Genomic DNA, 48,162 nt, shown 5'->3' with positions numbered 1-48,162 from the left:
CACGGAGGCAACGTTGCGGATCGGTAAATGGAGACGGGACGGCCGTCTGGGCCACCCAAACGAACGACCGGGATGCCCACACCGTGATCGGTAAAGTCCAGGAACAGCACGCCCCGGTGTGCGAGGGACACGGCACCGGGCCGCGCGACGCCCGGTCCGCCCCCGACGAGCGACTGCATCGTGGCCGAGTGGTGCGGGGCGCAGTAGGGCGCGACGTCGATGAGCGGCTTGCCCGGCGGCAGCAGCCCGGCCACCGAGTGGACCGCCGTGACCTCGAGCGACTCCTCCCGGGTGAGCCGGGGAAGCACGGCGGGCAAGCGCTCGGCGAGCATGGTCTTTCCCGCGCCGGGCGGCCCTTCGAGGAACAGGTGGTGCCCGCCGGCGGCGGCCACCTCCACGGCCGTGCGCGCCGAGATCTGGCCCACGACGTCGGCCAGGTCGTGGTCCTGCTCGTGCTGTGCGGCGCCGACGCTGTGCATGCCGGTGGCCGCGCCGGTGCCCGGCACCCGCAGACCGGCCAGGAGGGGATCCGGGCGCCCGTGGTCGTCGGGCTGCTCCTCGGGCACGGGCTCGTCGGTGAGCACGGCGATCAGCTGCCGCAGGCTGCGGATGCCGAGCACCGACACGCCCGGCACCAGCGAGGCCTCGGCGGCGGCGCACTCCGGTACGACCACCTGTTCGTAGCCGGCGTCGGCGGCCGCGAGGACCGCGGGCAGGATGCCCCGCACCGGCCGCACCCGGCCGTCCAGGCCGAGTTCTCCGACCATGACGATGTCGGCGAGGACCCGGGGGTCGATGCGCTCGGCGGCGCCGAGCACCGCGCAGGCGACGGCCAGGTCGAATCCGGAGCCGGCCTTCGGCACGGAGGCCGGGCTGAGTCCGACGGTCAGCTTCTTCTGCGGCCACTCGCCGCCCGAATTCACCACCGCCGCCCGGACCCGGTCCCTGCTCTCCGTCAGGCTCTTGTCGGGGAGGCCCACCAGGGTGAAGGCCGCGACGCCGGGTTCCAGGTCGGCCTGGACCTCGACGACCACGCCCTCGACGCCCACGAGGGCCACTGAGCACGTACGGGCGAATCCCATGTCAGGACACCCCCCGCGCGTGCTCGACGGACGGGCCGCCCCGGCGGGGCAGCAGGACGCCGATCAGGTCGATGCGAACGCCTCCCGGCGGGGCTCCTCCGTGGGCCTGGATCCAGCGTTCCGCGAGGGACAGGAGCCGCTGGGCCTTTTCCGGTGTGATCGCGGCCATCGGATGCTGGAACGCGCCGCCCCTACGGGTCTTCACCTCGCAGACGACCAGTGTGTCCCCGTCCCGGGCCACGATGTCGATCTCGCCGGACCGCCCGCAGCGCCAGTTGCGCCGCAGGATGGTCATACCGGCCTCGGCCAGCCGCCGTGCGGCCAGATCCTCGCCGTACCTGCCGAGTCCACTGCGTGCCCTGCTCATGTCGGCACCACCTCCGGCGCCAACCGTCACGCATCACGCGAGCAGAAGTGGATCTTGGTGGATCGCTCGGCGGTTGTGGAAAAGCCCGTCACCCGAAAGAGGGAAACCGCAGGTCATCAGCCACCCGGAAGCTCGAGGTCGCTCTTGTTCAGCTCCTCGATGTTCACGTCTTTGAACGTGAGTACGCGGACCTGCTTCACGAAACGAGCGGGCCGGTACATGTCCCAGACCCAGGCGTCGGCCATGGACACCTCGAAGAACACCTCGCCCTGGACCGAGTGCACCTGCATCTCGTAGTCATTGGTGAGGTAGAAACGCCGCTCGGTCTCGATCACGTATTTGAACAGACCGACGACATCTCGATACTCCCGGTAGAGCTTCAGCTCCATCTCGGTCTCGTACTTCTCGAGGTCCTCGGCGCTCATGGCATGTTCCCCTTCAGCCGTGCGATCCCCCCATTGTGCGCCAGTCCGACGAGCCCTCAGACGATTTCGGTGTCCAGGGTCACGGGCCTGGTCGGGGGACCCTCGTCGAGCAGCGTGCGCAGCAGCCCGGCGAGTCTGGTCGGATACACCGTCTCATGTGCCCGGGTCAGTTCCTGACACGTCCACCAGCGTGCTCCGGCGACACTGCGTCGTTCCAGGTCCGTCAGGGCCAGTGCCGCGGTCGCCGTCTGGGTCGTACGGGCCAGGTAGTACCACTCGTCCTGGTCCCAGCGGCGGCCCGCGAACGGGAAGGAGCACTGCCGGCGCCACAGCACGGGTCCGAGTTCGACATCCGTGATGCCGGTCTCCTCGGCGAGTTCCCTGAGTGCAGCCTCTTCGCGCGTCTCGGTGCCCTCCAGACCGCCGCCGGGGGTGAACCACCAGTCGTCGGCCGGGTCGTCGGGCTCGTGGCCGTGCAGGAGGAGGATGCGCTCCTCCGGGTCGAGGAGGACCACCCGGGCGACCTTGCGCAGGCCGCCCTCGTACGTGTCCTCGCCGGTCCGCGTGGTCTCAGCGGCCACCGGCGGGCTCCGGGCGGGTGCGGGAGCGGCCGAGCCGCTTCGCGATCGGGCCGTACGCGCCCCCTGCGAGGACCAGGACGGTGCCTGCGACGATCAGCAGCTCGATGGTCCGCAACGGGCCCGGCTGCGAGAGGGCGCCCAGGGTCTGGAAGCCGGTGGGACGCTTGAGCATGCCCTTCATGGGCCAGACTACGGCGTCGACCCGGGCGGAGACGGCATCGCGGGACACCGTGCCGCGGGCGGCGTCGGTGATGTGGGCGGTGGAGTCCAGGGAGCCCTGGCGCTCGTCGCCCAGCAGGAAGAGCCTGCCCTTGGGAACGGTCACCGTCGGGAAGTCGGTGATCTCGGCGAGGCTGCCCTTGGGCAGGTACGGCTCGTCGATCTGCTTGCCGTTGACGGTGAGCTTGCCGTCGGTGCAGCAGGCGACGGTGTCGCCGCCCACCGCGACGACACGCTTGACCACGTTGGCGTTGGCGACCCAGTTCTTGTCGCGGAAGACGACCACGTCACCGCGCTTCACCTCACCGCCGTCGACCCGCTGGGCCAGCACCCGGTCGCCGATGTCGATCGTCGGGGTCATCGAGCTGGTGGGCACGGTGTACGGCCGGTAGGCCAGCGCTCCCCAGCCGAATCCTCCGAGGAACAGCACCAGACCGAGCGCCACGGCCAGCCCGGACAACCGCTGCCCGAGCCGGCTGCCGCCGGCCTGTGCCGTGCCTGTGCTCCCGCTGCGCGGGGCCGTACGCGTCGTGCTCTCGCCACCCATGGACCCGCACCCTACCCGGCGGTACCGAGCAGGGGCAGCCCCTCTTTGGCGGCTCGGGCCACCGTTTACCGCTTCGCGGACTCCAGGCGGTCCGAACGCCTGCGCCGCCACACCGCCACCGGCAGCACCGCCGCCACGGCGACGCCCTCCGGCGCCACCGACAGGGAGGCCGCGGCGGAGGACTGCTGGTCGAGGCCGGGCTGGTCGAAGGTGTCCGGGATCGGCAGCGTGCCCCAGCGGTTGATCGGCCAGGCCTTGACGATGGCGCGGCCGACGACCTTGTCGACGGGAACCATGCCGTGGTGCTTGTCGGACTGGTTGTAGCGGGAGTCGCGGGAGTTCTGGCGGTGGTCGCCCATCACCCAGATGTAGCCCTTGGGGACCTTCACCTTGAACTGGCCGCCCTGGTCGTCCTGGCTGCACGGCGTGTTGCCGGGGTAGACGTACGGCTCGTTCAGCGCCTTGCCGTTGACGATCAGCGGGCCGCTGCCCTTGCACTGGACCGTGTCACCGCCGACGCCGATCACCCTCTTGATCAGGTCCTTCTCCTCCGCGGACGGCATCAGGCCGATCCAGCTGAGGACCTTCTGCACCGGGTTCGGGTTGGGCGCCGGCTCGCCGGCCAGCCAGTTGTCCGGGTCGTGGAAGACGACGACCTCACCGCGCTCGGGCTTGGAGCCGAACCACGGCGTGAGCTTGTCGACCAGAACCCGGTCACCCTGCTGGAGGGTGTTCTGCATCGAGTCCGACGGAATCGAGAACGCCTGCACCAGGAACGTCTTGATCAGCAGCGCCAGAACCAGCGCGATGCCGACCAGGATCGGCAGCTCCTTCCAGAAGGAGCGCGGCTTCTTCGGCGGGCGTGCGCCCGCGTCCGTGCCCTCGCCCTCGGTCCCGGGCTGCCCCTCCTCCGGGGTGCCGTCGCCGGCCGCCGAGAACTCGGAGTTCCCAGAGGTCACAGCGCCGTCCGGAGCGGGGGCGTTCGCCTCCACGGGGTGCCCGCGGTGCTCTTCGCCGTCGTGTCCCGACCGTGCGCCAACCGCCACATCCCCCACGCCAACTCCTTACTCTGTGCCGCCGCCTGCCCGATAGCCGGTGCAGGCCCACCACTCCCATAACGAGCGGGAGTTCCGCAGGGGTCGGGAGCTGGGTCATTGCGTTCGGATCGTCGGGGGCAACCCTATGCGACAGCGGAGGGGCCACAGTCGCCCCCGACACGGAGTTGACAACGCTTGCGAAGGTTTTAGGTTCCTCCAGGCGCGTCCAATGGCCGATGGGCCAGCCGATGACCATGGCGCGGCCGACCACCGAGTCCTCGGAGACGGTCCCCTTGTAAGCCGTGTTCTGGTGGTACCGGGAGTCCGCGGAGTTGCCCCGGTGGTCGCCCATCACCCACAGGCGGCCCTTGGGCACCGTGACGTCGAAGGGGCTCACGGACGGCGCGTTCCCGGGGTAGAGATAGTCCCCTTCGGCCAGCGGCACGCCGTTGACGGTGACCCGGCCCTGCGCGTCGCAGCACTTGACGTGGTCGCCGCCGACCCCGATCACCCGTTTGATCAGGTCCTTCTCGTTGTCGGAGGGCAGCAGGCCGATGAAGGTGAGGCCTTCCTTGAACTGCTTGACGACGACGGGGTCGTGCTTCTTGGCGGTCTGCTCGTCGGCCAGCCAGCCGCCCGGGTCGTGGAACACGACGACGTCCCCGCGCTGCGGCTTGGAGCCGAACCACGGGGTGAACTTGTCGACCAGGACGCGGTCGCCGATCCGGATCGTCTGCTCCATGGAGCCCGACGGGATCACGAACGCCTGGACGAGGAACGTCTTCAGGACCAGTGCTATGAGGACGGCGACACCGACCAGAAGAGGGATCTCCCGAACGGCTGAACGCCTGCGCTTGCGCTTCACCTTGCGCTGGAGCTTGCGCCGCTCCGCGCGCGTGCGGCCACCGCCCGGCACGGAGGTGCGGCGGGTCCCGGTCGGCAGCAGGTTGTCGGCGGGCGTGTCGGGCACACCGCGCGGTTTGCCGCGGTTACCCATGCGCGCCCTCCGTGGAGGCCGCGGGCACGCGCGCGTAGGCGGACGGCCGTGTCAGACGCGTCCAGTGGTCGTACGGCCAGACGATCCAGTCGGCCCGGCCGATGACGTCGCCGACGGGAACCATGCCGCCGCCGGGCGAGCCGAGGTGGTCGCGGGAGTCGCTGGAGTCGCCGCGGTGGTCCCCGAGGAGGAACAGGCGGCCCGGGGGCACGACGACGTCGAAGGGGACGCCGGACGGGGTGTCCCCCGGATAGAGGAAGGCCGTCTCGTCGACCGGTCGGCCGTTCACCTCGAGCCTCCCCTCCTTGTCGCAGCACACCACATGGTCTCCCCCCACACCTACAACGCGCTTGACGTAGTCGGCGTCCCCGAAATACCCGGTCCCGTCGAAGACAACCACGTCACCGCGGCGCGGCTGAGCACCGAAACGGTACGCCAACTTATTTACGAGGACGCGGTCGCCGATCCTCAATCCCTGTTCCATGGATCCGCTCGGAATCTGGAACGGTTGCACCACGAAAGCGTTGAGAAGCAGCAAAAACCCCAGGCAGGCGAAGAGGGTCAGGGTGATCCTGCCGCCCGGCAGCCACTCGGTGATCCGCGACACCAACGCGAAACGCGACCGGTCCTCCGACCCCGGAGTACCGGGATGGGAGGAGCGATCGCGTTCCGTCGGCTGTGCTTCGGTGTCCATCGGAGCCAGATGCTATCCGGCCCCGCTGTGACCCCGGGAAAGCGCTCAGCTCTCGCGCTTCTCCTTGATCTTCGCGGCCTTGCCGCGCAGCTCACGGAGGTAGTACAGCTTGGCGCGACGCACGTCACCGCGGGTGACGAGCTCGATCTTCTCGACGATCGGGGTGTGCACCGGGAAGGTGCGCTCGACGCCGACGGAGAACGAGACCTTGCGGACCGTGAAGGTCTCGCGGACACCGGAGCCCTGGCGGCGGATCACAACGCCCTTGAACTGCTGCACACGGGAGCGGTTGCCCTCGATGACGCGGACGTGGACGTTGACGGTGTCGCCCGGGCGGAAGGCCGGGACGTCGCTGCGCAGCGACGAGGCGTCGACGGAGTCGAGCAGGTGAGACATTTCGTCTGCTTTCTTCGCTGATGCCACAGGTCATCAACGGGAGCTAGGTGTACAGGAGTGTGCCGTGCGGGTCGGGACGGGCGTCGTGTCCCCCTGTGGCAGGGGCGCACGCCGGACGGACGCACAACAGCGGTCTATTCTTCCATGCCCTCGGCCCGGCGCCAAAATCGGCCGTACGGCTCCCCCTCGGGGTCCGGCGCCCAGCCCAGGATGGACAGCATCTCGCGGTCCTTCTTGTCGAAGGCCTTGGGGTCGCAGCGCTCGATCAGGTCGGGGCGGTTCAGCGTGGTGCGCCTGAGGGCCTCGTCGCGGCGCCAGCGGGCGATCCTGCCGTGGTGGCCGCTGAGCAGCACGTCCGGGATGTCCCGGCCGCGCCAGACGGGCGGCTTGGTGTAGACGGGGCCTTCCAGCAGGCCGGCCATCGCGCCGGGCGCGAAGGAGTCGTCCCGGTGGGACTCGGCGTTGCCGAGGACGCCGGGCAGCAGCCTGGCCACGGCCTCGGTGATCACCAGTACGGCCGCCTCGCCGCCGGCGAGCACGTAGTCGCCGATGGAGACCTCGTGGACGGGCATGCGGGTGGCGTACTCGTCCATGACGCGCCGGTCGATGCCCTCGTAGCGGGCCGGCGTGAAGATCAGCCAGGGGCGCTCGGAGAGCTCGACGGCCAGTTCCTGGGTGAAGGGGCGGCCGCTCGGGGTGGGGACGATCAGCGCGGGGCCCCGGGCGCCGGTCTCGTAGCCCTCGGCGAGGACCGTGTCGAGGGCGTCGCCCCAGGGACCGGTCTTCATGACCATGCCGGGGCCGCCGCCGTACGGCGTGTCGTCGACCGTGTTGTGCCGGTCGTACGTCCAGTTCCGCAGGTCGTGGACGTGGACGTTCAGCTGCCCACGCGCGCGTGCCTTGCCGACGAGGGAGACGTTCAGGGGCTCCAGGTACTCGGGGAAGATCGTGAGGACGTCGAGGCGCATTACGACTCGTCCTCGACGTCGCGGGACGAGGCGATCTCGGCCTGGTCGTCGATCAGGCCGGGCGGGGGCGCGATGACGGCCTTCTGCTCCTCGAGGTCGATCTCGGTGACGATCTGCTCGACGAAGGGGATCAGCACCTCACTGCCGTCCGGGCGCTCCACGATGAAGAGGTCCTGGGAGGGCAGGTGCGAGATCTCGGTGATCCGGCCGACCTCCGTGCCGTCCTCGGTGACCACGTCGAGGTCGATGAGCTGGTGGTCGTAGTACTCGTCCTCGCCCTCGGGGAGTTCCTCGGGGTCGATCTCGGCGATCAGGAGGATGTTGCGCAGGGCCTCGGCGGCGTTGCGGTCGCCGACGCCCTCGAAGCGCAGCAGGAGGCGGCCGCTGTGGACGCGGCCGGTGGCGATGGTGAGGGGTCCGGCCGTGGCCGGGTCGGTGGCCAGGACGGCGCCCGGGGCGAGCCGCAGCTCCGGCTCGTCGGTACGTACCTCGACGGTGACCTCGCCCTTGATGCCATGGGCACGGCCGATCCGCGCGACTACCAGCTGCACGTGTACAGATCTCCTGTCGTACGACTACGGGCCGGGGACGGCCCAGTGGCCCTCCCCGGCCCGAGCCGGTTGCGATGAAGCGTCAGCGGACGTGGTCCACGTCGACGAGGTCGACACGGACACCGCGGCCGCCGATGGCGCCCACGACGGTACGCAGAGCACGCGCGGTGCGGCCGTTGCGGCCGATCACCTTGCCGAGGTCGTCGGGGTGCACCCGGACCTCCAGCACGCGCCCGCGGCGCAGGTCGCGCGAGGCGACCTGCACATCGTCAGGGTTGTCGACGATGCCCTTCACGAGGTGCTCAAGCGCCTCTTCGAGCATGCTGCTCAGGCCTCGGTCGACTCGGAGGACTCGGCAGCGGCCTCGTCCTTCTTCTCGGCCTTCTTCTTCTGGGTGATCGCCTCACCCTTGCCCTCGTCGTCACCACCGAGAGCCTCGAACGACGGACGCGTGGCCTTCGGCTCCGCGACGAGCAGCGGCGCGGGGGCCGGCTCGCCCTTGAACTTCTGCCAGTCGCCGGTCTTCTTCAGGATGGCGAGGACGGGCTCGGTCGGCTGCGCGCCGACACCCAGCCAGTACGCCACGCGCTCGGCGTCCACCTCGATGACCGACGGGTTGTAGGTCGGGTGGTACTTGCCGATCTCCTCGATGGCCCGGCCGTCACGGCGGGTACGGGAGTCGGCGACGACGATGCGGTAGTGAGGCGAACGGATCTTGCCCAGACGCTTCAGCTTGATCTTGACTGCCACGGGAGTGGATTCTCCTGGATTTGACGTGGTTGGGCACGGCGAGACTGCCGCGTGGGGTTGCGGTACCCGAGTGCCCGATGGACGCGTCAGCCGGAGGAGAGAGGGGTCCTGTGCGGCTGTCGAGTACAGCTAGCCATTGTGCCATACCCGGCGGGTCGGTCTTGGCCGAGGGGGGCGGGTGATCTTGGGCATGCCAGGGAGGCACCCGGCGTGGAGGTGACCGTACGTCGGGTGCGCGAGCCCCGGCGGGGAGGCCGGGTACGGCTGCCACGAGCAGCCGTACCCCTAGCCCGCCGCCGCTCCCACGACCTCCGGGATGCGGAACGGCTTGCCGCAGCCGCCGCACACGATGGGGGCCTGGGCCAGGACCGACGGGACCACCCGGACGTTGCGGCCGCAGTCGCAGACCGCCTTCACACGGACGCCGCCACCGGAGGAGCCGTGCCGGGCGGCCGGGCCGCGGAACGTACGGGTGGTGTCGGCGGACGTGGCCACGGTGTGGGCCTTCAGGGCGCGCTGGAGCCGCTCGATGGTCGGGCGGTAGCGCCGCTTCGCCTCGGGGTTGAGCGTGACCAGTGAGAAACCGCTGCTCGGGTGCGGTTCCTCGGGGTGGTCCAGGCCCAGCTCCTCGGCGATGGCGAGGAATCGGCGGTTGTGGTAGCGGCCGGCGCGCGAGGTGTCGCGGACTCCGCGGGCGGCGGCGATGCCGTGGACTGCCTCGTGAAGCAGTCGCTCGAAGGAGAGTTCGTGACCGCACGCGGACGACGACTCCCCGATCAGGGACTCTGGCGCGGCAAGGTCCGGCAGCTCGGGGTGGTACCGCTGAATGTCGGCCCACGCCTGCGCCAGCTCTGCGGCGAGAACAGGTGGTGTCTGTGTCGTGCTCACGTAATGACAACGAGCGGGGGTGCCGCTGTGTTCCTATTCCGGGGCATCCCAAATAATTTGCACGTACCCGTCAGTTGCCGCTGATGCGTCCTGACGAGGGCGGGTGCGCTGATCTGCGGAGAAGCCTCACAGCTCGTACCAAGCCGGTGCGTAGTCTGACGTACGACCCGGCCTGTAGGCCTCGACACGGCTGTGATCACTGGATGCGCAAGAGGCGTTTCGGTCGCTCTCACGGAAGGGCCGCTGTCTCTCTCAGCGCCCGGGACGACGGGGACGTTACCGCGCGCCTGCTCGGGCCCCGGCCTCCGGGCCGTCCCCCAGGTTGCGTGGATGTGAAATCTCGCCACACACGCGCGCTGCCTCCAAGCGGGGCGCCACGACCCCTGGACGGCACCGCGAGCCGGGAGTTACCTGGCATACGTGGATAGTGCGAGCGCACGGCACGGGGGCCACGCAATCGGGCACTGCGGCGAACTGTCGGCGGAATGGGGCGCTTACCTATGACACCTACGCTCGTGCGGGAACACCTGTCTCACGCGGGTTCCGTACCTCCCCGCGTGAACCTGTGCGCACGCGCGCGTGACTGGTCCGAGATCCAGGAGCGGATGCTGGTGCCGCTCTACGAGACCGTCCACGAGCGACTTGAAGTGGGCCCGGCCACCCGGCTGCTGGGCCTTCGCTGCGGCTCCGGGCTCGCCCTGCTGATGGCGCTCTCCAGAGGGGCGTCGGTCACCGGTGTCGACCCCTCCCCCGAACGGCTCGCCCTCGCGCGCGAGCGCCTGCTTCCGGACGTTCCGCGCGGCACGCGCGCGCGGAGGCGCGCACGGCTCGTCGACGGGTTACCGGGGGACGCGGCCGACGCGGAGACGCCCGCGTACACCCTGGTGACCGTCTTCGAGCCGATCGGCTGTCTGGCGGGCGACTCCGAGGGGATCGGCGAGCTGCTGGCGGCCGCGCTGCCGCGGGCCGGGCACGGGGCGGCCGTGGTGCTGGCCGGCTGGGGGCCGCCCGAGCGCTGTGCCACCTCCTCGGTGCTGCGGGTGGCGACGAAACTGGGCGATCCGCTGCGCGGCGCCGGCCGCTGGCGCCCCGCCCGCCGGGACGACCTGGAGGACGTCGCCCAGCGGGCCGGGCTGAAGCCGGACGGCTCGGGGCGGGTGGCCTGCCCGTTCGGGTACGCCGATGCCGACAGCGCCGCACGCGGGCTGCTTTCGACGGGCCTGTTCGACGCGGCGATCGCGGCGACCGACCGCAAGCAGGTGGACAAGGAGCTGACGGAGGCGCTGCATCCGTACCGGGGCGAGGACGGCACCGTGTGGATGCCGAACGTGTTCCGCTACCTGATCGCCCGCGTGCCCTAGGGAACTGACGGGCGGGCCCTACGCCTCTTCGTCGCTCTTGGTGAGGCGGCTGATTCCGGCGATGCGGTACGCCTCCGCCTCCTCCAGTGTCTCGTTCTCCAGGAGCGCCTGGGCCAGTGCGTCGAGCCGGCCGCGGTGGTCGTGGAGTTTGCGCAGGGCCTCCTCGTAGCACTCGTCGACGATGCGGCGCATCTCGCCGTCGATCACGTCGAGGGTGTGCGGGGCGGCCGCGAGGCCGTACGCCTGCTGGGCGTCGCTCGGTAGGGCGGACAGGCGGCCGACGCGCTCGCTCATGCCCCAGCGGGCCACCATCCCGCGTGCGATGTTGGTGACCTGTTCGAGGTCGTTCTCGGCGCCCGTGGTGACGACTCCGTAGACGACGTCCTCCGCCGCCATCCCGCCGAGGGCGCCGATGATGCGGCCGCGCAGGTACTCCTCCGAGTGCGCGTACCGCTCCACCTCGGGCGTGGACATCGTGACCCCGAGCGCCCGGCCGCGCGGCACGATGGTGATCTTGCGGACGGGGTCGGCGCCGGGTTGCAGCATGCCGAGGAGGGCGTGCCCGCTCTCGTGATACGCGGTGCGCCGGCGGTCCTCCTCGGGCATGATCAGGGTGCGCTCGGCACCCAGCTGGACCTTCTCCAGCGCCTCGGACAGGTCGGCGCCGGTGACCTGCGGCTGCTTGCGCTTGACCGCCAGCAGAGCGGCCTCGTTGGCGAGATTGGCCAGATCCGCACCTGTCATACCAGGGGTCACGCGTGCCAGCTGGGTCAGGTCCACGTCGGGGGCGAGCGGGATCTCCCGGGTGTGGATCCGCAGGATCGACTCCCGGCCACCGCGGTCCGGCGGGGCCACGTTGACCACCCGGTCGAAGCGGCCGGGCCGGGTCAGCGCCGGGTCCAGGATGTCCGCGCGGTTGGTCGCGGCGATGACGATCACGCCCTCGGAGCCGGAGAAGCCGTCCATCTCGGTGAGGATCTGGTTCAGGGTCTGCTCACGCTCGTCGTGACCGCTCATGGAGGCGCTGCCGCCGCGCGCCCGTCCGATGGTGTCGATCTCGTCGATGAAGATGATCGACGGCGCCACCTTGCGGGCCTCGGCGAACAGCTCGCGGACCCGGGACGCGCCCACACCGACGATCATCTCGATGAACTCGGACGCCGAGGCGGAGAAGAACGGCACTCCGGCCTCACCGGCGACCGCGCGGGCCAGCAGGGTCTTGCCGGTGCCGGGCGGCCCCGCGAGCAGCACACCGCGGGGCAGCTTGGCGCCCATCGCGCGGTAGAGGTCGGGGTGCTCCAGGAAGTCGACGACGTCGTCCAGTTCGCCCTTGACCTCGTCGATGCCGGCCACGTCAGCGAAGGTCGTGCGACCGGTGCCCGGCTGCAGCCCCACCGGTTTGGGCGGTGGTTTGCGGCCGAACATGCCGGCCGCGCCGCCCAGACCGCCGCCGCCGCCGATCCGCCGCGCGAAGAAGATCCATACCGCGACCAGGAGCACGATCGGAACGAGGGAGATCAGCAGGTTGGACAGGAAGCTGCGTTCCTGCACCACCGGCCGGGCGGTGACCGTGACGCCGTGACTGCTCAGGTTCTGCCACAGCCTGTCGTCCGCGAAGGCCGGGCGCTGCGTCTTGAACTTGGTGTACGTGCCGCCGCCCTCGGGGTTGGCGCGGGGGCTCCTGAGCTCCCCCTGGATCGCGTCGCCCTTGGAGTAGATCTTGGCGACGTTGCCGTCGCCGACCTCCCTGCTGAACTCCGTGTAGGAGATCGTCGGCTCGTTGCCCTGGCCGAGGTAGTTCAGGCCGATGTAGGCCAGCAGGAACACGATCACCGCTGTGACGAGCAGGCCCCACCACTTGCCGCCGCGCAGCCTCTGGCCCCCGGTCCGCCGGGGCGACTCGTCCGGGGTGCCCTCGGCGCGCCACGGCTGGTCAGGGGCCTTGCGTGGGGGCGCCGCATTGCTCATACCTGGACGTTACGGCACATGGCAGACCACGGCACGCGCTGAGGGCGCCCCCCCTCGCCGGGGAGCGCCCTCGGTGTCCTGCGGCTTCGGACGGGTCAGCCCATGAACTTCTTGAACTCGTCCGGCAGCTCGAAGTCCTGACCGCCCTGCTGCGGCAGCCCGAAGGCGTTGCCGCCCTGAGCGGCCGCCTCGCGGCGCTGCGCCTCCTCCAGCTCCTGCTGCTTGCGCTTCATCGGGTTGCCGGAGCGCTGCTTGCCCTTGGCCTTCTTCGGCTGCTTCTTGGTCCGGCCGGGACCGCCGCCCATGCCCGGGATCCCCGGCATGCCGGGCATGCCGCCGCCCTGGGCCATGCGGGACATCATCTTGCGGGCCTCGAAGAACCGCTCGACCAGGTTCTTGACCGCGCTGACCTCGACACCGGAACCCTTGGCGATACGGGCGCGCCGGGAGCCGTTGATGATCGTCGGGTCCTGGCGCTCAACCGGGGTCATCGACTTGATGATCGCGGCGGTGCGGTCGACGTCCCGCTCGTCCAGGTTGTTGATCTGGTCCTTGATCTGGCCCATGCCCGGGAGCATGCCGAGCAGCTTGGAGATGGAGCCCATCTTCCTGACCTGCTCCATCTGGGCCAGGAAGTCGTCCAGGGTGAAGTCCTGGCCCTTCTTGGACGCCAGCTTCGAGGCCATCTTCTGGGCCTCTTCCTGGCTGAACGTCTTCTCCGCCTGCTCGATCAGGGTGAGCAGGTCACCCATGTCGAGGATGCGGGAGGCCATCCGGTCCGGGTGGAACGCGTCGAAGTCGTCGAGCTTCTCGCCGTTCGACGCGAACATGATCGGCTTGCCGGTGATCTGGCGGATCGAGAGGGCCGCACCGCCGCGGGCGTCACCGTCGAGCTTGGCGAGCACAACGCCGTCGAAGCCGACGCCGTCACGGAAGGCCTCGGCGGTGTTGACGGCGTCCTGACCGATCATCGCGTCGACGACGAACAGGATCTCGTCCGGGGAGACCGCGTCGCGGATGTCCGCGGCCTGCTGCATCATCTCCTGGTCGATGCCGAGACGGCCGGCGGTGTCCACGATCACGATGTCGTGGACCTTGGACTTCGCGAAGTCGATGGAGTCCTTGGCGACCTTGACCGGGTCGCCCACGCCGTTGCCCGGCTCCGGGGCGTAGACGGCGACGCCGGCGCGCTCGGCGACGACGCTCAGCTGGTTGACGGCGTTGGGGCGCTGGAGGTCGGCGGCGACCAGCAGCGGCGAGTGGCCCTGGTCCTTCAGCCACTTGCCGAGCTTGCCCGCGAGGGTGGTCTTACCGGCACCCTGCAGACCCGCCAGCATGATCACGGTGGGCGGCTGCTTGGCGAAGCGCAGCCGCCGGGTCTCGCCGCCGAGGATGGTGACCAGTTCCTCGTTGACGATCTTCAGGACCTGCTGGGCCGGGTTCAGCGCCCTGGAGACCTCGACGCCGAGCGCGCGCTCCTTCACGTTCTTGATGAAGGAGCGGACGACGGGCAGTGCCACGTCCGCCTCGAGGAGCGCGATACGGATCTCACGTGCGGTGGCGTCGACGTCCGCCTCGGAGAGCCGTCCCTTGCCGCGCAGGTTCTTGAAAGTCGCTGACAGGCGATCGGAGAGAGTGTCGAACACGGCGCTCGCGGTCCTCGGGGTCGGTGATGGCTTCAGGGAATCGCCCTCCAGGGTATCCCGGCGGTGAACCGACCGGGGCAGGGTCACCCCCGCAGGGTCTCCTCGAGTACCCGGGCCAGCGATGCCGCGTCCTCCGCCGGCAGGGGCGCGCCCGTGCCGGTGGTGACGTAGAACGCGTCGACCGCGTTGGCGCCGAGGGTGCTGACGTGCATGCTGCGCACCCGTACGCCGGCCTTCTCCAGGGCCATCCCGATGCGGTACAGCAGTCCGGGGGCGTCCTGGGTCCGCACCTCGATCACCGTGGCGTGGTGGGAGGCCGCCGGGGCCACCCTCACGCGCGGGGGCGGGGCCACCCAGCCGCGGCGGCGCGGGTAGGCCGCGTCCCGCTCGGCCAGGCGTCCGGCGATGTCGAGCGAGCCGTCCAGGGCGCGGACCAGGTCCGCGCGCAGCCGGGTGGCCTGCGGCAGGGAGCCGTACTCGGCAGCGACCCGCCAGTTCAGCAGCAGGACCGAGCCGTCGTCGACGTCGTCGGGCAGGCGCAGGGCGCGCAGCTCGGCCGTGCGGACGGTCAGGCGGTGCACGGCGAGGACGCCGGCGACCGCGGGCAGCACGGCGGGCTGGTCGGGTACGGCGATGACCAGCTCCACACCGAGCGGCTCGGGCTCGCCGGAGGGCTCGTCCTCGGCCGGCGGTTCCGGCTGGGCACGCAGCGCGAGGACCGGGCTGCCGGTGCGGAAGGCCTCGATGGCCAGACGCTCCTGCTCGGCCGTGGGCGCGGCGGGCTCGGGTTCGGCGGGGGCGTCCCCGGCGAGGACGGCGGAGGCGCGCCGCACCAGGTCGGCGACGAGGGAGCCGCGCCAGGACGACCAGGCCGCGGGGCCGGTGGCGAGGGCGTCCGCCTCGGTGAGGGCGTGCAGCAGTTCGAGGGTGCTCTGCGTGCCGACGGCCTCGGCGACCGAGCGGACCGTCGCGGGGTCGTCCAGGTCGCGCCGGGTGGCCGTCTCGATCAGCAGCAGATGGTGCCGTACGAGCGTCGACAGGATGGCGACGTCCGCGCGGTCGAAGCCGATCCGCGCGGCCACGTCCTTGGCGATGATCTCGCCGGCCACGGAGTGGTCGCCCGGCCAGCCCTTGCCGATGTCGTGCAGCAGGGCGGAGACGAGGAGCAGGTCGGGGCGGCTGACCCGGCGGGTCAGCTCGGAGGCGCGGACCGCCGTCTCGATCAGGTGCCGGTCCACGGTCCAGATGTGGACGGCGTTGCGCTGCGGGCGGCAGCGGACCCGCTCCCAGTCGGGCAGGAGCCCGCTGATCAGGCCTTCCGCCTCCAGGGCCTCCCAGACGTCGAGGGTCGGACGGCCTGATCCGAGGAGGGTGACCAGCTGTTCGCGTGCCTCGGCGGGCCAGGGCGCGGGCAGGGGGCGTGCGGTGGCGGCCATGCGCCGTACGGCGTGCAGGGAGAGCGGGAGTCCGGCCTGCGCGGCGGCGGCCGCGGCACGCAAGGGGAGCACGGGGTCGCGTTCGGGGCGTGCGGTGCGCGCGAGCACCACCTCGCCGTCCTGCTCCACCACGCCCTCGGCCAGCGGGGAGCGCTCGGCGACCGGCTTGCCGCCGCCCAGCATGGCGCGCAGGCGCGGACGCACGGCGCGTGAGCGCAGCACGCGCCCCACCTCGCGCCAGGTGACATCACTGGCGTACGAGATCACGCGCGCCGCTTCGTACACCTGCCGCAGCAGGGTGTCGGCGTCCAGCAGGTCCAGCTCGGCCGCCACCTGGTCCTGCTCCTGCAGGGCGAGCCGGTCGGTGGACCGGCCGGTGGCCAGGTGCAGGGCGTCCCGCACGTCGAGCAGGCGCCGACGGGCGTCCGCGAGGCCCTCGCGCGGGGCGTCGGCCAGCCAGGAGGCGGCCACGGCGCGCAGGGCGGTGGCGTCCCGCAGGCCGCCGCGGGCCTCCTTGAGGTCGGGTTCCAGGAGGTACTGCAGCTCGCCCTGGCGTTCGGCACGTTCGGCGCAGAGCTCCTGGAGCTCGGGGAGGCGCTTGGGCGCCTGGTTGCGCCAGTCGGCCAGGACGGCGGTACGCAGTCCGGCGGTGAGACCGAGGTCGCCGGTGAGGTGGCGGGCGTCCAGGAGGCCGAGTTGGACTTTCAAATCCTCTCCGGCCGTCTTGCGGGCCTCGGCCGGGGTGCGCACGGAGTGGTCGAGGTCGAGGCCGAGGTCCCAGACGGGGTACCAGAGGCGGTCGGCCAGGGCGGCGACCGCGTCGGGGTCGCTCCCGTCGTGGAGCAGCAGCAGGTCCAGGTCGCTGCGCGGGGACAGCTCGCCGCGGCCGTAGCCGCCGACTGCGACGAGCGAGACGCCCTTGAGCCCCTCGGCCGCCGCGGTGAACAGGCCGGCGAGCCAGTTGTCGGTCAGCTCGGCGAGCGCGGCACGGCGCGGCGGCCCGGACCGCTCCCCCTCGGTGAGGAGGCGCAGCCGGGCCGCCGCGTAGCCGCTGGGTCCCGAGTCTTCCGCTTCGTTCAGCACATCCGTACCCGTCACCCAGCGACTCCCGTTCTTCTGTCGTGTCAGAGCGCGTCCGGGCCGCGCTCGCCGGTGCGGACCCGTACGGCCGTCTCGACCGGCAGCGACCAGACCTTGCCGTCGCCGATCTTGCCGGTGCGGGCCGCCTTGACGACGACCTCGATCAGCTGCTCGGCGTCGTCGTCCTCGGCCAGTACCTCGATGCGGATCTTGGGGACCAGGTCGACGGTGTACTCGGCACCGCGGTAGACCTCGGTGTGGCCCCGCTGACGACCGTAACCGCTTGCCTCGGTGACCGTCAGCCCGTGGACGCCGAAGGCCTGGAGGGCCTCCTTGATCTCGTCGAGCCGGTGGGGCTTCACGACCGCGGTGATGAGCTTCATGCATCCACCTTCTTGTTCTGCGCGGCGGCCAGGGACGGGGCGGCCGCGGCAGAGCCGATGACTCCGCCGCCCGCGCCGCTGAAGTCGTATGCGGTCTCGGCGTGCTCGGCCTGGTCGATGCCGGAGATCTCGTGGTCCTCGGTGACCCGCATCCCGATGGTCTTGTCCAGCAGGAAGGCGAGGATCGCGGAGACGATCAGGGAGTAGGCGAGGACCGCGCCGACACCGGCGCACTGCTTCCACAGCTGGCTGAAGGAGTGGTCGCCGTAGAAGACGCCGGTCGCGGTGGACTGGCCCTTGCCGGTGGCGAAGAAGCCGATGAGCAGGGAGCCGATGATGCCGCCGACCATGTGGACGCCGACGACGTCGAGCGAGTCGTCGTAGCCGAACCTGAACTTCAGGCCGACGGCGGCGGCGCAGGCGACACCGGCGATGGCACCGACGGCGATCGCGCCGAGCGGGGAGACCGCGCCACCGGACGGGGTGATCGCGACCAGGCCGGCGACCGCGCCGGAGGCGGCGCCTAGGGTGGTGAACGCGCCGTGCCGGATCTTCTCGTAGGCGAGCCAGGCCAGCATGGCGGCAGCGGTCGCGACCTGCGTGTTCACGAACATCAGCGCGCCCACGCCGTCGTCGTTGCCGAGCCAGGAGCCGGCGTTGAAGCCGAACCAGCCGAACCACAGCAGACCGGCGCCGAGCATCACCAGCGGGAGGCTGTGCGGGCGCATCGGGTCCTTCTTGAAGCCGACGCGCTTGCCGATGACCAGGATCACGCCGAGGGCTCCGGCACCGGCGTTGATGTGGACCGCGGTACCACCGGCGAAGTCGATCACGCCGAGCTTGTAGGCCCAGCCGTCGGCACCCCAGACCCAGTGGGCGACCGGCACGTAGACGATCGTGGCCCACAGGACGACGAACAGCGACCACGCCGAGAACTTGACCCGGTCGGCGAGGGCGCCGCTTATCAGGGCCGGCGTGATGATGGCGAACATCAGCTGGAAGACCATGAAGACGAAGATCGGGATGGTGTAGCCGTCCCACAGCTCCGTCAGCCCGATGTTGCTGAGGCCGAACCAGTCGGAGTTCCAGCCGATGAGGCTGTTGTTCGTGCCGAAGGCGAGGGAGAAGCCGTAGAGCACCCAGAGAATGGTGACGATGCCCATGCTGATGAAACTCATCATCAGCATGTTGAGGGTGCTCTTGACGCGGACCATGCCTCCGTAGAAGAAGGCCAGGCCCGGGGTCATGAGGAGCACCAGGGCGGAACAGATGAGCATGAAGCCTGTGTTCGCGGACGACAGCTTGGGTGCCTCCGCGGCAAGCGTGATGGCTGGTGCCATCGGCGTCTCCTCGTCGGTTGTACGGCCCCGTGCGGGCGGTGCCTGAGCGGTCCGGTCGGTTGAGGGGCGGGCCGGTTATGCGCCATGAGACTGACGCAGCGCGGTTTCGGTGGAAGCCCCTCGTTGTTTCGCCGGGGTGACGAAGGCGCCCTGTGTGTTACGCGTCGGTGAAGTGCGGGATGTCCGGCCGCCGGATCGTTATCGTGGCGCAACCTTCTCCGGGCACGGAAAAGCCGGCCGCGGCGGGCCTCTCGATGACCTGGCATGGGGGAGCCGAGTCGGGCAGTTCGGGAGGACCGGCCGCGGCCGGGGCATGCGTGTCCTGCGGTGCTCAGACGGCCTCGGCGGTCTCCGGCAGGTCGACGGCGAGCTTGTCGGTGAGGTCGGCCACGGAGGTGAGGTCGCCGAAGTCGCGCACGGCCGTGTCGACCGTCTTTCGAATACGAGTGTTCACACGCTCGGAGCGGACCTTCCTGGCGATCTCCATGGCCTGCGAGGCGTAGTCCGTGCTGCGCTCGGGCTCGCGCCGGAGCAGGTGCACGGTGGCCATACCGATCAGGTTCAGCGCGTACGACCGCTGGTGCTCGCTGTCCTTGGCGAACAGCTCCACGGCCCGCTGCATCAGCGGCTCGGCCAGCGAGGCGTAGGTGGGGCTGCGTCCGGCGACGTAGGCGAGGTCGCGGAATGAGTGGGAGTTCTCCCCGTACAGCTCGGCCTCGGAGAAGAAGCGGATCCAGTCGGGGTCCGGCTCGTCCCACTCGTCGGCCTCGGCGAAGGTGTCCTCGGCCATCCTGACCGCCCGCTTGCACTTGCCGGGCTGGCCCATGTTCGCGTAGGCGCGGGCCTCCATCGCATACAGCATGGACTGGGTGCGCGGGCTCGCGCAGTCGCGGCTGCCGTACTGCGCGAGGTGGATCAGCTCCAGGGCGTCGTCGGGCCGGCCCAGATGGATCATCTGGCGGCTCATGCTGGAGAGGATGTAGGAGCCGAGCGGTTTGTCGCCGGCCTCCTTGGCGGCGTGCAGGGCGAGGACGAAGTACTTCTGCGCGGTGGGCTGGAGTCCGACGTCGTACGACATCCAGCCCGCGAGTTCGGCCAGTTCTGCGGCCACCTTGAAGAGCTTGCCGGTGGTGGCCTCGGGCTGGGGCTCCTGGAGGAGATCGGTGACCTCGTGCAGCTGGCCGACGACCGCCTTGCGGCGCAGGCCGCCGCCGCACTGGGCGTCCCACTGGCGGAACATCCGCGTGGTGGACTCCAGCAGGTCGAGCTCGGGCTTGGACAGCCGGCCGGGCCTGCGGGACTCGAGGAACGGCTCGGGCTCGGGCGGGACCTGCGAGGTGGGCGTCGGCACCAGCCAGCGCTGCATGGGCTCGATGAGGGACGGGCCCGCGGACAGGGCGAGCGAGGTCCCGAGGAAGCCGCGCCGCGCCAGCATCAGGTCGCTGCGCGAGAACTCGCCGAGCAGGGCCACCGTCTGCGGGCCCGTCCAGGGCAGGTCGACTCCGGACGCGGAGGGTGACTGGCGTGCTGCGCGCAGGCCGAGGTCCTCGATGGACACGACGCAGCCGAAGCGCTCGGAGAACAGCTCGGAGAGGATCCGCGGGATCGGCTCGCGCGGGTTCTCCCCGTCCAGCCAGCGGCGCACCCGTGAGGTGTCGGTGGAGATGTGGTTGGCGCCCAACTGGCGTGCCCTGCGGTTCACCTGACGGGCCAGCTCGCCCTTGGACCAGCCGCTGCGCACGAACCACGAGCCCAGCAGCTCGTTGGGGCGCTTGTCAGCGTTCGTCCCGCTACCGCCGTTGCCGCCCACTGGAACGCCCCCATCCCTGAGACCACTTGTCGCCGACTGCGCCAAGCCCTATCAGAATGCCGGTAAATACGGCCTCCCGTCCGCCGGTTCTCACCCTTCGAACGAGCTGACGACTTGCCTCCGGCATACCCACGGGTGCATGTGCCTTCAGACCTCGCACACTCACAGTAATCCTACGATCACTGCCCCAGCCATGGCGATCCGTGAAACGCCACCATTCGCCACCCCTTCGAATGAACTCACGGTCGCCTCCTCGCGATTCACTTGACATAGGACGGCCGGAAGTGGGTGGAGTGATGCGCGCAGGGGCGCGCACGGGCTCCGGTGCGCCACCCGTGGTGCCGCCGAGCGCCGCCTTGTCCTTGCGTGAGTGAGGGAAGTCGGAGCCGTAGCGTCACGTTCCGCTTCCGTCTCGCTCCGTGTCGTAACCACCGGCGCGCTGGACCCGTTGGAGGGGGCATGGGCTTCACGATCGGCGGCATCCGCGAGATCCGCTCCGGTACGCGTCGGCGCGGCCGCTCGTCGGAGTGCACCGCCGTCGCCGAGTTCACCGGGCTGTGGGCCTGGGACGTGGTGCCGGGCGCGAGGGCCGCCGCGGGCGTCTGCTCCTGCGGGCGTCCGGACTGCCCCGAGCCGGGCGCGCACCCACTGGACTTCGCGCCCCAGGTGCCGGCCGGGGCCACGCTGGTCGAGGTGACCAAGGCCTGGTCCGAGTTCCCGGGTGCCTCCGTGATGCTGCCCGTCGGCCGCGCGTTCGACGTCATCGAGGTCGCCGAGCCCGCCGGCCGTCGCGCCCTGGTCCGCCTCGAACGGATGGGGCTCCCGCTGGGCCCGGTCACCGCGACACCGGACGGCCGCGCCCACTTCTTCGTCGCCCCCGGGGCCGCCGCCGAGCTGCCCCAGCTGCTCTACCGCATGGGCTGGGACGACGCGACCGCCCTGGACCTGCGCGGTCTCGGCCCGGGCACGTGCATCACCGCCCCGCCCTCCGACCGGGGCGGCCTCGGCCCGGTGCGCTGGCTGCGCCCGCCGGCCCTGGACTCGGCGACCCGGCCGCCGACGGCCCGGCTGCTGCTCGGCACGCTGGCGTACGTGGCGCACCGGTCGCGGGCGCGGGGCATGACCACTCCGTAGCCGTACAGGGCGAAGCGCCCGTCCCCCAACTGCACCTTGGGAGGCGGGCGCTTCTTCACGGAGGCGAGTAGATTTCCTGGCTGCTCAGTCACCGATCAGGGCGTCCACGAACGCCTCCGGCTCGAACGGCGCCAGGTCGTCCGCGCCCTCGCCGAGCCCGATCAGCTTGACCGGCACGCCCAGCTCCCGCTGGACCGCGACCACGATGCCGCCCTTCGCCGTGCCGTCCAGCTTGGTCAGCACGATGCCGGTGATGTCCACGACCTCGGCGAACACCCGGGCCTGCACCAGGCCGTTCTGCCCGGTGGTGGCGTCCAGGACCAGCAGCACCTCGTCCAGCGGCGCGTGCTTCTCCACGACCCGCTTGACCTTGCCCAGCTCGTCCATGAGGCCGGTCTTGGTGTGCAGGCGGCCGGCGGTGTCGATGAGGACGACGTCGACCCCCATCTCCTTGCCTTCCTTGACCGCGTCGAAGGCGACGGAGGCGGGGTCGCCGGCCTCGGGACCGCGCACGGTGTAGGCACCGACGCGCTCGCCCCAGGTCTGGAGCTGGTCGGCGGCGGCGGCACGGAAGGTGTCGGCGGCGCCGAGCACGACGGTACGGCCGTCGGCGACCAGGACACGGGCGAGCTTGCCCGTGGTGGTGGTCTTGCCGGTGCCGTTGACGCCGACGACCATCACGATGCCGGGCTTGCGGTCCTCGGGCTCGGTCTTCACGGTGCGGTCGGCCTCGGTGCCGACCAGTTTGAGCAGCTCGTCGCGCAGCAGGCCGCGCAGCTCCGTGGGCGTACGGGTGCCGAGCACCTTCACGCGCTCGCGCAGCCGCTCGACCAGCTCCTGGGTCGGCTGTACGCCGACGTCGGCGGTGAGCAGCGTGTCCTCGATCTCCTCCCAGGTGTCCTCATCGAGGTGCTCGCGGGACAGCAGCGTGAGCAGGCCCTTGCCCAGGGCCGTCTGCGAGCGTGACAGGCGGGCGCGCAGGCGGACCAGCCGCCCGGCGGTGGGCTCCGGGATCTCGATCTCGGGAGCTTCGAGGCCGGGGCCGACGGGCGGCGGCTCCTCCACGACGACCGGTGCGGGGCCGCCCGGGAGATCCACCTCCTCGATCGTCCGGCGCGGTTCGTCGCGCGGTGTCTCGGCCTCGTCGCCGACGTGCGGCTCGGCCGGGGGCGCGGTGATGTCGGGCGCGGCGGGCGGCGGCGGGGGCAGCGGCTTCCTGCGCCGGCTGCCGATGATGAGCCCGCCGAGCGCGCCGAGCACGACCACGGCGATGACTACAGCAAGGATGACGGTTTCCATAACCCGTCCAGTATCGGCCATGGGTTGCCACGGAACCCTGCTTGTCGCTTCCTCCGATGGACAAAGGGCGCCATCAGGTGCGAGTCAGATCAAAGCACGATGGCACGAGCTCCATCGACGCGCGTAGAGTCCCCACGTCCCCCGTTCCCCACCCCTAGGGCACTCTCTTCATGCGCAAGACAGCCGAGACCGACGGCGCTCTCGAGACACGCGGCATCGAACAGGTACCCGATGACGAGCGCACCGCCAGAACCCGGGAGCTGTTCCCGACCTGGGTCGGCGCCAACATCAGCGTGCTGCTGCTCACCATGGGCGCGAGCCTGGTGGTGGCGTACCACCTGAACATCTGGCAGGCGCTCGTCGTCGCGGTCGCGGCGCCGATCGTGTCGTACGGCCTGGTCGGGCTGATCGGCATCGCGGGCAAGCGGGGCGGGGCGCCCGGCATGGCGCTGTCGCGCGCGGTGTTCGGGCAGCGCGGCAATCTGCTGCCCGGTGCGCTGATCTGGGTCGCCCGCTGGGGCTGGGAGACGATCAACGCGGTGACCGGCGCCTACGCGATGCTCACCATTCTCGACATCGTGGGTGGCATCAAGGCGAACAGCGTGCTGGACATGGTGATGCTGCTGGTCTTCGTCGTCGCGACCTTCGCGATCTCCGGGCTGGGCATCAACGCCGTCCAGAAGTGCAACAAGTACGCGACCTATTTCTTCGGCGTCTTCTCGGTCCTGGTCCTGGTGTACCTGGCCGTGAACTCCGACTGGTCGAAGGTGACGGACCACGGCGCCGGTTCGACGGCCGCGGTGATCACCGGTATCGGCATGATCGCCGCGGGCGGCGTCAGCTGGATCCCGTCGGCGCCGGACTTCACCCGCTACCTGCCGCGCACGGCGTCGTCGAAGGCGATCGTGGGCACGGCGGTGGGCGGCGCCGGGATCGTCGTGCTGCCGATGGTCCTCATGGGTGCGGTGATGGCGGTCTCCACGCCCGACCTGGCCTCGGCCTCCGACCCCGTGTCCTTCCTCGGCGAGATCCTGCCGACGTGGATCGCGGTGCCGTACCTGCTGATCGCGCTGATCGGCATGCTGCTGATCAACTCGATGTCGATGTACTCGGCGGGCTTCACCGCGCAGACCCTCGGTTTCCGGGTGCCCCGGCACTGGGCGGTCTCGGTCAACGCAGTGATCTCGCTGGCCTTCGGCGGCGTGCTGATGCTGGTGGCGACGAGCTTCATGGGCTCCTTCATCGCCTTCCTCTCCCTGCTGGCGGTGGCGTTCTCCGCCTGGGTCGGCGTGTTCGGCGCCGACATGCTGCGCCGCACGGAGTACGACGGCCGGGCCATGACGGACACCACGCGCACCAGCGCCTACTGGTACCGGGGCGGCTTCTCCCCCGCCGCGGTCGCCGCCTGGGCGATCGGACTGGTGGCGGGCCTGATGTTCACCACCTCGGACTGGTTCACCGGCCCGCTGGCCAAGAACAACGTCGTCGGCGAGTACGGCCTCGGCTGGGTCGCCACCGTCGTGATCTCCGGCCTGCTGTACCTGGCACTGCCGAAGCCGGCGGTGACGGCCCCGGCGAAGGCCGCCGAGCCCGCCGAGGAGCCCGCGACCGCGGGCGTGTAGACCGGCCGCGGCAGGCACGTGTCGCGGCCATGGCAATCTGACATCCCGTCAGCTACCGTCCCCCTCCATCGAGCCGCACCGGAGGGGGACTTCCCATGCCCGTCACGGTCGTACGTTTCAACCTCGTCGCTCCCGGCGCCACCCCCGCCGCGCTCTCCGGCCGCTACCGGGCCGCCCTGGAGATGGCCGCGTACGCCGACGAGCACGGGATCAGCACGGTGCAGACCGAGGAGCACCACGGCGCCGCCAACAACTGGCTGCCCTCGCCGTTCGCCTTCGCGGGCGCGGTGTTCGGGGCGACCCGGAACATCGCGGTGACGGTGTCGGCCGTGATCGGCCCGCTGCACGATCCGCTGCGGCTGGCGGAGGAGATGGCGGTGCTGGATCTGCTCAGCGGCGGGCGCCTGGTGACGGTGGCCGGGATCGGCTACCGGCCCGAGGAGTACGCCCTGTTCGACGTGGACTGGAAGCGGCGGGGCCGGCTGCAGGACGAGCTGCTGGAGACGCTGCTGAAGGCCTGGACCGGCGAGGAGTTCGAGTACCGGGGCCGTACGGTACGGCTCACCCCGCGCCCGTACACCGATCCGCATCCCCTGCTGCTGGTCGGAGGTTCCTCCCGGGCAGCCGCCCGCCGGGCCGCCCGGCTCGGCCTGCCGTTCTTCCCGAGCGCGCACCTGCCGGAGCTGGAGGCGTATTACAAGGAGCGGCTCGCCGAGTACGGCACCGAGGGCTGGACGATGATGCCGGCCGCCGAGACCCCGCTGCTGCACCTCGCCGAGGACCCGGACCGGGCGTGGTCCGAGTACGGCGAGCACTTCCTGCACGAGGCCCGGACGTACGCCTCCTGGCAGTCGGGGGAGATCCGCTCGGCCGTGCGGTCGGCGGCCACGACGGTGGACGAGCTGCGCACCGAGGGCGTGTACCGGATCCTCACACCGGAGCAGTGTGCGGCGCTGGGCGCGGACAGTCTCGTACTGCATCCGCTGGCCGGTGGGATGCCGGTGGCGGAGGGGTGGCGGAGCCTGCGGCTGTTCACGGAGCGGGTGCTTCCGGCGCTGGGCGACTGACCCGGGATCGCGCTGCCGCGCGCCCGCCCGGACCCGGTCGCGGCGATCGGCGGGTACGGGACCGCCGCCCCCGGTCCGGGCAGTGGCCGGAGCGGGGGCGGCGGGGGGTACGAGGAGAGGGCAGCGGGGACTTGGCCCTTCTCCCCGAGTTCACGGGGCTGCTCAGCCCATCTCCTCCAGCGCCTTGCCCTTCGTCTCCTTGACGAACTTCAGGACGAACGGGATGGAGAGCGCGGCGAAGACCGTGTAGATCACGTAGGTGCCGGACAGGTTCCAGTCGGCCAGCGACGGGAAGCTCGCGGTGATGGCCCAGTTGGCGATCCACTGCGCCGCGGCGGCCACGCCCAGGGCGGCGGCGCGGATCTTGTTCGGGAACATCTCGCCGAGCATGACCCAGACGACCACACCCCAGGACAGGGCGAAGAAGAGGACGAACACGTGGGCGGCGATCAGGGCCACCCAGCCCTGGGTGGCGGGCAGCTTGCCGTCCACCAGGTGGGAGGAGAAGGCCCAGGCCTCCAGCGCGAGGCCGACGGCCATGCCGACCGAGCCGATGAGCGCGAGCGGCCTGCGGCCGACGCGGTCCACGAAGATCATCGCGATGACGGTGCCCACGATGTTGATGATCGAGGTCGTGAAGGAGTAGAAGAACGAGTCCGCCGGGTCGACACCGACCGACTGCCACAGCGTCGAGGAGTAGTAGAACGCGACGTTGATGCCGACGAACTGCTGGAAGACGGACAGGCCGATGCCGATCCAGACGATCGGCCTGAAGAAGAAGCCGCCGCCGAGCAGGTCCTTGAACGTGGACTTGTGCTCGCTCGTCATCGCGTGCTCGATCTCGGCGACGCGGGCGTCGAGGTCCACTTCCTTGCCCTCGACCTCGGCGAGGATCTCCTTGGCGCGGTCCCGCTTGCCGACGGAGAGCAGGAAGCGCGGGGACTCCGGGATCGCGAAGGAGAGCATGCCGTAGAGGACGGCCGGGATCACCATGACGCCGAGCATGACCTGCCAGGCCTCCAGGCCCATCAGGTGACCGCGCTGGTCGCCGCCGGCGGCGTTCAGCAGACCCCAGTTGACCAGCTGCGAGATGGCGATGCCGACGACGATCGCGGCCTGCTGGAAGGAGCCGAGGCGGCCGCGGTAGGCGGGCGGGGCGACTTCGGCGATGTAGGCCGGGCCGATGACGGAGGCCATGCCGATGGCGAAGCCGCCGACGATGCGCCAGAAGGCGAGGTCCCACAGCGCGAAGGGCAGCGCGGAGCCGACGGCACTGATCGTGAACAGCACGGCGGCTATCTGCATGCAGCGGATGCGGCCGATCCGGTCGGCTATGCGGCCGGCGGTCGCGGCACCGATGGCACAGCCGATCAGGGCGACCGCGATGACCTGGGCGAGGGCCGCCGAGCCGATGTCGTAACGGCCGCGGATGGCCTCGACGGCGCCGTTGATCACGGAGCTGTCGTAGCCGAAGAGGAAACCGCCCATGGCGGCCGCCGCCGCGATGAAGATGACGTGCCCGAGATGTTCGGGGTGAGCCGTCCTGGCTCCTGACTGAGGCGCCTGCGCTGTGCTGGTCACGTGTACAACTCCTCGGGCCGCCGGCAGCGCTGCCGACGTGGGGGGTCAGCCCTTACAGGTGAGACCTGAAGGTAAAAGCAACGTTGCAGAGACTATGTCTTCAAGTTTCGAAGTCAATAGGTGAAGACATGTGAGTTTGAGGAGGCGACATGGCGGGTTGCCTTCAAGAACTGAAGCAATCAAGAAGCGCAGGTCGGGATAGATGCAGACCACACGGGTCAGCGAAGGCGCTGGGAGATGACCTTCGACACACCGTCGCCCTGCATGGAGACGCCGTAGAGCGCGTCGGCGACCTCCATCGTGCGCTTCTGGTGCGTGATCACGATCAGCTGCGAGGCCTCCTGCAGCTCCTGCATGATCCGGATCAGCCGCTGGAGGTTGGTGTCGTCCAGGGCGGCCTCGACCTCGTCCATGACGTAGAACGGGCTCGGCCGGGCCTTGAAGATCGACACCAGCAGCGCCACGGCGGTCAGTGACCGCTCGCCGCCCGACAGCAGGGAAAGCCGCTTGACCTTCTTGCCCGGCGGCCGGGCCTCGACGTCCACGCCCGTGGTGAGCATGTTGTCGGGGTCGGTGAGGACGAGCCGTCCCTCGCCGCCCGGGAACAACCGGCTGAAGACGCCCTCGAACTCGCGGGCGGTGTCCCGGTAGGCCTCCGTGAACACCTGCTCCACGCGCTCGTCGACCTCCTTCACCACCTGCAGCAGGTCGGCGCGGGTCTTCTTCAGGTCCTCCAGCTGCTCGCTGAGGAACTTGTGCCGCTCCTCCAGCGCCGCGAACTCCTCCAGCGCCAGCGGGTTGACCTTGCCCAGCTGCTGGTACGCCCGCTCGGCGGCCTTGAGCCGCTTCTCCTGCTCGGCGCGCACGAAGGGCCTGGGCCGGTTGCGCGGGTGCTCGGGGTCCTCGGGCAGTTCCTCGCCCTCGGCGGGGAGCGAGGGCGGCACGAGCTGGTGCGGGCCGTACTCCGCCATGAGCCCCGCCGGTTCGACACCCAGCTCCTCCAGCGCCTTGGCCTCCAGCTGCTCGATCCGCAGCCGCTTCTCGGCGCCGAGTACCTCGCCCCGGTGAACTGAATCCGTCAACTTGTCGAGCTCGGCCTTGAGTTCACGCCCCGCGTTGCGGGCGGCGGTCAGCTCCTGCTCGCGCAGGGCCTTGGCCGCCTCGGCGGCGGCGCGCTCCCGCTCGGCCCTGCCCAGGGACACCTCGACATGGGCGAGCAGCTGCCGGGCACCGGAGGCGACGGCCTCGGCGACGGCGGCCTCGTGCCGCAGCCGGGCCCGCCGCTGCTCCGCACGCGCGCGCGCCTCGCGCTCCGCGCGGGCTGCCCGGTCCAGGGAGTCGGCGCGTCCGGCGAGCCCCTTGACCCGCTCCTCGTGCGTACGTGCCTGAAGCCGGGCCTCCATCTCGGTCTGCCGCGCGTTGGCGCCGTCGGCCGCGAGCCGGTCCCGCACCGAGGTGTCCGGCTCCTCCTCCACCGGCATCTCCTCGGCCACGGCCAGCCGTTCGGCCAGTTCCTCGGCCTCCTGTACGGCCTTCTCCAGCGCTTCCTGCGCGCGTGCGGCCGCCGCGGCCGACCGCTCGGCCTCCCCCGCCGCTCCCCGCGCCTGCCCGGCGAGCCGGCCGAGCTGCTGGGCCACGGCCGATTTCTCCCGGTCGGCGGCCCGGCGCCGCTCCCCCAGCTCCTCCACCAGCGCGGCCGAGTCCCTGCGCCGCTCGGCCGCGACCCGCTGCGCCTCGGACAGCTCCTCGCACCGCACCGCCAGCTCGGCCAGCTCGGCGGCGGCCTCGTCCACGGACGCCTGCACCTCGAGGAGGCTGGGCGCGCCGGCCGACCCACCGTGCGCGAAGTGCGCACCGAGCAGGTCGCCCTCGGCGGTGACGGCCGTCAGCCCGGGGTGGGCGTAGACCAGATCCTCGGCGTCCTCGAGCGTCCCCACGACGACGATCCCGCGCAGCAGCCGGCGTACGGCGGGCATGAGTTCGACGGGTCCACGAACGAGGTCGGCCGCGAAGGGCACTTGGGCGGGGCGGCTGCTCCCAGGCACTTCCACGGGACCGGCCGCCGCACCGTTCCCGTCCGCCGACGGTCCCAGGGCGCCTTCGGCACCCGTCCGACCCGGGCCGCCGACGGCATAGGGGGCAGCGTTCACGTCACCGCCCGGGCGGCCGTCCCCCGGCCCACGGCCGAGGTCGGCCACGTTCCCGCTCCGCGAACCGGCCCCGGCCGCCCACGTACTCGCGGCGCCCTCGGCACCACTCCGGCCCGCGTCCGGGTCAAAGCCCGCACCGCCCGAGCGGCCGTCCCCCGGCCCTCCGCCGAGGCCGGCCACGTCCCCACCCGGCGAACCGGCCCCGGCCGCCCACGTACCGGCGGCACCCTCGGCAGCGGTCCGACCCGGGCCGCCGGCGGCATCCGGGGCAGGGGCCACGCCGCCCGGCGTGCCCGATCCGGACGGGTGGCCGTTCGCCGGTGCAGGGGCGCCGGGCGAGTCCTCCGGGGGGAGGGACAGAAGGAGGGCCGCGCGGCCTCCGTCCTGTTTGCGCAGCAGTCTGATCGCCTCGGCCGCCGATGCCGGGGTCGTCACGGCGATCGCGTCCGCTGCCGCGCCGAAGGCGGCGGCCAGGGATACCTCGTAGCCCGGGGCCACCGTCAGCAACTCCGCCGCCGGACCGAGGACTCCGGTGAGCCGGTCCCGGGCGCCGAGCAGTATGCCGGTGCCGTCCTTGCGCCTGAGGCCCAGCGCCAGCGCCTCGTGGCGCGCCTGGGTCGCGGCGCGCCTGCGTTCGGCGGCGGTGGCGGCCTCGCGGGCCTCGCTCAACGTGGACTCGGCCTCGGTGAGCTGCTGCCTGGCCGCCTCGTGCTGCTCCGACAGCTCCACGTCGTCGGCGTCGAGGCCGTCGACCTCGGCCTTCAGGGCCTCGTACTCCTCCTGGGCCCCGGCGGCGCGCTCCTGTGCCTCGTCGCGGGCGGCGGCCAGCCGGTCGATCTCGGCCTGGGCCGACGCCGCGCGCGAGCGGGCCGCGTTGACCTGGCCGGAGAGACGGGCCAGGCCCTCGCGGCGGTCGGCGATGGCGCGGGCGACGTCCTTCAGCCGGCGTTCCTCGACAGCGAGCTCGCGCTCCAGCTCGGCGCGGTGGGCGACCGTGTCGTCGAGCGCCCGCTGGGCCGCCTCGAGCGCCGCCTCGAGCTCGGCCTCCTGCTCACGGATGCGGGCGGCCTCGCGCTCCATGTCCTCAGGGTCGCGGCCGCGCCGCTCCTCGGGGGGCGCGGAGGTGGCGCTCTTGACCCTGGCCTCCGCCAGCGAAACGGTGCCCCGCACCCGTTCGGCCAGCTGCGACAGCTCGTACCAGGTCTGCTGGGCCCGCTGGAGGCGCGGCGTGAGCCGGCGTACCTCGTCCTCCAGCAGCGCCTCCCGCTGCAGCGCCTTCTTCAGCTCCTGCTCGGCGGCTTCCTTGCGCTCCTTCAGGGCCGCCTCGTCGGCGATCTCGGCCTTCAGTGCCTCGCGCAGTCGTACGAGGTCGTCGGCGAGCAGCCGCAGGCGGGCATCGCGCAGATCCGCCTGGATGACAGCGGCCCGGCGCGCGACCGCCGCCTGACGGCCGAGCGGCTTCAGCTGGCGTCGCAGCTCGTCGGTGAGGTCCTGCACGCGCGCGAGGTTGGCCTGCATCGCGTCCAGCTTGCGCAGCGCCTTCTCCTTGCGCTTGCGGTGCTTCAGCACGCCCGCGGCCTCTTCGATGAAGGCCCTGCGGCCCATCGGGTCCGCGTGCAGCACGGAGTCGAGCTGGCCCTGTCCGACGATGACGTGCATCTCGCGGCCGATGCCCGAGTCGGAGAGCAGTTCCTGGATGTCCAGAAGACGGCAGGTGTCACCGTTGATCTGGTACTCGCTGCCGCCGTTGCGGAACATGATCCGCGTGATGGTGACCTCGGCGTACTCGATGGGCAGCGCCCCGTCGGAGTTGTCGATGGTCAGGGACACCTCGGCACGGCCCAGCGGCGGACGCCCCGTGGTGCCGGCGAAGATGACGTCCTCCATCTTGCCGCCGCGCAGCGACTTGGCGCCCTGCTCGCCCATGACCCAGCTGAGCGCGTCCACGACGTTGGACTTGCCCGAGCCGTTCGGTCCGACGACACACGTGATCCCCGGTTCGAACCGGAGCGTGGTCGCCGAGGCGAACGACTTGAACCCGCGAAGGGTCAGGGCCTTGAGGTGCACGCCGGTGGACTCTACCTGCCCCCGCTATCTCACTCCACGAACACTCGCAACCTCACGGTTTCGCCATTGAACATGCAGGGCACACCAGACGTTAAAGAAGGTGAAAGGATGCGCGGGGGAAAGAAAGAAGGGACGCCGAAGCGTCCCTTGCAACTCTGACGACCGGGTTTCAGCCGTCTGACAACTGTGCGGTTGATATTTGGCCGCCCAACCACTGCGACTGCTGTCGTGGAGCTGATGCAGCGATCAGGTGAGCGCAGGCTCCGCCTGGTGTGCGTCGATGCTCTCCATGATCCTGTCCTGAGAGGCGGCAGCCGTGAGCGCTTCGTTCTCCGCCTGGATCCGTACGAGCTCGGATTCCAGGTCCTGTACGCGCTGCTGGAGCCGTCGCATCTCGGCGAGGAGTCGAGGGTCGGAGCCGCCGACGTAACCGAGAAGCGCCTTTGCCATGATGGATGGTCCTCCACACTGAGTGACCGACCGATGCGGTGTGGGTCGTGAGGGATTCGCACCCGCGGTGCTTGGCACACTCGAGTGTTGCTCTGCGGTTCTTACATGCCAAACAGCTAAGGTGCGCGGGGCTTTCAGCGTCTCACCAAAAAGTTTGACGGTCAACACGATCACACCCTGTATTGGTGGGCAAACCCGGCGCGCGCGGCCGGCGGACGGCGGCGCTGCTGCTTCTGCGGGGCCCTCAGGGCGTGACGATCAGCTGTTCCAGCGGAGCCTGCCACGCCGCGACCTTCTTGGCAACCACCAGCTCATTTCTGCTTCGGGCATGTGCCTGTGGCAGCTGACCGCCAGTCGGCCTGCGCGGCTTTACAGAATCGGTTCAGCGGATGGCGAAGCCGTCGTAGCCGCCCCGGGGTGTGTCCCAGATCTCGGTGACACCGTCCACGCGTCCGGGCGTGTCGCCACCCTGGAGCCAGTCCAGCAGTCCCTCGCAGCCGCCGCGCGACCCCTCCGCGACCACCTGGACGCGACCGTCTCCCAAATTGAGAGCAAAACCACTCAGGCCGCCGATCTCCAGCGCCTTGGCCCGCGTGAACCAGCGGAAACCCACACCTTGGACGCGTCCGCGTACCCAGGCGACCAGTCGAACATCCTCGCTCATGGGGGCAACCTAACCGGCCGATGTCGCGCGGAACACTTCCTCCCCCAGCGGCATGGGGTACCGTCCGGACCCAATGAATCTCATATGAAACTCACTCGATCGAGTGAGTTCGGTTGGCCAGAAGGAGTCACCGCCACAGGCACCGGGTCGACCGCGAGACGAGGAAGAAGGCAAGGACATGGGACGCCACCGACGCACCGCCGCCGGCCGCGCCGCCAAGGGCCGCGCCACGGGGGTCACGCACACGTACGGCTCGGTGACGGGCGGCGAGGATCCCCAGGACTCGTACGCGGGTGGCCGCCCCCCGAGGGGCATCGCGCCGTATCTGAACCCTGAGGCGTACTCCGAGACCAACGCCAGGAGCACGGCCTACCTGTACGCGGTCGACGACGAGTCGTCGGCCGCCTTCGGCGGGGGCGGCTTCACTCCGGACGGCGATCCCTCCTCCGGCGACCGGCGCCGGAGGAAGGTCGCGAAGCCGGTGCGCTCCAGCCTGCTCGGGATATCCGCCGCCGTGGCCCTGGCGGGTACGGCCGCGGTGGCCACGGGCATGGTGCCCGGTCTGGACAACTACCAGCTGGGCGGCAGTTCGCACACCACCGGCGGCGACCGGGTGCAGGCCGGGGGCTCCCCCAGCAACACGGCCGCCGAGCAGGGCGGCACCTCGGGGACCGCGAACAGCCCGGTCGGCGGCTCCGCCACGAGCGCCGGCACCGGTCACTCGTCCGCGCCGGCCCCGGCCCGGACCCCCTCGGCCTCCGCCTCCAAGTCCGCCTCGGCCTCCCCCACCCCCACGAGGACCCCTTCGCAGACGCCGCCGAAGGCGCCCTCGAAGAGGCCGGCACCGGCCGCCACGGCCGGCAAGCCGAAGACCACTCCGCCGCGCAAGGCGACCAAGGCCCCGGCGGCGAGCTCGACGCCGGTGACGGTGTCGCGTGCGGCGGCCGCCGAGGCGGAGGTGCTCAGGCTCGTCAACGAGGAGCGGGCGAAGGTCGGCTGCAGCGCGCTGGCGGCGAACTCCTCGCTGACCAGGCTGGCCGAGGCCTTCAGTGGCGACATGGCCGCGCGGAACTTCTTCGACCACACCGACCCGAACGGGGCCACCCCCTGGGACCGGGCCGCGAAGGCGGGCATAACCGGCCTCGGCGGCGAGAACATAGCCCGCGGCCAGGCCGACGCGGCGGCGGTGATGGACGCCTGGATGAACAGCCCCGGCCACCGCGCCAACGTACTGAACTGCGACTTCAAGACCCTGGGTGTGGGCGTGCACTTCGGCTCCGGCGGGCCTTGGTGGACGCAGGACTTCGGTTACTGAGAAAGTCGCAGGTCAGAGGGCTAGTAGCCCTCCTGGACCGTGTCCGGGCCGTCATCCGTGGGCTCGTCATCCGCGAAACACGCGATCCACGGCGGCCCGGGTCCCGGTCCCGTTGAAGCGGTTCCGATCCAGCGCCAAGCCCATGGACCCGGTGAAGATCAGCGACGCCGTGACGGGCGGACCGTCGAGGTTCTTCCAGGGAGGCGCGATCTTCGTGGCGGGGTAGCACCAAGCGTCTAGTCCGTTTTGTTGATCTATGCGCGTGTTTCCATCCAACTACGCCTCTGCTCCAGCGTGCTCCGGTCAAGCTCGCGATCGGACTCGGGGAACCACCCGAGACTCGTGGAACAAGGAGCACCCACATGAGTCCTGAACACAGGACGACCTCACTGCTTGAGCCGGCACCTCAAGGCGGGTTCAAGAAACTTCGCAAGCTCGCCGCGATTGCGACGGCGGTGACGGTCGCAGTAGGGACCCCCGCGGTGGCGGTCGCCGCCGGCATGACCTCCCAGAAGGGCGCGGTGTACGCCACCGACCCCCACTGCGACCACGACAAGCCGGCACGCCGAGGCGGCGACTGCCCGACCAAGACCGCCAGACCGACCGTTACCGTGACAAAAACCGTGACCGCCACCCCGACCGTGACCGCAACCGTGACCGTGACGGCGAGCGCGACCGCGTGCGGTACCGGCGTGGACTCGACGAAGCCGAACGGCAACGAGCAGTTCCTTGCCGCGCTCAGAAGCGGGGTGCCGTTCGCCGGTAGACGCACCACGAACGGCAACAACCCGGACAACCCGAACATCGTCTCGGGCCCGGCCAACACTCCCGGCTGGACCGACCTCAGCACGATCGCCGGCTTCCCCACGAACTCCACGGTCTGCGGCGTCTCGGTGGACGCCCAGGGCAACGACGCGTTCTACAAGATCATCACCCAGGGCGGCACGGTCTACACCCTGCACTGCTCGGCCAACAACGCCCTCGTGTGTCCCGCCCCGGCACAAGGGCAGCTGCCCGCCTCGCAGTGGGTGGCGGTGGCACCTCAGCCCTGACCGACACCGACGCACCGCCGACGACGGCCCCTGGCCGACTTGACCGGTCAGGGGCCGTTGGCCGTGCGGCGGATGGAGGCCGCCCGTACCTCCAGCGTGCCCCATCGAGAAGTGGCCGACGGGGAGCAACGGCCCCAGATCAGAAGCCCCGCCCTCACTTCTTCGGATACTGAGAGAACCGCAGGTCAGAGGGATACGCAGGCTGTCTCCCGGATCGACGCCGTCCCCTCGGACATGCGGGCGGGCCTCGACTGGTGAGAAGCTGAGCCCATGGTCGAGCGCTCGGCGATCGTGGAGGCACCCTGCGGATCAGGGGGCCGTCGCGTGTGCCTCGGTGACGAGATCCTGGGCACGGCGTATTCGTTGCACGAACTGACACTGTTCCTGCGACGGACCGGGCTGGTGGGCGGGGACGAGCTGGACGTGGTCGACTCGGACCTCATCGAGTGGCACGGCGGCGGTCCGGAGGTCTGGCCCCGCCAGGGTGGTGGGCCCGAGTGCTGGACGGTGCCGGGCGAGATGACCTCACCGGTGAGGGAGACGAGGCGGGCCTGACCGCGACGAGCCCTTGTGCGGCGCGCGTTATTTTGCGAAGCCACGCCCAGGGCCGCGGACATTGTCCAGGACGGCCGAGCCCTGCTGATCCACCAGCCGGGTCACCGCCTCTTGTGCGATGCCGAAGATGATGGCCCACGCGATGATCTGGGGGCCGCTGTCCAGATTCGACAGTCCCGGAATGAAGCCGCCGTGTATGAGTACCAGGCCCATCAGGGCGGCCAGAGCTCCGACGGGCAGCCGGAGGATGACAAGGCCCAGGGGTACGGAATAGGGGGTCGAGGTTCCCTGGATGTTCCGCAGGGAAATCGCGGCGGCGAACGCGGCGGCGCCTGCCCCGAAGCATTCCACCAGTAACAGGTCCCGCCCCGAAGGAGCACCCCCGATAGGGCAGACCAAGCCTTTGTCCGGATTCGGCTCGAAGCACACGTTGCTCACGATCGCCGCCGGATCCCGGTATCCCCAGAAGACGAAAAGACATGCGATGGCACCCGTCGCCACGATCGAGGCGAAGAGGATGTTCCGGAAGCTCCGAGCCCTGGCGCGCTCGAGTTCCTCGGCGGCGTGCGCTGCCAGCAGCGTGGTGACCGCCAGTTCCCGCATGTCCTGATTGAGCTTGTGCCCGTTGGACTTGAGGCGCTCCTCCAGCTTCCGCAGGCGCGCGTCCTCCCTGCCCAGATGCTGCCGGGCCGTGGCAAGCACGAACGGACCCCACTCGGCGAGTTCCTCCACCGGGGTCAGGCGGAGGATTTTCGCTTCCGCTCTGTGCATATTGGCAAATGCCCGATCAATGTCGGAACCGGTGAAAACGGACCAGGGCGTTTTGGTGCGGTCCGCGGCCTGCCTTGCGGTGCGCAGATGCGTGTCCGCCTTGTCGGCGATCTGCTGGGCCGGTGCGTCGAGTTCGAGGGCTCGCAGCCTGTTGAGCTGCGATTGGAGTTCAGCGATGTGTGCCGAGGTGCGCTGCCAGAATGACGACCTGGAACATCCCGCTACATCGTGATCCCGGTCCAGTACTCCGTCGTCGGGTGCCACGAGAGCCACCTCCCGCATCCCCACATATCAATTCCAGATCGGCCCCTCGGGCTTGTCAAATTCGCCGAGGTGCGACGGGGGGCGGCCCCAGGGTTGCCCCTGAGGCCTCTTTCGCTACCGACCGGGTTCGCCGGGCGCCGAGCCCGTCACGCTGCCGCACGCCCCTGGGCGAACACACGTGCCGTCTCCGTCACCCGGCGTCCCAGGTGCTCGGCCGTGGCCACGTCGGCCTTGTGGACACCCTCCGGCCCCTCGTCCACGTTGGTCTGGGCGGCCGCGCCCGCGAAGACGCCGAGACGGTTCAGGTCGTGCTCGGAGCCCTCGCTGTTGTTCCAGCCCGGGTGCAGGCCGAGGTTGACCCAGTGCATGCCGTGCTGGCCGGCGAGGATCTGGAAGAACTGCAGCGTGTGCAGCTTGTCGCCGCTCTTGGAACCGGAGTTGGTGAAGCCGGCCGCCAGCTTGTCCTTCCAGTCCTGGCCGAACCAGCGCTTGGAGGATGCCTCGGCGAAGACGTGGAAGGCGCCGGACGCGGTGCCCATGTAGGTGGGCGAGCCGAAGACGATCACGTCGGAGCGGTCGAGCGTCTCCCACTGCTCGTCGGTGATCTCGTCGACCTTGATCAGGTGCACCTCGGCACCGGCCTCGGCGGCACCGGCGCGAACGGCCTCGGCGAGCACGGCGGTGTGGCCGTAGCCGGAGTGGTAGGCGATGGACACGACAGGGGTGGTCACGATGATGGCTCCTTGAATGCGCGGAAACAGCCCGAGCGTGCAGCTCAAAAGCGATGACCAAAGGAAAGCACTAACTTCTGGTTAGTGCAAGCTACCGGTAAGCGCTGCGCTCGCGTACGCTTGGGCCATGACCGGCATGACCCAGGAGCAGCAGGACGACCTCGCCTACGACGTGTTCGCCAAGGCCTGCCCGTCGCGCGGCACGCTGGAGCACGTCACGGGCCGCTGGGGCGGGCTGACGCTCGGAGCGCTGCACGAGGGCTCGCTGCGCTTCAACGAGCTGCGCCGCCGTGTCGACGGCGTGAGCGAGAAGATGCTGTCCCAGACCCTGCACGCGCTGGAGCGCGACGGCCTGGTGCACCGCGAGGCGCAGCCGACCAACCCACCTCGCGTGGACTACGAACTGACTCCCCTGGGCCGCCAGGTCGCCGAACGGCTGCTCGCCCTCATCCACTGCGTGGAGGGCTCGATGGACGACGTCCTCGCGGCCCGCGCGCGTTACGACGAGACGCGCGGCGGCCTCTGACACGTCGGGCAGAAGTAGCTGGACCGGTTCATCCAGGAACGCCGTCGCATGGGCGTACCGCACCGTTTGCAGGGCATGCCCTCGCGGCCGTACGCGTCCAGGGAGCGGTCGAAGTAGCCCGATTCCCCGTTGACGTTGACGTACAGGCTGTCGAAGCTGGTGCCGCCGACGGCGAGGGCCGCGTTCATCACGTCCCGGACGTGTCCGAGGAGCCCGGCCGTGACCGGGCGGGTGAAGTTGGCCGTCGGGCGCTCGTAGTGGATGCGGGCGCGCCACAGGGCCTCGTCCGCGTAGATGTTGCCGACCCCGCTGATCAGCGACTGGTCCAGCAGGGCCCGCTTGATGGTGGTCCGCTTGCGGCGCAGTGCCAGATGGAAGGCCTCGTCGTCGAACAGCGGATCGAGGGGGTCGCGGGCGATGTGCGCGATGACGTCGGGCAGACCCTCGGTGGTGTTGTCGTGCAGCGACAGGCCGCCGAAGGTGCGCTGGTCCACGAAGCGCAGCTCGGTGCCCAGGCCGTCGGCGAACCGGACCCTGATGCGCAGGTGCTTCTCGTCCGGCGCCTCGTGCGGCTGCACCAGCAGCTGGCCGCTCATGCCGAGGTGGGCCAGGACGGACTGGTTCGTCTCCTCCAGCGGCAGCCACAGGTACTTGCCGCGCCGGCTGGGCGTGCCGATGTGATGGCCCTTGAGGCGGTGCGCGAAGTCGTCGGCGCCCGCGATGTGCCGGCGCACGGCACGCGGGTGCAGCACCTCGACGTCGGCGACGGTGCGGTGGGTGACCCACCGCTCCAGACCGCGCCGGACGACCTCGACCTCGGGCAACTCGGGCATCGAAAACCCCCGTACGGACCGGTGGGATGAACCGAGCGCCCGGTGCGGAGCACAGGCTCCGCACGGGCGCTCGGGGTGTCGCTCTGGTCAGGCGGGCGCGGACGACGTGTCGTCCTTGACGGCCTCCTTGGCCGCCTTGGCTCGCTCGTCCGCGGCGGCCCGGATGGACCGCCAGGCGGACTCGGCGGCCTGCTGCTCCGCCTCCTTCTTGCTGCGGCCGGTGCCGGTGCCGTACGAGACGCCTCCGACGCGGGCGGCAGCAGTGAAGGTCTTCTCGTGATCGGGACCGGTCTCCGTGACCAGGTACTCGGGCACGCCGAGGCCTTCGGTCGCGGTGAGCTCCTGGAGGCTGGTCTTCCAGTCCAGGCCGGCTCCGAGGTTCGAGGACTTCTCGATCAGCGGGTCGAACAGGCGGTGCACCAGTTCGGAGGCCGCGTCGAGGCCCTGGTCGAGATAGACCGCGCCGATCACCGCTTCGAGGGTGTCGGCGAGAATGGACGCCTTGTCCCGGCCGCCCGTGCCCTCTTCACCGCGGCCGAGCCGGATGAAGGCGCCCAGGTCGAGTCCGCGCCCGACCTCCGCCAGCGCACGCGAGTTGACCACCGCGGCCCGCAGCTTGGCCAGCTGGCCCTCGGGCAGGTCAGGGTGGATGCGGTACAGCGTGTCCGTGACGACGAGGCCGAGGACGGAGTCCCCGAGGAACTCCAGGCGCTCGTTCGTCGGCAGACCGCCGTTCTCGTACGCGTAGGAACGGTGGGTCAGCGCTCGCACCAGAAGGGCGGACTCGAGCCGGTAGCCGAGCCGCCCTTCCAGAAGCGTGTGGGACGAGGCCTGGTTGTCCGCCTTCTTCTTGGCGGGTGCGTCCGCCTTGGCGTCTTCCGCCTTCTTGGGACTGGACACAGTGCCTCTCACCAGCCCGCTCAGACTTCGAGGACCTGGCGCTTGTTGTAGGTGCCGCAAGACGGGCACGCAATGTGCTGCTGCTTGGGCTCGTGGCAGCGCTCGCACGCAACCAGGGTGGGGACCGCAGCCTTCCACTGCGACCGGCGGTGGCGCGTGTTGCTGCGCGACATCTTCCGCTTCGGAACAGCCACGGCTACTTCTCCTGCTTCTCGTCGACGCCCGCTTCCGCGTCAGCGCCGCTCATCTCGTCCTTCTCGCCGTCTTCGAGTGAACCGGCGAGTCCCTGCAAAGCCGCCCAACGGATGTCGACGGCGTCGTGGTGGTGGTCCCGGTCGTCCGCGAGCCGCGCTCCGCACTCGGAGCACAGGCCCGGGCATTCGTCCTGGCACACCGGCTGCATCGGCAGTGCGAGCACCACCGCATCGCGCAGCAGAGGTTCGAGGTCGAACAGTCCGTCCTCGAGGAAGAACCTGTCCTCGTCGTCCTCGGCGTCGTCGCCCGGTTCCGCGATCACACGGCCCCGGTCGTCGGCGTCAGGGTACGTGAACAGCTCCTGGAAGTCCGCTTCGAGCTCCAGCCCGACCGGCTCCAGACACCTTACGCACTCCCCCTCGGCCTGTGCACGGGCGGTGCCTGTGACGAGCACACCTTCCATGACCGACTCGAGCCGGAGTTCGAGCTCCACCGGGGCGCCTTCCGGCACTCCGATGACTCCCTGGATGCCGAGATCGGCGGGAGCGTCGATCGTGCGGGACAGGCGCTGCAGCGCGCCAGGACGCCGGCCCAGCTCGTGCGTGTCGAACACGAGGGGGTTGCGGTGGTCGAGGCGGGCGTTGGAAGCCATTCCTGCTTTCGATCTTCAAACTCGGAGGGACGCCACCCGACGGTGTTCCCGGGCAGCGTTGATCGCGGACGTACGCGCGACCGAAGAGCCAGGATACTGGACCTTTCGCTCAGGGCCCAATCCGGTCCCTCGCTACAGGCCCCGGCCCTGTTCGTACGCGCGCAGCTGCTCCGCGCTGATCATGCTCGTGTCGAAGAGACTGGTCTCGTCGAGGGCGTAGCCCTGCTGGGCCTCGGGCTGGTGCTGGGCCTGCTGCGGGTCGTAGACGGCCTGCTGCTGGTCGTAGCCCTGGAATTGGGCAGCTCCCGCCGCGTAGCCGGTGGTGGAGGCGTAGGGGTCGGCCTGCTGGTAGCCGTACGGGTCCTGCTGGGCGTAGTCGGGCTGCTGCGGGAAGCCCGCGTACGGGTCGGGCTGCTGGTAGGCATAGGCCGGCTGCGGCTCGTACGACGGCTGCGGCGGCTCGGGCTGCCGCGGTTGCGCCGGGCGCTCGGCCGGGGTGTCCGCGAGGGCCGCGAGGTCGGCGAGGTAGTCCGCATCGCTGGAGTGCTGGAAGGTCGTGGTGTCGTCGGCGAGGGCGCCGAGGTCGTCGGTGGCGATCCGGCCGTGCAGCTTCTGCCGGCCGCGGCCGACCGCCTCCAGGGTCTTGGCGAGGACCGCCTCGAAGGCGCCGAGCTTGACGTCGACGTACGCGTCGGCGTTGTGGCGCAGCGTCTCCGGATCGTGGCTGCGCTCGGGGGCGTCCTCGTCCTCGTAGCCGTTCTCGTCCAGGCCGGGTCCGGTGCCGAGCAGCTTCTCGCGGCCGCGGCCGACCGAGCCGAGGGTCTTGGTGAGGACGACCTCGAAGTTGGCGAGCTTGGAGTCGACGTAGTCGTCGGCCTCGGCGCGGACCTCCTCGGCCTCGGTGCGGGCCTCGGCGAGGATCCGGTCGGCCTCGGCCTGGGAGCGGCGGGCGATCTCGGTGTCGGAGATCAGCGAGCCGCGCTCGGCGTGCGCGTTCCCGATGATCCGCTCGGCCTCCAGCCGGGCCTGCTCGACCATCTGCTCCCGGTCGCCGATCAGCTCCTGCGCCTGCGCGAGGGAGCCGGGCAGGGCCTGGCGCACCTCTTCGAGCATCGCGAGCAGCTCGGCGCGGTTGACCACGCACGAGGCCGACATCGGCATGGACCGGGCGCCGGAGACCGCGGAGACGATCTCGTCGAGCTTCTTCTGGACGTCCACCTGTGCTCGCCACTCTCTACAGCTGTGTTGGAGACGGACGGGACGACTGTAGCCCGTTCAGTCCTTGCGCAGACGCTTGTTGAGGGCCTCGAGGACGGGCGGAGGCACCAGGTGGGAGACGTCGCCGCCCCAGGCCGCGACCTCCTTGACGAGCGAGGAGGACAGGAAGCTGTAGGTCGGGTTGGTCGGCACGAACAGCGTCTCGACGCCGGTGAGCCCGATGTTCATCTGGGCCATCTGCAGCTCGTAGTCGAAGTCGCTGACCGCGCGCAGGCCCTTGACGATGGCCGGGATGTCGCGCTGCTTGCAGAAGTCGACGAGGAGGCCGTGGAAGGCCTCGACCCGGACGTTGCCGTACTCGGCGGCGACCTCGCGGATCAGCTCGATCCGCTCGTCGATCTCGAACAGGCCCTTCTTGGACTGGTTGATCATCACCGCGACATAGACCTCGTCGTACAGACGGGAGGCGCGGGCAATGATGTCGAGGTGTCCGTTGGTGATCGGGTCGAACGACCCGGGACAGACGGCGCGGCGCACTTGTGATCCCTCGCTCTCCGGTCCGGTCATCGTGCGTCTTCGCACGTAGAGGCGGCGCGACCGTACCAAAACGTTCCCTCGCCGTAGCGGCGGGCCCGGATCGCCTCGAAGCCGTCGGGCCAGCGGAATTCACCGCCTCTGGTGCTGCGCTCCACGGTGACGAGGGCTTCGCCCGTGAGCCAGCCCTCCGTGCGGAGTGTGAGCAGAATCTCCCGAAGATCGTCGTCTCCGACGGCGTACGGGGGGTCGAGGAAGACCAGGTCGTACGGTTCGGCAGGGGGTGCCGTTCTGATGATCTGTTCCGCTTTGCCTGCTCTCACCTCGGCGCCGGGCAGGCCCAGGCTCTTCACGTTCTCGCGGACGATCTTCGCCGCGCGGGAGTCCGCCTCGACCAGGAGGGTGTGGCTCGCGCCTCGGGACAGGGCCTCCAGGCCCACGGCGCCCGAGCCTGCGTAGAGGTCGAGGATGCGTTCGCCGTCCAGGGGGCCGCCCAGCAGGGACTGCCAGGTGGAGAAGAGACCTTCGCGGGCGCGGTCGGAGGTCGGTCGGGTGCCTGTCCCTGGCGGGACGGCGAGGCGCCGTCCGCCGGCTGCGCCGGCGATCACGCGGGTCATCTTCGGTCCTTGTTCGGGGGTGGTTACGGATTCAGTTTGGCAGCAGGTTCGTCGCGGTCGCTCGCGCCCGCGCGGCGGAGCCGCACATCGACACGGCCACGCGGCCCTGGACAGGGACGCTTCACCCCTTGTCCAGGTACTGCTCCCGCTCCTCGTCCAACAGGGCGTCCAGGGCCGTACGCAGGCCCGGGAGGCGGTCGAGGGCCGGGTCGGCCGCGACGAGCGCCGCGGCCTCCTCCCTCGCCTCCGCGATGACCTCCTCGTCCTCGATGACCGCGAGGACCCGGAGGCTGGAGCGGGCGCCGGACTGGGCCTGGCCGAGGACGTCGCCCTCGCGCCGCTGTTCGAGGTCGATGCGGGAGAGTTCGAAGCCGTCGAGGGTGGCGGCGACGGCGTTCAGGCGCTGGCGGGCCGCGCCGGCCTCGGGCATCTCGGTGACCAGGAGGCAGAGGCCGGGCGCCGATCCCCGGCCCACGCGGCCGCGGAGCTGGTGGAGCTGGGAGACGCCGAAGCGGTCGGCGTCCATGATGACCATGGCGGTGGCGTTGGGAACGTTGACGCCGACCTCGATGACCGTGGTGGCGACCAGGACGTCCGTCTCGCCGGACGCGAAGCGGCGCATGACGGCGTCCTTGTCGTCGGGATGCATACGGCCGTGGAGGACCTCCACCGAAAGTCCCTGGAGGGGGCCGCGGCCCAGTTGGTCGGCCACGTCCAGGACGGCGAGGGGCGGGCGCTTCTCGGCCTCGTCCTCGGGGGACTTCTTCGCTTTCCTCGGGCCGTCCGCCTCGTCGACGTCGTCGCCGATCCGCGGGCACACGACGTACGCCTGATGGCCGTTCGCCACCTCCTCGCGCACCCGCTCCCAGGCGCGGGCCAGGAAGTGGGGCTTGTCGGCGGCGGGGACCACATGGGTGGCGATCGGCGAGCGGCCGGCCGGGAGTTGGTCCAGCACCGAGGTCTCCAGGTCACCGAAGACGGTCATCGCGACCGTGCGCGGGATCGGGGTGGCCGTCATGACCAGCAGGTGCGGCGGCTGCTTGCCCTTCCCGCGCAGGGCGTCGCGCTGTTCGACGCCGAAGCGGTGCTGTTCGTCCACGACGACCAGGCCGAGGTCGTGGAACTGCACCTTGTCCTCGATCAACGCGTGCGTGCCGATCACGATCCCGGCCTCAGCGGTGACGAGATCGAGCAGCGCCTGACGGCGCGCGGCGGCTCCCATGGACCCGGTGAGCAGCACCACCTTGGTGGCGTGTTCGGCACCGCCCAGCATGCCGCCCTCGGCCAGCTCGCCCATCATCTCGACGATCGACCGGTGATGCTGCTGGGCGAGCACCTCGGTGGGCGCGAGCATGGCCGCCTGCCCGCCCGCGTCGACCACGGCGAGCATGGCGCGCAGGGCCACCATGGTGTTGTGGGTGACTGTGAAGTGATCGGTGACGTACGCGTGGCTCCGGTGAGCGACGCTGATGCACTGGACCGGCTTTCGTCCCACGTACTCGACTGCGCGGATTCCGCGTCGGAAGGTGTTGTATTTCGGCCGGGGACCCACCTGTTCAGCCTTGCGCGTCAGCCTGAACGGGGCGTAGGCGTCGGGCAGGGAAACGGCGACGTTGAACGCGGACCGCTTCGGCAGGACCCGCGCCCGGCCTCCCAGGGAGCGCACCAGCCAGGCCACGTCGTCCGCGAGCCTGCGCGAGGCGGAGCAGAATGAGGCACTGAGGCCGCCCGTGTGGACGGTCCCGTCGGTGTCCATAAGCCCCTGGAGCACAGCGAGACGGTTTTTGATCGACGTGTTCTTGAACACTTCAGGAACGAACTCGTCGTGTGATGTCAGGTTCCACAAGCCCAGATCGCGCAGGGTTTGGATCACTGGATTCCGGGCCCCGCCGACACGTCGTGCGAGCTGGATTGTGTAGTCACAACGGGAGCCCTGCACCGACACCAACCGGCATTCTGGCGCCACGGCGGCTGCCACGGCATCGCGGATCTCGTCGTCGATCGTGGACAGACGCAGGTCGTGGCGGAAGGAGCCGTCCCCCAGGAGAAGGCCGAACAGGTAAGGATCCATCGGCAACGCCGAGTCGCCTCCGAGGTCGACGGGGGCTGCGGCCGGGATGTACCACTTCGAGGATCCGTTTGCCTCAAACGTGTCCAGGCGGATTTCCCGAGTCGTCATGATCTCGGGTGTCCGGCCCCGGTGCCGCCCGCAGCTCGTACCGACGATCCAGAGATGTTCGTCGTCGCACTCGACGGAACTTCCGTCGGAGAGCACCAAGCGCCAGACGTCGCGTTCTCCTTGCGGGAAGACACCGTCGATCAGCCCGACCTCCCCGTCCGGCACGATGACCTCGTCCCCCACTTTCACGTCGCCCATCCGACGGAAACCGGCGGGTGTGAGCACAAGCGAGTCCAGCGGCTGAGCCTTCCCGCTACCCACCTCCCCCTGCAGGAGCCGGTGCATCGGGTGCTCCGTCGCCAGGTCGTCGAAGATCTCCCTGGAGACCTTCTGCTGGCCGTCGGTGAGGGTGAAGGGCAGACGGTCGTCGAAGGCCGTCAGGAGGCCGTCGGCACCGGGCCTGCGCGCCACGGCCGGGAGTTGGGTGTCGGCGAACCGGCGGCGGGCCAGGGCCACCTGGAGGACGAACGCCTCGTCCCACTTGAGGCGGGCGCGGGCGTCGGCGATGTCGGCCTTGGTGTGCGGGCGGTGGATCTTGAGCAGGGCCTCGGGGAGGGTGACCAGTCCCCGGCCCTCGCGGAGGGAGGGCGGCAGCGGGTCGAGGGCGTCCTGGGCGCTGGGCAGCACCGTCTGGACGGCCTTGCCGATCTTCCAGGACTCCAGCTTGGCGGTGGCCGGGTAGATCGGGATCAGGGCGCCGGCCCAGGTCTCGACGGTCTCCTCGCTGTCGCCTCGAAGCAACTCGTAGGCAGGATGGGCGAGCTGGAGGCGGCGGTTGAAGACGGAGACCTTGCCGGCGAACATCGCCCGCGTGCCCGGCAGCAGCTCCTTGTGGGGTTTGTGCACGCCGTTGCCGAAGAAGACCAGTTGGAGGCGGCCGCTGCCGTCGGTGATCGTGACCTCCAGGCGCTGGCCCTTGCCCCGGGGCGCCTTGGCCGAGGCGAAGGTGTGCAGGCGGGCGTCGGCGACCTGGGCGACCACCGTGACATGCTCCTCCATGGGGAGGTCGGCGAGGTGGGTGAGCTGCCCGCGCTCCTCGTACCGGCGCGGGTAGTGGTGCAGGAGGTCGCCCACGGTGTGCAGGCCGAGGTGCTCGGCCATCACCTTCGCGGTGGCGGGGCCGAGCACCGACTTCAGTGGTTGCTTCAGCGGTTCTTCCAGTGCGGGCACGAGATCCATTGCACACCACCGCACCGACAATGCCGTAGACGCTGCCCCGCGAATTCCTCCCGGACTGCCGTATACGTCTGGGAAACCGCTGGTCAGGTGGCCCGTTCCGGCCCTAGGATGGCCCGCTCCGGCCATCCCCCGCGGTCACCGCCCCACCCGGGACCGCCCGACCCCGCGCCGAACGCACGCTCCCCCCACCGGCGCTGTGACGATGGACTCCCAGACCCCACAGTCATCCCAGGCATCCCAGTCACCTCATACGTTCCAGGTCGACCTGCGTGGTCTGGTGGACCTGCTCTCCCATCACCTCTACTCCAGCCCCAAGGTCTATCTGCGCGAGCTGCTGCAGAACGCGGTGGACGCCATCACCGCGCGGCGGGCCGAGGAGCCCGGCGCCCCGGCACGGGTGCGGCTGCACGCGTCCCGTGCGTCCTCCGACGGGGGTGCCACGCTGCGGGTGGACGACAGCGGCGTCGGGCTCACCGAGTCGGACGTGCACAGCCTGCTGGCGACCATCGGCCGCAGTTCCAAGCGTGCGGACGGCCTGCAGGAGGCCCGGTCCGACTTCCTCGGCCAGTTCGGCATCGGCCTGCTGGCCTGCTTCGTGGTCGCCGAGCGGATCCGGGTGGTCAGCCGCAGCGCCCGCGCCCCCGAGGCGCCGCCCGTCGAGTGGACGGCGAGCGACGACGGCTCCTACACCGTGCGGACGCTGCCCGACGAGGCGCGGCCCGAGCCGGGCACCACCGTGCACCTGGTGGCCCGGGCGGGCGCGGCCGAGTGGCTCTCCCCCGAGCGGGTGCTGAGCCTGGCCCGGGACTTCGGCTCGCTGCTGCCGTACGACGTCCGGGTGGGCGAGGAGGCGGTCACGGACCTGCCGGCGCCCTGGGACCGGTCCTATCCGAGCCCGGCCACGCGCAGGGTCGCGCTGGCCCGGCACTGCCACGAGCTGTTCGGATTCACTCCGCTGGACTCGATCGACCTGGACGTGCCACTGGCCGGGATCCGCGGGGTGGCCCATGTGCTGCCGGCGGCGGTCAGCCCGGCGCAGCGGGCCACGCACCGTGTGCACCTGAAGGGCATGCTGCTGACCGAGCGGGCCGAACAGCTGCTGCCCGACTGGGCGTTCTTCGTGCGCTGCGTCCTGGACACCGACAGTCTGCGGCCCACGGCCTCGCGCGAGTCGCTGTACGAGGACGAGACCCTCGCGGCCGTGCGGGAGGCCCTCGGCGAGCGGATCCGGTCCTGGCTGACGGGGCTCGCGGCCGGCGACCCGGAACGGCTGGCCGCGTTCCTCGCCGTGCACCACCTGGGGGTGAAGTCCCTGGCCCGGCACGACGGGGACATGCTGCGCACGATGCTGCCGTGGCTGCCGTTCGAGACGACCGACGGGCAGCTGTCCCTGGAGGAGTTCGCGCAGCGGCACCCGGTGGTGCACTTCACGCGGACGGTCGAGGAGTACCGGCAGGTCGCCCCGATCGCCTCCGCGCAGGGCGTCGGGGTGGTGAACGGCGGTTACACGTACGACAGCGAGCTGGTCGAGGCGCTGCCGTCGGTGCGGCCGGGCACGGTGGTCTCCGAGCTGGACGCGGACACCGTGACCGCGCACCTGGACGCGGTCGACCCAACCGAGGAACTGGCGCTGTCCGGCTTCCTCGCGGCCGCGCGCGCGAAGCTCGACCCGCTGGGCTGTGACGTCGTACTGCGCGCCTTCCATCCGCTGTCCGTGCCCGCGCTGCACCTGGACGACCGTTCGGCACGGCACGAGCAGGCGCGGGCCGAGGCCGAGGAGCGGGCCGACGACCTGTGGGCGGGCATCCTGGGCTCGCTGCGCGGCAGCGCCCCGCGCGCGCGTCTGGTGCTCAACCACCTCAACCCGCTGATCCGCAGGATCAGTTCGCTGCGGGACCCGGAGCTGATCGGCACCGCGACCGAGTCGCTGTACGGGCAGGCGCTGCTGATGGCGCAGCGGCCGCTCAGGCCGGCCGACTCGGCGCTGCTCAACCGGGCGTTCATCGGCCTCCTGGAGTGGGCCACACACGGGGAGAACGGTCGCTGATGAGTGACATCGAAGGAACCGACGGGATCGACGG

Annotated in this window: 44 protein-coding genes and 1 pseudogene (1 of these 45 running past the window's edge); 10 read left to right on the top strand and 35 right to left on the bottom strand. The window is 70.5% G+C overall.

All coding sequences use genetic code 11. The features are described 5' to 3' along the window. The 14 genes and pseudogenes from AC07CM_RS26800 to AC07CM_RS26735 all read right to left on the bottom strand — a co-directional run. The coding region (locus AC07CM_RS26800) for a YifB family Mg chelatase-like AAA ATPase (protein WP_478878978.1) at positions 1-1,082 on the bottom strand (1,082 nt) is incomplete at its 3' end. Position 1,083: 1 nt separating this feature from the next. Next, positions 1,084-1,479: a YraN family protein gene (locus tag AC07CM_RS26795; protein WP_478878977.1), complete on the bottom strand. Its 396-nt coding sequence runs from the start codon at positions 1,477-1,479 to the stop codon at positions 1,084-1,086. Between the two features lie 86 nt (positions 1,480-1,565). Then, positions 1,566-1,874, bottom strand: a complete 309-nt coding sequence (locus AC07CM_RS26790; protein ID WP_003965949.1) for a DUF2469 domain-containing protein — start codon at positions 1,872-1,874, stop codon at positions 1,566-1,568. Positions 1,875-1,930: 56 nt separating this feature from the next. Next, positions 1,931-2,455: an NUDIX hydrolase gene (locus AC07CM_RS26785; RefSeq protein WP_478878976.1), complete on the bottom strand. Its 525-nt coding sequence runs from the start codon at positions 2,453-2,455 to the stop codon at positions 1,931-1,933. Then, on the bottom strand, positions 2,445-3,221 hold the full coding sequence (lepB, locus tag AC07CM_RS26780) for a signal peptidase I (RefSeq protein WP_478878975.1): 777 nt from the start codon (positions 3,219-3,221) through the stop codon (positions 2,445-2,447). Before lepB (AC07CM_RS26780) ends, AC07CM_RS26785 begins: the two co-directional genes overlap by 11 nt. A gap of 65 nt (positions 3,222-3,286) precedes the next feature. Further along, entirely contained in the window at positions 3,287-4,276 is a 990-nt protein-coding gene (gene lepB / locus AC07CM_RS26775; RefSeq protein ID WP_478878974.1) for a signal peptidase I, read from the bottom strand. Further along, positions 4,167-5,255 (bottom strand): annotated as a pseudogene (gene lepB / locus AC07CM_RS26770) (signal peptidase I); the annotation flags it as partial. The pseudogene lepB (AC07CM_RS26770) and the gene lepB (AC07CM_RS26775), both read right to left, overlap by 110 nt. Further along, positions 5,248-5,949 (bottom strand): signal peptidase I, encoded by a 702-nt coding sequence (lepB, locus tag AC07CM_RS26765; protein WP_478878973.1) that lies wholly within the window; start codon positions 5,947-5,949, stop codon positions 5,248-5,250. The pseudogene lepB (AC07CM_RS26770) and the gene lepB (AC07CM_RS26765), both read right to left, overlap by 8 nt. 45 nt (positions 5,950-5,994) lie before the next feature. Further along, entirely contained in the window at positions 5,995-6,345 is a 351-nt protein-coding gene (gene rplS, locus AC07CM_RS26760; RefSeq protein ID WP_366012052.1) for a 50S ribosomal protein L19, read from the bottom strand. A gap of 134 nt (positions 6,346-6,479) precedes the next feature. Next, entirely contained in the window at positions 6,480-7,313 is an 834-nt protein-coding gene (gene trmD / locus AC07CM_RS26755) for a tRNA (guanosine(37)-N1)-methyltransferase TrmD (RefSeq protein WP_478878972.1), read from the bottom strand. Further along, entirely contained in the window at positions 7,313-7,864 is a 552-nt protein-coding gene (rimM, locus tag AC07CM_RS26750; protein WP_478878971.1) for a ribosome maturation factor RimM, read from the bottom strand. The genes trmD and rimM overlap by 1 nt, the downstream gene beginning before the upstream one ends. A gap of 82 nt (positions 7,865-7,946) precedes the next feature. After that, on the bottom strand, positions 7,947-8,186 hold the full coding sequence (locus AC07CM_RS26745; protein ID WP_005479813.1) for an RNA-binding protein: 240 nt from the start codon (positions 8,184-8,186) through the stop codon (positions 7,947-7,949). 5 nt (positions 8,187-8,191) lie between these two features. Further along, the gene (gene rpsP / locus AC07CM_RS26740; protein ID WP_478878970.1) at positions 8,192-8,614 is read right to left on the bottom strand and encodes a 30S ribosomal protein S16; all 423 of its coding nucleotides are present in this window, start codon (positions 8,612-8,614) and stop codon (positions 8,192-8,194) included. A 285-nt stretch (positions 8,615-8,899) separates the two neighbouring features. After that, positions 8,900-9,502 (bottom strand): hypothetical protein, encoded by a 603-nt coding sequence (locus AC07CM_RS26735; RefSeq protein WP_478878969.1) that lies wholly within the window; start codon positions 9,500-9,502, stop codon positions 8,900-8,902. A gap of 500 nt (positions 9,503-10,002) precedes the next feature. Between AC07CM_RS26735 and AC07CM_RS26730 the strand changes: the two genes are divergently transcribed. Further along, on the top strand, positions 10,003-10,863 hold the full coding sequence (locus tag AC07CM_RS26730; protein ID WP_478878968.1) for a class I SAM-dependent methyltransferase: 861 nt from the start codon (positions 10,003-10,005) through the stop codon (positions 10,861-10,863). Between the two features lie 18 nt (positions 10,864-10,881). Here AC07CM_RS26730 and ftsH read toward each other — a convergent pair whose 3' ends face one another. The 6 genes from ftsH to nsdA all read right to left on the bottom strand — a co-directional run bounded on the left by ftsH (position 10,882) and on the right by nsdA (position 20,526). Continuing rightward, positions 10,882-12,831, bottom strand: coding sequence for an ATP-dependent zinc metalloprotease FtsH (ftsH, locus tag AC07CM_RS26725; RefSeq protein WP_478878967.1), 1,950 nt, complete (start codon positions 12,829-12,831; stop codon positions 10,882-10,884). A gap of 95 nt (positions 12,832-12,926) precedes the next feature. Next, complete coding sequence (gene ffh, locus AC07CM_RS26720; RefSeq protein WP_478878966.1) at positions 12,927-14,477, bottom strand: signal recognition particle protein; 1,551 nt, start codon at positions 14,475-14,477, stop codon at positions 12,927-12,929. Positions 14,478-14,560: 83 nt separating this feature from the next. Then, on the bottom strand, positions 14,561-17,011 hold the full coding sequence (locus AC07CM_RS26715) for a [protein-PII] uridylyltransferase (RefSeq protein WP_478878965.1): 2,451 nt from the start codon (positions 17,009-17,011) through the stop codon (positions 14,561-14,563). Positions 17,012-17,037: 26 nt separating this feature from the next. Next, complete coding sequence (locus AC07CM_RS26710; RefSeq protein ID WP_039656487.1) at positions 17,038-17,376, bottom strand: P-II family nitrogen regulator; 339 nt, start codon at positions 17,374-17,376, stop codon at positions 17,038-17,040. After that, the gene (locus AC07CM_RS26705) at positions 17,373-18,716 is read right to left on the bottom strand and encodes an ammonium transporter (protein WP_478878964.1); all 1,344 of its coding nucleotides are present in this window, start codon (positions 18,714-18,716) and stop codon (positions 17,373-17,375) included. Before AC07CM_RS26705 ends, AC07CM_RS26710 begins: the two co-directional genes overlap by 4 nt. A 331-nt stretch (positions 18,717-19,047) precedes the next feature. Continuing rightward, positions 19,048-20,526, bottom strand: a complete 1,479-nt coding sequence (gene nsdA, locus AC07CM_RS26700; protein WP_478878963.1) for a transcriptional repressor NsdA — start codon at positions 20,524-20,526, stop codon at positions 19,048-19,050. Positions 20,527-20,985: 459 nt separating this feature from the next. On the opposite strand from nsdA, the gene AC07CM_RS26695 reads away from it, so the two are divergent. Continuing rightward, positions 20,986-21,660 (top strand): bifunctional DNA primase/polymerase, encoded by a 675-nt coding sequence (locus tag AC07CM_RS26695; RefSeq protein ID WP_478878962.1) that lies wholly within the window; start codon positions 20,986-20,988, stop codon positions 21,658-21,660. A gap of 84 nt (positions 21,661-21,744) precedes the next feature. Here the strand turns inward: AC07CM_RS26695 and ftsY are convergent, their stop codons facing one another. Continuing rightward, a complete protein-coding gene (gene ftsY, locus AC07CM_RS26690; RefSeq protein ID WP_478878961.1) occupies positions 21,745-22,959 on the bottom strand; it encodes a signal recognition particle-docking protein FtsY in 1,215 nt (404 codons plus the stop codon). Positions 22,960-23,129: 170 nt separating this feature from the next. Between ftsY and AC07CM_RS26685 the strand changes: the two genes are divergently transcribed. Together AC07CM_RS26685 and AC07CM_RS26680 are read left to right on the top strand one after the other, a co-directional pair. After that, on the top strand, positions 23,130-24,581 hold the full coding sequence (locus tag AC07CM_RS26685; RefSeq protein WP_478878960.1) for a cytosine permease: 1,452 nt from the start codon (positions 23,130-23,132) through the stop codon (positions 24,579-24,581). A 95-nt stretch (positions 24,582-24,676) separates the two neighbouring features. Beyond that, positions 24,677-25,648, top strand: coding sequence for an LLM class flavin-dependent oxidoreductase (locus AC07CM_RS26680; RefSeq protein WP_478878959.1), 972 nt, complete (start codon positions 24,677-24,679; stop codon positions 25,646-25,648). Between the two features lie 162 nt (positions 25,649-25,810). Here AC07CM_RS26680 and AC07CM_RS26675 read toward each other — a convergent pair whose 3' ends face one another. The 4 genes from AC07CM_RS26675 to AC07CM_RS26660 form a co-directional block, all read right to left on the bottom strand. After that, a complete protein-coding gene (locus AC07CM_RS26675) occupies positions 25,811-27,229 on the bottom strand; it encodes a sugar porter family MFS transporter (protein WP_478878958.1) in 1,419 nt (472 codons plus the stop codon). Positions 27,230-27,447: 218 nt separating this feature from the next. Beyond that, positions 27,448-31,446 carry an AAA family ATPase gene (locus AC07CM_RS26670; protein WP_478878957.1) on the bottom strand — a complete coding sequence of 1,333 codons (3,999 nt, stop codon included), beginning with the start codon at positions 31,444-31,446 and terminating at the stop codon, positions 27,448-27,450. Between the two features lie 246 nt (positions 31,447-31,692). Continuing rightward, the gene (locus tag AC07CM_RS26665) at positions 31,693-31,896 is read right to left on the bottom strand and encodes a hypothetical protein (protein ID WP_014675251.1); all 204 of its coding nucleotides are present in this window, start codon (positions 31,894-31,896) and stop codon (positions 31,693-31,695) included. Between the two features lie 382 nt (positions 31,897-32,278). Next, a complete protein-coding gene (locus AC07CM_RS26660) occupies positions 32,279-32,560 on the bottom strand; it encodes an acylphosphatase (RefSeq protein WP_478878956.1) in 282 nt (93 codons plus the stop codon). Between the two features lie 178 nt (positions 32,561-32,738). Between AC07CM_RS26660 and AC07CM_RS26655 the strand changes: the two genes are divergently transcribed. From AC07CM_RS26655 to AC07CM_RS26645, 3 genes are all read left to right on the top strand, one after another. Beyond that, positions 32,739-33,875, top strand: a complete 1,137-nt coding sequence (locus tag AC07CM_RS26655) for a CAP domain-containing protein (protein WP_478878955.1) — start codon at positions 32,739-32,741, stop codon at positions 33,873-33,875. A 362-nt stretch (positions 33,876-34,237) separates the two neighbouring features. Next, positions 34,238-34,927, top strand: coding sequence for a hypothetical protein (locus AC07CM_RS26650; RefSeq protein WP_478878954.1), 690 nt, complete (start codon positions 34,238-34,240; stop codon positions 34,925-34,927). A gap of 270 nt (positions 34,928-35,197) precedes the next feature. Then, positions 35,198-35,482: a hypothetical protein gene (locus AC07CM_RS26645; RefSeq protein WP_478878953.1), complete on the top strand. Its 285-nt coding sequence runs from the start codon at positions 35,198-35,200 to the stop codon at positions 35,480-35,482. 27 nt (positions 35,483-35,509) lie between these two features. Here the strand turns inward: AC07CM_RS26645 and AC07CM_RS26640 are convergent, their stop codons facing one another. After that, entirely contained in the window at positions 35,510-36,517 is a 1,008-nt protein-coding gene (locus AC07CM_RS26640) for a hypothetical protein (protein ID WP_478878952.1), read from the bottom strand. Positions 36,518-36,663: 146 nt separating this feature from the next. After that, positions 36,664-37,248 carry a flavodoxin family protein gene (locus tag AC07CM_RS26635; protein ID WP_478878951.1) on the bottom strand — a complete coding sequence of 195 codons (585 nt, stop codon included), beginning with the start codon at positions 37,246-37,248 and terminating at the stop codon, positions 36,664-36,666. Positions 37,249-37,375: 127 nt separating this feature from the next. On the opposite strand from AC07CM_RS26635, the gene AC07CM_RS26630 reads away from it, so the two are divergent. Then, the gene (locus AC07CM_RS26630; protein ID WP_478878950.1) at positions 37,376-37,774 is read left to right on the top strand and encodes a winged helix-turn-helix transcriptional regulator; all 399 of its coding nucleotides are present in this window, start codon (positions 37,376-37,378) and stop codon (positions 37,772-37,774) included. Here AC07CM_RS26630 and mutM read toward each other — a convergent pair. The 8 genes from mutM to AC07CM_RS26590 form a co-directional block, all read right to left on the bottom strand. Beyond that, positions 37,747-38,607, bottom strand: coding sequence for a bifunctional DNA-formamidopyrimidine glycosylase/DNA-(apurinic or apyrimidinic site) lyase (gene mutM / locus AC07CM_RS26625; RefSeq protein ID WP_478878949.1), 861 nt, complete (start codon positions 38,605-38,607; stop codon positions 37,747-37,749). The genes AC07CM_RS26630 and mutM overlap by 28 nt on opposite strands. A gap of 87 nt (positions 38,608-38,694) precedes the next feature. Continuing rightward, entirely contained in the window at positions 38,695-39,519 is an 825-nt protein-coding gene (rnc, locus tag AC07CM_RS26620; protein WP_478878948.1) for a ribonuclease III, read from the bottom strand. 8 nt (positions 39,520-39,527) lie between these two features. Next, on the bottom strand, positions 39,528-39,701 hold the full coding sequence (rpmF, locus tag AC07CM_RS26615) for a 50S ribosomal protein L32 (RefSeq protein WP_003951102.1): 174 nt from the start codon (positions 39,699-39,701) through the stop codon (positions 39,528-39,530). A 2-nt stretch (positions 39,702-39,703) separates the two neighbouring features. Further along, a complete protein-coding gene (locus tag AC07CM_RS26610) occupies positions 39,704-40,354 on the bottom strand; it encodes a YceD family protein (protein WP_478878947.1) in 651 nt (216 codons plus the stop codon). A gap of 132 nt (positions 40,355-40,486) precedes the next feature. Beyond that, positions 40,487-41,572 (bottom strand): ATP synthase F0 subunit B, encoded by a 1,086-nt coding sequence (locus AC07CM_RS26605; RefSeq protein ID WP_478878946.1) that lies wholly within the window; start codon positions 41,570-41,572, stop codon positions 40,487-40,489. Positions 41,573-41,629: 57 nt separating this feature from the next. Next, complete coding sequence (gene coaD, locus AC07CM_RS26600) at positions 41,630-42,109, bottom strand: pantetheine-phosphate adenylyltransferase (RefSeq protein ID WP_478878983.1); 480 nt, start codon at positions 42,107-42,109, stop codon at positions 41,630-41,632. A 26-nt stretch (positions 42,110-42,135) separates the two neighbouring features. Beyond that, positions 42,136-42,723, bottom strand: coding sequence for a 16S rRNA (guanine(966)-N(2))-methyltransferase RsmD (rsmD, locus tag AC07CM_RS26595; RefSeq protein WP_478878945.1), 588 nt, complete (start codon positions 42,721-42,723; stop codon positions 42,136-42,138). Between the two features lie 121 nt (positions 42,724-42,844). Further along, positions 42,845-46,081, bottom strand: a complete 3,237-nt coding sequence (locus AC07CM_RS26590) for a helicase-related protein (protein ID WP_478878944.1) — start codon at positions 46,079-46,081, stop codon at positions 42,845-42,847. A 202-nt stretch (positions 46,082-46,283) separates the two neighbouring features. Between AC07CM_RS26590 and AC07CM_RS26585 the strand changes: the two genes are divergently transcribed. Next, on the top strand, positions 46,284-48,128 hold the full coding sequence (locus tag AC07CM_RS26585) for an HSP90 family protein (protein WP_478878943.1): 1,845 nt from the start codon (positions 46,284-46,286) through the stop codon (positions 48,126-48,128). Continuing rightward, positions 48,128-48,162: the beginning of a tetratricopeptide repeat protein gene (locus AC07CM_RS26580; RefSeq protein WP_478878942.1), read on the top strand. It continues 2,998 nt past the right edge of the window; only the first 35 of its 3,033 coding nucleotides appear in the window; the start codon lies at positions 48,128-48,130; its stop codon lies beyond the right edge, outside the window. The genes AC07CM_RS26585 and AC07CM_RS26580 overlap by 1 nt, the downstream gene beginning before the upstream one ends.

Source organism: Streptomyces sp. NPDC044061 (assembly GCF_056434305.1).
This window is presented reverse-complemented; position numbering and strand designations above follow the sequence as displayed.

Coding starts and splice junctions, on each gene's coding strand:
- AC07CM_RS26790 (WP_003965949.1), bottom strand. CDS start 1,874: ATGAGCGCCGAGGACCTCGAGAAGTACGAGACCGAGATGGAGCTGAAG.
- lepB (WP_478878975.1), bottom strand. CDS start 3,221: ATGGGTGGCGAGAGCACGACGCGTACGGCCCCGCGCAGCGGGAGCACA.
- lepB (WP_478878973.1), bottom strand. CDS start 5,949: ATGGACACCGAAGCACAGCCGACGGAACGCGATCGCTCCTCCCATCCC.
- rplS (WP_366012052.1), bottom strand. CDS start 6,345: ATGTCTCACCTGCTCGACTCCGTCGACGCCTCGTCGCTGCGCAGCGAC.
- trmD (WP_478878972.1), bottom strand. CDS start 7,313: ATGCGCCTCGACGTCCTCACGATCTTCCCCGAGTACCTGGAGCCCCTG.
- AC07CM_RS26745 (WP_005479813.1), bottom strand. CDS start 8,186: ATGCTCGAAGAGGCGCTTGAGCACCTCGTGAAGGGCATCGTCGACAAC.
- AC07CM_RS26730 (WP_478878968.1), top strand. CDS start 10,003: ATGACACCTACGCTCGTGCGGGAACACCTGTCTCACGCGGGTTCCGTA.
- ftsH (WP_478878967.1), bottom strand. CDS start 12,831: ATGAGCAATGCGGCGCCCCCACGCAAGGCCCCTGACCAGCCGTGGCGC.
- AC07CM_RS26710 (WP_039656487.1), bottom strand. CDS start 17,376: ATGAAGCTCATCACCGCGGTCGTGAAGCCCCACCGGCTCGACGAGATC.
- AC07CM_RS26705 (WP_478878964.1), bottom strand. CDS start 18,716: ATGGCACCAGCCATCACGCTTGCCGCGGAGGCACCCAAGCTGTCGTCC.
- AC07CM_RS26695 (WP_478878962.1), top strand. CDS start 20,986: ATGGGCTTCACGATCGGCGGCATCCGCGAGATCCGCTCCGGTACGCGT.
- ftsY (WP_478878961.1), bottom strand. CDS start 22,959: ATGGAAACCGTCATCCTTGCTGTAGTCATCGCCGTGGTCGTGCTCGGC.
- AC07CM_RS26685 (WP_478878960.1), top strand. CDS start 23,130: ATGCGCAAGACAGCCGAGACCGACGGCGCTCTCGAGACACGCGGCATC.
- AC07CM_RS26680 (WP_478878959.1), top strand. CDS start 24,677: ATGCCCGTCACGGTCGTACGTTTCAACCTCGTCGCTCCCGGCGCCACC.
- AC07CM_RS26665 (WP_014675251.1), bottom strand. CDS start 31,896: ATGGCAAAGGCGCTTCTCGGTTACGTCGGCGGCTCCGACCCTCGACTC.
- AC07CM_RS26660 (WP_478878956.1), bottom strand. CDS start 32,560: ATGAGCGAGGATGTTCGACTGGTCGCCTGGGTACGCGGACGCGTCCAA.
- AC07CM_RS26655 (WP_478878955.1), top strand. CDS start 32,739: ATGGGACGCCACCGACGCACCGCCGCCGGCCGCGCCGCCAAGGGCCGC.
- AC07CM_RS26650 (WP_478878954.1), top strand. CDS start 34,238: ATGAGTCCTGAACACAGGACGACCTCACTGCTTGAGCCGGCACCTCAA.
- AC07CM_RS26645 (WP_478878953.1), top strand. CDS start 35,198: ATGGTCGAGCGCTCGGCGATCGTGGAGGCACCCTGCGGATCAGGGGGC.
- AC07CM_RS26630 (WP_478878950.1), top strand. CDS start 37,376: ATGACCGGCATGACCCAGGAGCAGCAGGACGACCTCGCCTACGACGTG.
- mutM (WP_478878949.1), bottom strand. CDS start 38,607: ATGCCCGAGTTGCCCGAGGTCGAGGTCGTCCGGCGCGGTCTGGAGCGG.
- AC07CM_RS26610 (WP_478878947.1), bottom strand. CDS start 40,354: ATGGCTTCCAACGCCCGCCTCGACCACCGCAACCCCCTCGTGTTCGAC.
- rsmD (WP_478878945.1), bottom strand. CDS start 42,723: ATGACCCGCGTGATCGCCGGCGCAGCCGGCGGACGGCGCCTCGCCGTC.
- AC07CM_RS26590 (WP_478878944.1), bottom strand. CDS start 46,081: ATGGATCTCGTGCCCGCACTGGAAGAACCGCTGAAGCAACCACTGAAG.
- AC07CM_RS26585 (WP_478878943.1), top strand. CDS start 46,284: ATGGACTCCCAGACCCCACAGTCATCCCAGGCATCCCAGTCACCTCAT.